Here is a 49,118-nt window from a genome sequence, read left to right on the forward strand (position 1 = left end):
CCGGGTTCGATCAGGCCGGCGCCACGACGGCACCCAGCACGTCGTGAAGCTCCTTTGCCTCGGCGTCGTTCACGGAGACGACCAGACGGCCGCCACCCTCGAGCGGAACACGCACGATGATGAGTCGTCCCTCTTTCACGGCCTCCATGGGCCCGTCTCCGGTCCTCGGCTTCATCGCTGCCATCGTGGCTCCCTTTCCTCCGGTGGTATGGAACGAGTTTATCGGGTGACACCGCGCCGTGGACGTCACCCGAGGACAAAGCCGTCGCGCGGCGACATCAGGGCACCTGCCAGAAGGTGCTCCCGAGGGCATACACGTGATAGATCCACACCCACTGCCCGAGCAGGCACAGGGCGAGGACGCCGAACCGCCACAGGCGCGAGCGGGGAACGGCGACCGCTCCCCAGGCCGGACTGAGGGGTACCAGCAGCCGGAAGATGCTCGATTGCGGGAAGAACACGGCCAGCAGGTACAGCAGGTAGCTGGCGCTCCACAGGCGCAGGTCGGCACCGAGCGCGCGCACCTGCGGCGACAGCAGCAGCGCGGCTGCGGCGGCGAGCACGAGCAGGATCAGGGCGACCGGTCCCCACCAGGCGGGCAGGCCCCACAGCGAGAACCAGAACTGCGACGCCTGCACCCACCCCTCGAACGGCACGAACCCGTCGACACCGCCGACGATCCAGTGCCGACGCCAGGCCAGCTCCGTCGCGAGGTACGCGCCGGGGTCGCCCGTGACGATGCCCGCGATGGCCTGCCACGCGAAGCCCGTCGCGGTCGCAAGCGCGCCGAGGGCCACGATGTGCACGACCTCCCGTGCCGCGAGCGGGTCGCCGCGCCGCTGCCGCCACCGCAGGATGCCGTGCAGCCCGAGGTACAGGGCGAACGCGAGGACTCCCGGTCTGGTGAATCCCATCAGCGGGATCAGCAGGTAAAGCCACGCATAGTGGCGGCGGGCGGTCGCGTCCAGGGCGAGGAACAGCAGGAGCAGGAACAGCGCCTCGGCGTAACCCACCTGGAACAGGGCGGCCAGCGGCCCCGACGCGAAGAACACGACGGACCAGAGAGCGGCACCTGCTCCGATGCGGTCGCGCAGCAGCCGGTGCAGCGCCAGGCACGCGAGGTAGCCGGCGACGAAGGCGAGCAGGAACGCGCCCGCTCCCCACGAGCCGAGCAGGAAGCCCAGGGCATTGGCTGCGTATGCGAACACCGGCATGAAGGCCCAGGCGTTCTCGGCCACCTCCCCGGCGTCGGTGAGGGGCAGCTCGGTGGGGTAGCCGTGCACGGCGACCTGCCAGTACCACTGCGCATCCCAGCCGAGAATGAAATCGATCAGTCCTGCGTCGTCGCCGAACCGCGAGAACACCGTCGACAGCCCGGCCGCCGCGATCAGGAACCCGGTCGTGACGACCCGCGCCAGCAGGTACACGACAGCGATCCGGACGGCGAGGGGAAGCCGCGCCCAGTGTCGAGCGGCGCTCAGTGCGAGGTGAGCCATGCGCGCAGGCCCCGCTCGACCGCCTCGATCTGCGCGAGCGGCACGCGCTCCTCGTCGTGGTGGGCGAGATGCGGGTCACCGGGGCCGTAGTTGACGGCGGGGATGCCCAGGGCCGAGAACCGCGCGACATCGGTCCAGCCGTACTTGGGCCGCGGCTCGGCGCCGACCGCCGACACGAACCGGCGGGCGATCTCGGCGTCCAGGCCGGGCCGCGCACCCTCCGCCGCGTCCGTGATCTCGACGTCGAAGCCCGCAAGCACCGCACGCACGTGCGCCTCCGCGTCGGCGGCGGACTTGCTGGGGGCGAAGCGGTAGTTGACCTCGACCTCGCACGCGTCGGGGATGACGTTCCCGGCGACGCCGCCGGAGATGCGCACGGCGCTGAGGCTCTCCCGGTACAGCAGGCCCTCGACCGGCACCTCCCGCGCACGGTACTCCGCGAGCCGCGCGAGGATCGGCGCCGCACGATGGATCGCGTTCTCCCCGATCCAGGCGCGTGCGCTGTGGGCGCGGACGCCGGTGGTGCGGACGATGGCGCGCAGCGTGCCGTTGCAGCCGCCCTCGACCTCGCCGTCGGACGGCTCGCCGAGGATCGCGAAATCGGCTTCGAACAGGTCGGGGCGGGCGGCCGCGAGAAGACCGAGGCCGTTGAGATCGGCGGCCACCTCCTCGTTGTCGTACCACATCCACGTGATGTCGATCGAGGGGTCGGCGAGCTCCGCCGCGAGCTTCAGCTGGACGGCCGTGCCCGCCTTCATGTCGACCGTGCCGCGACCCCACAGGAAGGGCTCGCCGTCGATCTCGATGTCCCGCACCGGGAGGTTGTCATGGATCGGCACGGTGTCGATGTGTCCCGCGATCGCGACGCGCTGGGGCCGCCCGAGGTCGGTGCGCGCGACCACTGTGTTGCCGTGACGGATCACCTCGAGGTGCGGGAGCCCCGTGACCGCCTGCTCGATCGCGTCGGCCAGGGCCTGCTCCTCGCCCGAGACGCTCGGGATGTCGCAGATCGCGCGAGTGATGTCGGCGGAGGACGCGGTCAGATCGAGCACCATGCCCCTAAGCCTACTGACCGCGTCATGCGGTGCGAGGCCGCTGAGCGTGCGCGCTAGCGTGGAGGCATGAGCGACGCGAGAACTGTGTGGGGCATCGGACTGAGCACGACGGCGGGAGACGGCACCGTCCTCGACGCGTGGTACCCCGAGGTGCGCACGACCGCACCCTCCCCGGCTGAGGCAGCCGAAGCCATCGCCGCTCTGCAGTCCGCGGCAGGCACGGACGAGCGCCGGAACGTGACGGTGGAGGTCGTCCAGGTGCAGCTCGACCTCGACGCGGCCCCTGTCTCCACGGCGGACGCGTACCTGCGGCTGCACGCGCTCTCGCACCTCGTGGTGCGCCCGAACGAGGTGAACCTCGACGGCATCTTCCCGCACCTGTCCACCGTGGCCTGGACCAATGCGGGTCCGGTGCACCCCGACGACGCCACGCGGCTGCGGCCGAGCCTGCAGCGCGCCGGCATCCAGGTGCAGGGCCTCGACAAGTTCCCGCGACTCACCGACTACGTGCAGCCGGCCGGAGTCCGCATCGCCGATGCCTCCCGGGTGCGACTCGGCGCCCACCTCTCCCCCGGCACCACCGTCATGCACGAAGGCTTCGTGAACTTCAACGCGGGCACTCTCGGCGCCTCCATGGTGGAGGGGCGCATCTCGCAGGGCGTCGTCGTCGGAGACGGCAGCGATATCGGCGGCGGCGCCTCGATCATGGGCACGCTCTCCGGGGGCGGAACCCACCGGGTGTCGATCGGCGCGCGCACCCTGCTGGGCGCGAACGCGGGCATCGGCATCTCGCTCGGCGACGACTGCGTGGTCGAGGCGGGCCTGTACGTCACCGCGGGGACGAAGGTCGTACTCGTGGACGGTCCGGTCACCTCGGACGGCGCACGCACCACCGTCAAGGCCGCGGAGCTGTCGGGCCAGGACGGGATCCTCTTCCGTCGCAACTCGGTCAGCGGCGCCGTCGAAGCGGTGCGGCGCGCCGGCAGCGGCGTCACGCTGAACGAGGTGCTGCACGCCTGAACAGGCGACATGCAGCCTCCGACATGCCGCCACTGGTAGACTGAACGAGCTGCTCGCGCCACCGGCCGGTCAGCATCGTCGTCGTCTAGGGGTCTCCGAGGACCGAAGCGAGCGCACCGCGCTCCCATCACCAGCCCGAACTGGCCATACGCACGGCGAACGGACGCGCGATCCGCCGTGTCCTCGCCCACCTCACCCCACTACCGCGCCCCTGTCGGGCGCTGACGGAGCTTTCTGCATGCCTTCCTTCCTCGATCTCGGCGTTCCCGCCGAGCTCGCCGCCGTCCTCGCCGCCTCCGGCAAGACCGAGGCGTTCGCGATCCAGCGCGACACCCTGCCCGACTCGCTCGCCGGACGGGACCTGCTGGGTCGCGGTCGCACGGGCAGCGGCAAGACCATCGCGTTCGCCCTGCCCCTCGTGGCACGTCTCGCGGCGTCCGGTGGCAAGCGCCGCTCCGGCCTGCCCCGCGGGCTGGTGCTCGCCCCCACCCGTGAGCTCGCGACCCAGATCGCGGCGACCGTCGCCCCGCTCGCCGAAGCCGCGGGGCTGACCGTCACGACCGTGTTCGGCGGCGTCAGCCAGCGTCCGCAGGAGCAGGCGCTCCGGGGCGGCGTCGACATCGTCGTCGCGTGCCCCGGCCGGCTCGAAGACCTCATGAAGCAGCAGGTCCTGCGGCTCAGCGCGATCGAGGTGGCGGTGCTCGACGAGGCCGACCACATGGCCGACCTCGGGTTCCTCCCCGGTGTCACCCGCATCCTCGCCGCGACGCCGGCCGGCGGTCAGCGTCTGCTCTTCAGCGCGACGCTCGACCGGGGCATCGACACCCTCGCACGCCGGTTCCTGTCGAACCCGGTCAGCCACGAGGTGGACGAGGCGAGCGTGCCCGTCGGCGAGATGACGCACCGCGTGCTCGTCGTCGACTCCCCGGAGAACAAGACCGTGCTGGTGCGCGACCTCGCCTCCGGCACCGGGCGCCGCATCCTCTTCACGCGGACCAAGCACCAGGCCAAGAAGCTCGCGAAGCAGCTGACCGCGGCGGGCATCCCGGCCGTCGACCTGCACGGCAATCTCTCTCAGAACGCGCGTGAGCGCAACCTGGGCGCGTTCTCCGCCGACCCGCAGGACGGCGGCGTGCGCGTGCTGGTCGCGACGGATGTCGCCGCGCGCGGGGTGCACGTGGACAACGTGGACCTCGTCGTGCACGTCGATCCGCCCGTCGAGCACAAGGCGTACCTGCACCGCTCCGGCCGCACCGCCAGGGCAGGTGCCGCCGGCACCGTCGTGACGGTCGTGCTGCCCGAGCAGCGCCGAGACGTGAAGGACCTGCTGCGCAAGGCCGCGATCACCGCGCCGCTCGAGCAGCTGACCCAGGACGCCGTGACCGAGCTCGTGCCGGAGCGAGCGCCGCACGTGCGCCCCGCGCCGCCTCAGCAGCAGCAGCGCCAGTCGCCGAAGCAGCGCCCGGCCGGCGGGGAGAAGAGCAGCGCCACGACGCCGCCGTCCCGACGCCGTCGTCGTCGTCGCCCTGCGGGCCAGGGCGGCGCGCAGGGTCAGCAGCACCAGGGCGGCCAGGGCCGTCAGGGCAGCCGCGGCGGTGCGCAGGGACGCTGACCCCACCGCAGACCCGCAGACCGAGACGACAGAACCCCCTCCGCGCCTGGCGCGTGAGGGGGTTCTCGTGTCTGAGGGGTCAGCGCGTCGGGAAGGAGCGCTCGGGCGAGCCCGTGTACAGCTGCTGGGGGCGGCCGATCTTGGTCTGCGGGTCGAGCTGCAGCTCGCGCCACTGCGCGAGCCAGCCGGGCAGCCGCCCGATCGCGAAGAGCACGGTGAACATCCGGGTCGGGAAGCCCATCGCCTTGTAGATGACGCCGGTGTAGAAGTCGACGTTCGGGTACAGGCGACGCTCCCGGAAGTAGTCGTCCGCGAGGGCGATCTCCTCGAGCTCCTTGGCGAGGTCGAGCAGCGGGTCGGTCACGCCGAGCGAGGTGAGCACCTCGTCGGCCGCCTCCTTGACGAGCTTGGCGCGCGGGTCGTAGTTCTTGTAGACGCGGTGCCCGAAGCCCATCAGCTTCACGCCCTCTTCCTTGTTCTTCACCCGCTCGACGAAGCGCGACACGCTCTGGCCCGAGTCGCGGATCTGGCCGAGCATGGTGAGCACGGCCTCGTTCGCCCCGCCGTGGAGCGGACCCGAGAGGGCCTGGATGCCGGCCGAGATCGACGCGAACTGGTTGGCGCCCGTGGATCCCACCAGGCGCACGGTCGAGGTGGAGGCGTTCTGCTCGTGGTCCTCGTGCAGGATGAGGAGCAGTTCGAGCGCCTTGACCATCACGGGGTTGATCTCGTACGGCTCGGAGTTGACGCCGAAGTTGAGCTTCAGGAAGTTCTCGACGAAGCCCAGGGAGTTGTCCGGGTAGAGGAAGGCCTGGCCGACGCTCTTCTTGTGCGCATAGGCCGCGATGACCGGGAGCTTCGCGAGCATCCGGATCATGTTCAGCTCGACGTGCTCGGGGTTGTGCGGGTCGGTCTGGCCCTCGTAGTACGTGGAGAGCGCAGCCACCGCAGACGACAGCACCGACATGGGGTGCGCGGTGTGCGGCAGCGCGGAGAAGAAGCGCTTGAGGTCCTCGTGCAGCAGCGTGTGCCGGCGGATCTTCTCGTCGAACTCGGCGAGCTCGGATGCGGACGGCAGTTCGCCGTAGATGAGCAGCCAGGCGACCTCGAGGTAGCTCGTGCTGCCGGCCAGCTGCTCGATCGGGTAGCCACGGTAGCGCAGGATGCCCTTGTCACCGTCGATGAACGTGATCTCGGACTTGGTGGAGGCGGTGTTCACGAAGCCGTAGTCCAGACCCGTGTAGCCGGTCTGCCTGGTCAGCGTCGAGAAGTCGATGCTGTCGTGGCCGGCGGTGCCGCGCACCAGAGGGAATTCGGCGGTGGTGTCGCCGATCGTCAGCTTCGCCGTCTGGTCTGCCGCAGCGCTCACGCGGACCTCCTCCTTCAGTCTGACCGCCTGCGCGTCGCATGGTGTCAGCAAGTTCGTGATCAAGCCGGAACTGGCGATCTCTCGGGCGCCGAGCGCCTGGTCAGGTGCTGACCGAATCGCCTTTACAGCCTAGTAGTCGCGCAGGCCTACTGTGACAACCGCCAAACGGATGGCCGGTCCGATGAGGGAACCTACAGCTGTGCCGCGCGCAGGCGGCGGGCGGCCTCGACGACACGCTCGGTCGGAGCGGTCAGGGCGAGTCGCACGTGCTCCCCGGAGTGGGCACCGTAGAAGGGGCCGGGGCCGCCGAGGATGCCGAGGTCGGCCAGACGCCCCATGGACTCCCACGCGTCGCGGCCCTCCGTCGCCCACAGGTAGAGCCCCGCCTCGGAGCCGTCGATACGGAACCCCGCTGCGGCGAGCGCAGGGAGCAGTTCTTCGCGCCGGACGCGGTAGAGCTCCTTCTGCGCTGCCACGTGCGCGTCGTCGCCGAGAGCGACCGCCATGGCCTGCTGCACGGGGGCGGGCGGCATGAGTCCCAGATGCTTGCGCGCCGCGAGCAGGTCGCCCACGATGCGCGCGCACCCGGCGACGAAGGCCGCCCGGTAGCCGGCGAGGTTCGACTGCTTGCTCAGCGAGTACACGCTGAGCAGGTTCGCGCGGCTGCCTTCGGTCACGCGCGGATCGAGGATCGACGGGATCGGCTCGGTGCGCCACGGCCCGTCCCAGCCCAGTTCGGCGTAGCACTCGTCGCTGGCCAGCACCGCTCCCAGCTCGCGCGCACGCCGGACGGCGGTCGCGAGCTCCGGGACCGTCCAGGTGCGCCCGTCCGGATTGCCGGGGGTGTTGATCCAGACGAGCTTCGTGCCCTCCGGCCACTCCGCGGGGTCGTCCACGGCGACAGGCGTTGCGCCCACGACCCGGGCACCCACCTCGTAGGTCGGGTAGGCGACGCGCGGGTGCACCACGATGTCGTCCGCGCCCAGTCCGAGAAGCGTCGGCAGCAGCGCCACCAGCTCCTTCGAGCCGATGGTGGGCAGGACGTTGTCGACGCGCAGATCCGGCACGCCCCTGCGGCGGGCGTACCAGGCGACGATGGCCTCGCGGAGGGCGGGCGTGCCGACCGTCTGCGGGTACGCGTGGGCGTCGGTGGCGTCGGCGAGCGCCTGCCGGATGACGGCGGGTGTCGGGTCGACGGGCGATCCCACCGAGAGGTCGACGAGACCGTCCGGGTGCCGCGCGGCGCGCTCGCGGTACGGGACCACGGCGTCCCAGGGATAGTCGGCGAGGTCGCGGACGCTCACGGAGCGGGCCTACTCGCCCTGCGGCGGGAGGGCGGCGATGATCGGGTGGTCGAACGGGTACACGCCGACCTTGGCGGCGCCTCCCGGAGACCCGATCTCGTCGAAGAACTCGACGTTGGCCTTGTAGTAGTCCTGCCACTCGTCGGGCAGGTCGTCTTCGTAGTAGATGGCCTCGACGGGGCAGACCGGCTCGCAGGCACCGCAGTCCACGCACTCGTCGGGATGGATGTACAGCGACCGTTCGCCCTCGTAGATGCAGTCAACGGGGCACTCGTCGATGCAGGCGCGATCCTTGACATCGACGCACGGGAGGGCGATCACATACGTCACCCCTCCAGTCTACGGCGCGCGGAGGCCTCGGTCTTCCGCCGGCGGCACCGGCGGCACGGGCGGGGACGCGATCGGGCGTGCTCGCGTGCGTGAGAACGAGGGCCACGCGATCACGAGGAGCACGATCCCGGCAGCGAGATACGTCCAGATGCGACCGCTCAGCGAGTCCTGCACGACCACGGATCCTCCCGGCCCCACACCGGAGATCAGCACCAGCATGCCCAGCATCCCGAGCCCGGCGGCGACAGCCGCCCCGCGGTCGTGCGTCAGCGCGCGCACGGCGATCAGGATCGCGGCGCAGGCGATCGCGGCCACGATCAGTCCGATCGGTATCGGCCCCCACATGACGCTGTGCGCGATCGTGCCGGCGACGCCGTAGACCCCGCCGACCAGCGCCGCGGCGACCCACGACAGCACTCTCGAGACCCAGTTCACGCGCACCTGTCGATCCTACCGGCGTAGGGGCGGCGTCCACCCCGGCGTTCAGGCCGCGAGACCCCACAGGCGCAGCAGCGCAGCGGTCAGTGCCGCGGCGATCACGACCACCAGGAACGACTGCCGCAGCCAGAGAAGGCCGGCCGCGACGAGCAGCGCCGGGACACGGGCGTCCACCGTGATCGCCTGTCCGGCCCCGAGGGTCTGCACGGCGACGAGCGCCGCCAGCAGCGCGACCGTGAGCAGGTCCGAGATGCGCGCGGGTCGCGGCGCCTCGAGCACCTTCGGGGGCACCAGATAGCCCGCGGCCTTGAGCGCGAGGCAGATCAACGCGGCGAGCAGGATCGCACTCCACAGGCTCATGCCGTCTCCCCCGTCGTCGGGCTGTCCGCGTCAGCCGCGCGCCCCAGCCAGTTGAACCAGCCCACCACGATCGCGACCAGAGCCGCGACGAGCACGGGCAGGCCCGGCATCAGGAACGGCGTGAGGGCGGCGGCGACCACGGCCGCTGCGACCCCGACGGCGACGGCCTGGCGCTGCCGCAGCCGCGGCCACAGGAGAGCGAGGAATGCGGCGGCAGCGGCGGCGTCGAGCCCCCAGGTCTTCGGGTCCCCCAGCACGTCGCCGACCAGGGCCCCGATCAGTGTGGTGGCGTTCCAGCCGAGGAAGATGCCGATCCCGGTGACCCAGAAGCCGACGCGGCGCAGGCGCGGGTCGCCCTGCGAGATCGCGACCGCCGTGGATTCGTCGATCGTGAAGTGCGCGGCGGCGGCGCGACGCAGCGGACCGCCCCCCACGATCGGGGACATGCGCATGCCGTAGGCGACATTGCGGACGCCGAGCAGGGCTGCGGAGGCGATGGCCGAGGGCAGTGCGGCGAGTCCGCCCGCCGTGAACACCCCCACGAACGCGAACTGCGAGCCGCCGGTGAACATGAGCAGGCTCAGCACGCACGTCTGCCACACGTCGAGGCCGGCGGCGACGGCGAGCGCTCCGAAGGAGATGCCGTAGGCGCTGGTCGCGAGCACGACGCCCAGCGCCTCGCGCCACACCTCCCGCTCAGCGGTCACCATCCGCTCCTCCGCGCTGTTCGCTCTGATGAACACACGATCATCATTCTGAACACCAATGGATGCATAGTCAAGCGAACGAACGTTTGCCATGATGAACACATGGAAGACCTCCGCACCCGCATCGCCCGCACGCTCCGCCGCGAGCGCGAAGGCTCCGGGCTGTCCGTCTCGGAGCTCGCCCGTCGCGCCGGCGTGTCCAAGGCCACGGTGTCGCAGCTCGAGAACGGCGCCGGCAACCCGAGCGTCGAGACGCTGTGGGCGCTCGGCGTCGCCCTCGGGGTCCCGTTCGCCGTGCTCGTCGACCAGCAGGCGAATGCGCCCACGCTGATCCGCGCCGACGAGCTGGCGGGAGTCCCCTCCGCTGCCGCCGCCTACAGCGCCACGCTGCTCTCCGCGAGCCCGCCGGGTGCACGGCGCGACGTCTACCTGATCCAGGCCGAACCCGGTGATCCGCGCCGCTCGGATCCGCACCACCCCGGCACCATCGAGCACGTGATCCTCATCGCAGGGCAGGCCCGCATCGGACCGCCCGACGAGCCGATCGTGCTCGACCCCGGCGACTACCTCACCTACCCCGGGGACGCGGCGCACATCTTCGAGGCGACGAAGCCGGGCACGAGCGCCGTGCTCATCTCGGAGCTGCGCTGACCGTCACTCCGCCCCGCGTCGAGGCGAGGGATCAGGGATCTCGTGCGGCCGGTATTGGGGCAGCCGCGACGCGGGAAGGATCGCGAGCGCACTCACCGCGGCGAGCAGCAGCAGCCCCAGCTTCAGCGTGCGCAACCGCGCCTCCTCGTTCACGGCCACCGCGGCATCCACCTGCGCGGGCGTGGCATCCGTCGTCTCGAGCACCACGCGCAGGTCGTCGTTGCTGATGAAGTTCACCTCGTTCAGGTCGACCTGGGATACCAGCGACGGCGGCAGCTCCGGATGCTCGACCACCGCGCGCCCGACATTCAGGGCGAGCAGCGACACCAGCAGCGCCCCCGCGAGCGCCGTGCCGACCGCACTCGCGAGGTTCTGCGTCGTCCCGCGGAGCGAGCCCACGTCGCCCGCGAGCTCGGCAGGGGCCGCCGTGACCAGCACGTTGAAGACCAGGGTCACGAGTGCGCCCTGTCCGATGCCGAACACGATCAGCCCCGCGATGGTCGGGATGGTCTCCCAGTTGTTCGTCACCACGACCGACAGCCAGACCAGCGCCGCCGTCGTGAGGATGAACCCGAAGACGCCGATCGTGCGCGGCGGGTACCGCGTGTAGAAGCGCACGACGAGCGTGGCCGTGATGAACACCGTGAGGTTGAACGGCATCATGGCGAGGGAGGTGTCGAAGGGCGTGCGCCCCTGCACGATCTGGATGTACAGCGGGATCGTGAAGTTCACGCAGGCTTCGAGCGCCACCACGATGAACATCGCGTAGACCGCCGCCCGCTCCCGGGAGGACCCGAGGACGCTGAGGTCGATGAGCGGCACCTTGCCCTCGCGCATCCGCCGTCGCGTCCACAGGAAGAAGCCCTGTCCGAGCACGAGGCCCAGCACGATGAGCACGGGCGCCGGTGAGAGCCCGAGGATGCTGAACGGCGCCGCGGGGGTCGCCGCGACGGCTCCCCAGCTGTTCAGGTTGTTGAACCCGAGCGTGAGCAGCACGATCGCCGCGCCGATGAGCAGCGACGCGACGAGATCGATGCGGATCGACGCGTCCCCGCGGTCGCCCCGCAGCGTGAAGCTCAGTGCGAACACCGCGACCGCGATGCCCAGCACGATGAAGAACAGCGGACGCCACCCGACCAGGGTCCCCAGCGTTCCGCCGATCAGGAACGCGCTGACGCCCGAGATGGCGCGCGCGGAGCCGATCGCGCCGATCGCGGTGGCCTGCTGGGGTCCGCGGTAGTTCTCCGCGATCAGGGCGACGATCGACGGCACGATGATCGCCGCGGCCGCGCCGGCGACGGCCTGACCGGCGATCGCCCACCACACCGTCGGCGCCATCAGCATCATGACCGCCGAGCCGGCGAACAGGGCGACCACGACCCGGAAGATCAGCACCCAGCCGACCCGCTGGCCGAGCTTCGCTCCCGTCATGACGAGAGCAGCGACCGCCAGGCCGTACATCACGATCGTGGTGCTCGCGACGGTGGGCGGCACCCCGAAGTCGCTCACCATGCCGCCGAGCGAGATCGGCAGCGCTGCGACGTTGAAGGACATCAGCACCTGCGCGAGGAACAGGCTGACCATCGGCAGCCACGAGCTCTTCACGGGGGCCTGCGTCGTCGTCTCGGTCATGTCCGCTCCTCCGGTGTCATCGCCGTCTCGTCGCCGCGCGCTCGTTCGAGCCGCCCTGGCCTGGAGCGGGCGCGGACGCGAACAGGTTCAGCCCCAGCGAACGCGACAGGTGGCCGATCGCCATCTGCGCGCGCACCGAGTTGCCCGCCTCGTCGAGCCGCGGGGAGAAGCCCGCGACGGCGCCCTTGCCCGGCGACACCGCGACGATGCCACCGGCCACCCCCGACTTCGCCGGGAGACCGATCTCGAACAGCCAGTCCCCCGAGCGCTCGTACAGACCGCTCGCAGCGACCACGGCCAGCGTGTCGCGACACACCTCGGCAGACACGACCCGCTCCCCCGTGATCGGGTTCACTCCCCCGTCGGCGAGCGTCGCGCCCATCACGGCCAGGTCGTGCGCGGTCACGCTCAGGGCGCACTGCCGGGTGTAGACGTCGACCACCTCATCGGGATCGCCGTCGAGCCGCCCGTAGCTGCGCAGCAGCCAGCCGAGCGCCCGGTTGCGCTCATTGGACGCCGCCTCGGAGGCGTACACGACGCCGTCCAGGCTCAGTGGTCTCCCTGCGAAGGCGGATAGGCCCTCTCGCACCCGCTCCCACTGCTCGACGGCGGTGGTGCCGGGCATGAGCGCCGTCGTCGCGATCGCGCCCGCGTTGACCATCGGATTGCGCGGGTGCCCGTCGTTCAGCTCGAGTGCGACGACCGAGTTGAACGCGAGTCCGGTGTTGTTGACGCCCACGATGTCGCGCACCCGCTCGTGCCCGTGCTCCTGGATCGCCAGCGCGTAGACGAACATCTTGGAGATCGACTGGATCGAGAACGCATGCAGCGCGTCGCCCGCATCGTGCACGCCGCCGCCGACCTCGATCACGGCGAGACCGAACAGCTCGGGGTCGACCTCGGCGAGCACCGGGATGTAGTCCGCGACGCGCCCGCCCTGCTCCCGCGCATACCGTGCATGGGCCTCGCGCACGATCTCCTCGACGCGGTCCCACCCCGGCAGGGTTCCGGTCGAGACCTCCTGCGGCACGTCGAGCCAGGCAGCCGGGTCGAGCACGCGTCCTCCTCGGATCCGAGACGCCCCCAGTCGTCACCGTCACCGTAGCGCTCGCGCCCGCGCGCCGCTAGAGGCTGCCGCCCTCGGGTGACGAGCCCTCGGCCCGCGCCCCCGTCATGCCGTCACCCGCGGGTGACGAGCCCCCGACCCGCGCGCCGGTCAGTACCAGTTCACAGCCTGCGAGTGCCCCCAGGCGCTGCACGGCGTGCCGTAGACGTCCGCGATGTAGCCGAGCCCCCACGCGATCTGCGTCGCGGCGTTGCTCTGCCAGTCACTGCCGGCCGAGGCCATCTTGCTGCCGGGGAGCGCCTGCGGGATGCCGGTCGCGCCGCTGGGGTTGTAGGCCTTGTAGTTCCAGCCGGACTCCTTGTTCCACAGCGAATTCAGGCAGGAGAACTGGTCCCCGCCCCAGCCGTAGCGGTCGGCCATCATCTGCTGCGCCGTGGCCTTGGCGCCGTCCACCGTGTTGGCGGAGGCGAGGGCGGCGGCGGCGGCAGCGGCCTGCTCGGCCGCGACGCGGGCGGCCTCCGCGGCGGCCTCCTCCGCGGCCTTCTGCTCCTGCGCGGCCGTGAAGGCCTGCTGCAGCGTGGCGGTCGCGCTGACGACTTCCTCCGTCTCGGCCGCGGCCTGCTCGGCGGTGACCGTCACGAGCAGCAGCGGGAGCGTGCTGCGGTCGGAGAGCGTGTCCAGGTCGTCCTCCAGCTGCGCGGTGTCGACGGGCGCCGCCGCGCTCACATCGAGCCCGGAGGCGGCGACCTCGGCGGTGAGAGCATCGGCCGCGGCGACCGCGTCCTCCCCGGCCGAGACCGTCATCACGGCCTTGTCGGCCATGCGCGTGAGCGGCTCGGCGCCGAACGCCTGGCTCGTGACGGCGGAGGCCGCGTCCGGGCGCTCGGCCCCGGCCGCGGGGGCGATGCCCACGGTGAGGGTGATGCCGACGAGCGCGGCGGCCGCGGTGCCGAGGATCAGCAGCGGGGTGCGAGCGGTGACAGTGGCGCGGGCGGCTGCCGCGTCGGAGGCGCGCCGAAGCGCACGGGTCTTCTGAAGCATGGGTTCGACTTTCGGGTCGTCGTACGCCCTTGCAGGGGACTCATCGGGAGCTCGCCCCAGGCGCAAGTCACCGAGTCTGCATCGTCAAGCTGAACAAAAACTAGCCCTCACCTGGGATTTTCATGAGAAAGGGCCCCGCGAGGCCAGCTGGCGACGTGGGGCCCTTCCCGAAGGATCGGCGTGCGATCAGGCGTTCGCGTCCTGACGCTTGAGACGCGAGGCCTCGCGTCCGCGGACCGTCTGGTCGAGGATCACCTTGCGGATGCGGACCTTCTCCGGCGTGACCTCGACGCACTCGTCGTCGCGCGCGAACTCCAGGCTCTCCTCCAGGGTGAGCAGACGCGGCGGCGTCATCGACTCGAAGTTGTCGGCCGTGGAGGAGCGCATGTTGGTGAGCTTCTTCTCCTTGGTGATGTTCACGTCCATGTCGTCGGCGCGCGAGTTCTCGCCGATGACCATGCCCTCGTAGACCTCTTCGGTCGGCTGCACGAAGAACGACATGCGCTCCTGCAGCGCGATCATCGCGAACGGCGTCACGACACCTGCGCGGTCGGCCACGATGGAGCCGTTCTGACGCGTCGTGATGTGCCCCGCCCACGGCTCGTAGCCGTGCGAGATGGCATTCGCGATGCCGGTGCCGCGCGTGGTCGTGAGGAACTCGCTGCGGAAGCCGATGAGGCCGCGCGAGGGGACGATGAACTCCATGCGCACCCAGCCGGTGCCGTGGTTGGTCATGTTCTCCATGCGGCCCTTGCGGTTCGCCAGGAGCTGCGTGATGGCGCCGAGGTGCTCCTCCGGCGTGTCGATCGTCAGGTGCTCGAACGGCTCGTAGGTCTTGCCGTCGATCTTCTTGGTGACGACCTGCGGCTTGCCCACCGTGAGCTCGAAGCCCTCGCGGCGCATGTTCTCGACGAGGATGGCGAGGGCGAGCTCACCGCGACCCTGCACCTCCCAGGCGTCGGGACGGCCGATGTCGACGACCTTGAGCGAGACGTTGCCGATGAGCTCGCGGTCCAGGCGGTCCTTCACCATGCGCGCGGTCAGCTTGTGCCCCTTCACCTTGCCCATCAGCGGCGAGGTGTTGGTGCCGATCGTCATCGAGATCGCGGGGTCGTCGACCGTGATGGCCGGCAGCGGCCGGATGTCCTCGGGGTCGGCGATCGTCTCGCCGATCGTGATGTCCTCGAAGCCCGCGATCGCGACGATGTCGCCGGGGCCCGCGGACTCGGCCGGGTAGCGCTCCAGGGCGCGGGTCTTCAGCAGCTCGGTGATCCGGGCGTTGCTGGTGGTGCCGTCGGAGCGCACCCAGGCGACGGTCTGCCCCTTCTTCAGCGTGCCGTTGAAGACGCGGAGCAGGGCGAGACGGCCGAGGAACGGGCTGGAGTCGAGGTTGGTGACCCAGGCCTGGAGCGGCGCCTCGTCGTCGTACGCCGAGGCCGGCACGTGCTCGAGGATCGCCTCGAACAGCGGCTCCAGGTCGTCGTTGTCGGGCAGCGATCCGTCGGCGGGACGGTTCTGCGACGCGGCGCCGGCGCGACCGGAGGCGTAGACCACCGGCACGTCGAGCAGGGCGTCGACGTCCAGGTCGGGCACGTCGTCGACCAGGTCGGAGGCGAGACCCAGCAGCAGGTCGTGCGCCTCCTCCTCGACCTCGGCGATGCGCGCGTCCGGGCGATCCGTCTTGTTGACCAGCAGGATCACGGGCAGCTTCGCCTCGAGCGCCTTGCGCAGCACGAAGCGGGTCTGCGGCAGCGGGCCCTCGCTCGCGTCGACGAGCAGCACGACGCCGTCGACCATCGACAGGCCGCGCTCGACCTCGCCGCCGAAGTCGGCGTGGCCGGGGGTGTCGATCACGTTGATCGTGATCTCCTTGCCGCCGGCGTGCTTGCCCTTGTAGGTGATCGCCGTGTTCTTGGCGAGGATCGTGATGCCCTTCTCGCGCTCCAGGTCGTTCGAGTCCATGGCGCGCTCTTCCACGTGCGAGTGTTCGCCGAAGGACCCCGTCTGGCGGAGCATCGCGTCGACAAGAGTGGTCTTGCCGTGGTCGACGTGGGCGACGATTGCGACGTTGCGGAGGTCAGAGCGGAGGGCGTGCGCCATACAAGGGTCCTCAAAAGGTGTGGGGTTGCGCCGGGAAGCCGACGTTCCAGGATAACGTACCGGCGGCCTGCCTTCCTGAGCGCAGGTCGTAGCATCGAGTTCGTGACCCCCGCCGCCCCTCTCCCCGCCCCGCGCGAGAGCCGCGCCCGCCTGTGGTGGGAGATCGCGATCGTGCTGGCCCTGGGGCTCGGACAGTCGGCGGTGTACGCGATCGTGCAGCTCGCCTATCGGCTCACCGACGACGTGCCCCTGGCGGACCAGACCGCCACGCTCAACCCCTCGCGCAGCGACCGCGAGCTGTTCGACCTGATCTATCAGCTGCTCTCGATCGGGTTCTCCCTCGTGCCGGTGCTGCTCGTGTGCTTCCTGCTCTGGCAGCGACGCCGCCCGCACCTCGCGCGGCTCGGACTGGACGGGACCAGGGTCATCGGCGACGTCGGCCGCGGAGTGCTCCTGGTGGTGGCCATCGGGGTGCCGGGACTCGCGCTCTACCTCGTCGGGCGCGCGACCGGGCTCTTCGTCGCCGTGAACCCCGCGGGCCTCGACGCGTACTGGTGGACCGTGCCCGTGCTCCTGCTCGCCGCGGCCCGCGCCTCGCTGCAGGAGGAGTTCGTCGTGCTCGGCTACCTGTTCGCGCGGCTCCGGCAGCTCGGCTGGTCGCCCTGGGCCATCATCGTCGCCACCTCGGTGCTGCGCGCGAGCTACCACCTGTATCAGGGCCCGGGCGCCTTCATCGGCAACCTCGCGATGGGCCTGCTCTTCGGATGGCTGTTCCAGCGCTCCGGACGGCTGCTGCCGTTCCTGGTGGCGCACTTCCTGATCGACGCCACCGTCTTCGTCGGCTACCCCTGGGCGGCCGCCACCTGGCCGAGCCTGTTCGGCCTGCCCGGCTGACCCGGATCAGGTGGCGTTCACGAACACCAGTGCCGCGGCCGCCCACAGCACGATCACCGCGAGCGCGATCAGCGCGGCACCGTCCCACGTGCGACGGATGGGCGCGTCCGCCGTCGCGGGGGCCGCGCTCCAGCGGTCCCTGATCGCTGTCAGGGCCTGCAGCCCCGCCGGCACCTTGGGCTCGTCGTCCTCGCTGCGGCTCGGCCGCGGCGGGCGCGCCCTGGCCGGGCCTCCCCAGCAGCTGACGGTGCGGCCGTCGTCGAGCTGGAACTCCAGCTGCCAGCGCATATCGATGTCGCGCACCCGCGCCCAGCCGAAGCTCGTGCGGCGCAGCAGGTTGCGCACGGTCACGCCCTCGGCATCCACGCGCACGGACGACACGAAGCTGATCTCGTAGACGATCCACAGCGCCAGCAGCATCCACGGTGCGATCAGCAGCGCCTGCACGACGCTGCCGTTCACGACGGTGTCTCCGAGCAGGAACAGCACGAGCAGCACGCTCAGCACCAGGATGACCGTGCCCGAGGACGCACGGTAGAGCCGTGCGTCCTCGGGGTGTGCGGACGGGGCCACGCTCAGTGGCCGCCCAGCGGGATGGAGGCTCCGGGGATGGCCTGCAGCAGCCGCTCCGTGTACTCCTCCTGCGGGTTCGCGAAGATCTCGTCGACCGTGCCCTGCTCGACCACGCGCCCCTTCTCCATCACGCACACGAGGTCGCTGGAGACCCGCACCACGGCGAGGTCGTGCGTGATGAACAGGTACGTCAGATCCAGTTCGGACTGCAGGTCGGCGAGGAGCTTGAGGATCTGATCCTGCACCAGGACGTCGAGCGCCGACACCGCCTCGTCGAGCACGATGATGTCGGGCTTGAGCGCGAGCGCCCTGGCGATCGCGACGCGCTGTCGCTGACCGCCCGAGAGCTCGTTCGGGTACCGGCTGGCGAGCTCCTGCGGGAGAGCCACCTGCTCCAGCAGCTCCCTCACCCTGGCCCGGTGCGACGCGCGGTCGCCGACGCCGTGGATCTGCAGCGGCTCCGCGATCGTGTTCCCGATGTTGCGCAGCGGATCGAGCGAGCCGTACGGGTCCTGGAACACCGGCTGCATACGCCGCCGGAGCCCGAACGCCTGCGAGGCGGACAGGCCGGACACGTCCTGCCCGTCGATCTCGATCGTCCCGCTGGTCGGATCCTCGAGCTTCAGCACCATCTTCGCGACCGTGGACTTGCCGGACCCCGACTCGCCCACGAGCGCGAGCGTCTTGCCGCGCGGGATCTCGAACGACACGTCGTCGACCGCCCGGAAGGCCTCGCTGCGGAAGTTGCCCTGACGGATCTTGAAGTCCTTCGTCAGCCCCGCGACCCGGACGGTCGGCGGGATGGCGGCGAGGTCCTCCGTCGTCTCGATGCCGCGGTCCTCCACGACGGCCTGGATGCGCTGCGACGCCACGCTGGGTGCCGCGGCGACCAGCCGCTTGGTGTAGGGGTGCTGCGGGTTCTCGAGGATCTGCCTGCTCGGGCCGGCCTCGACGATGTTGCCGCCGTTCATCACGATGATCTTCTCGGCGCGCTCGGCGGCGAGACCCAGGTCGTGCGTGATCAGCAGCACCGACGTGCCCTTGTCCCGCGTGAGCGAGGCCATGTGGTCGAGGATCACCCGCTGCACCGTCACGTCGAGCGCCGAGGTGGGCTCGTCGGCGATCAGCAGCTTCGGGTCGGCCGCGAGGCCGATGCCGATCAGCGCCCGCTGGCGCATGCCACCGGAGAACTGATGCGGATACTGGTGCAGACGCCGCTCGGCGTCGGCCAGCCCCGCCTGCTGCAGCACCTCGATCGTGCGCTCCTTGGCGGCGGCGCGACCGCGCGCGATGCCGTTGGCGCGCACCGCCTCCTTGACCTGGAACCCGATGCTCCACACCGGGTTCAGGCTCGACATCGGATCCTGCGGGACGAAGCCGATGTCGCGACCGCGCACCGCCTCCATCTCCCGTCGGCCGAGTCCGGTGAGCGGGCGCCCTTCGAGGGTGATCGAGCCGCCCGTGATCGTGCCGGTTCCGGGGAGCAGGTCGACGATGGCCGTGGCCGTGGTCGACTTGCCGGATCCGGACTCGCCCACGATGGCCACGGTCTCGCCCGGCATCACATCGATGCTGACCCCGTGCAGGACCTCGCGCATGCCGCCCTGGCCGCGGAACGCGACCGTGAGGTCGCGCACGCTCAGCAGCGGGATCTGTGCGGCGTTGTGCTCGCTCATCGGCGTGCCCTCGCCTTCGGGTCGAGGGCGTCTCGGATGAGCTCGCCCAGGCTCACGAACGCGAGCACCGCGAGGGTGAGCGCGATCGACGGATAGATGAGCGACATCGGCGCGATGCGCAGAGCCGCCTGCGCCTGGCTGATGTCGTTGCCCCATGACACGACCGTGCCGCCGAGACCGACGCCCAGGAACGACAGCGTCGCCTCGGCGACGATCGCCGCCGCCAGCCCGAGCGTCGAGACGACGAGCAGCGGTGCGATGCCGTTCGGGATCACGTGGGTCAGCAGGGTCTTGGACCGCGACTGGCCGAGCGAGCGCGACGCCATGACGAAGTCCGCCTGTCGCACCCGCAGCACCTCGGCGCGCACGACGCGCGCCGTCGAGGCCCACGAGAACCCGCCGATCGCGAGCGCCAGCGTCCACACCGAGCGGTACTCCGAGAAGACCGTCATCACGACCAGAGCCGCGAGGATGTACGGGATCGCGAAGAAGATGTCGCCGATGCGCGACAGCAGCGCGTCGAGCCAGCCGCCGTAGAATCCGGCCAGCGCGCCCATGATGAGCCCGAGCACGGCCGAGATCACGGTGGCGATGAGGCCGACGGCGAGCGACGTCTGCGCTCCCCAGACGACGCGGGCGTAGATGTCGCAGCCCTGGAACGTGTACCCGAGCGGATGGCCCGGCGTCGGTCCCTCGTTGCTGTACATGAGGTCGCACGCACGGGGCGACACCTGCGTGAACAGGGTCGGCCACAGCGACATCAGGATGAACACGGCCGCGAGGACCACCGAGAACCAGAACAGCGGGCGACGACGGAGGTCGCGCCACGCGTCACGCCACAGGTTGCTGGGCTTCTCCGACACGCGGACGGCGTCGACGGCGATCGTCTCCGTCTCCACCGGGGCGACGTAGTGCTTGTGCGTGGTGGGATCAGACATAGCGAATCCTCGGGTCGAGCAGACCGTAGAGCAGGTCGATGACAAGGTTCACCAGCACGTACAGGATGACGAACACGGTGACGAAGGAGACCACCGTGGGCCCCTCCCCGCGGATCGCCGCCTGATACAGCGTGTTGCCGACACCGGGGACGTTGAAGATCCCCTCGGTCACGGTGGCGCCGACGAGGAGCACACCGAAGTTCGTGGCGGAGTTGGTGATGACGGGGATCAGGGAGTTGCGCAGCACGTGCACGGGGATCACGCGTCCGCGCGAGAGTCCCTTGCTGTACGCCGTGCGCACCCAGTCCTGGTTGAGCGTGTCGATCACCGAGCTGCGCATCAGGCGCATGCTGACGGCGAAGAGACTGAACCCGAGCACGAGTGCGGGGAGCCAGAGGCCGCCCCAGTCGTTGTCGGCTCCGACGGTCGGGCTGAACCATCCCCACTGGATCGCGAGGAAGTACTGCGCCAGGAAGCAGAGCACGAAGATCGGGATCGCGATCGCGATGAGCGCGACGAGAAGCGCCGTCGTGTCGAAGAGCTTGCCCTTGCGCAGCGCCGAGATCGTGCCGATCGAGATCGCGAGCGTGAACTCGATCCCGATCGCCATGATGGCGAGGCGGCCGGTGACGGGAAGCGTCTCGGCGAGCACGTCGGAGACCGAGCGGCCCGAGAACGTGGTGCCGAGGTCGCCCTGGAAGACACCGGTGATGTAGTACCAGTACTGCACCAGGAACGGGTCGTTCAGGTGGTACTCCTCGCGCAGCGCGTTGACGAGCGCCTCACTGGGCGTGCGATCGCCGAACAGAGCCAGGATCGGGTCCCCCGGCATGGCGAAGACGAGGAAGTAGATGAGCAGGGTGGCCCCGAAGAACACGGGGATCACCTGGAGAAGACGTCTGAGAATGTAGCTGAGCATCCGCTGTCCCTTTCGGGAGGGCGCGAGCAGGCACGACGGGAGCACCCGACGAGGCGGTGACGGAGACCGTCACCGCCTCGCGGATGCGAGATCCGTCAGGCCTATTCGGCGGCCTTCGTGATCTCGTAGTACAGCGGGACCGAGTTCCAGCCGAACGTGACGTTGTCAACGGTGTCGGCGTAGCCGCCGGTCACGTTGGAGTACCACAGCGGGATCGCGGGGAGATCGTTGAACAGGATCTCCTGCGCCTTCGTGAACTCCTCGACCTGGGCCGCGGTGTCGGTGTTGCTGATGCCGTCGGCGATCAGCTTGTCGAACTCGGGGTTCGAGTAGTTGCCGTCGTTCGAGCCGGCGTTGGTCGCGTAGAGCGGGCCGAGGAAGTTGTACAGACCGGGGTAGTCGGCCTGCCAGCCCGAGCGCGCCGCCGTCTTGATGGCGTCGTTGTTGATCTGCTCGCGGATCACCGAGAAGGTCGGGTACGGGTCGCCCGATGCCTCGATGCCGAGCGTGTTCGAGATCGCGTTGGTGACCGCGTCGACCCACTCCTGGTGGCCGCCGTCGGTGTTGTAGGCGATCTTGAACTCGCCCTCCCACGGGGCGATGGCGTCGGCCTCGGCCCACAGCTCCTTCGCCTTCTCGGGGTCGTACTCCAGGACCTCGGCGCCGGGGATCGAGTCGGACCAGCCGTCGATGACCGGCGACGTGAAGTCGGAGGCCGGGGTGCGGGTGCCGAAGAAGATCTTCTCCGTGATCTGCTCGCGGTCGAAGGACATCGAGATCGCCTGACGACGGAGGATGCCCTCCTCGCCGGAGAAGTGCGGGAGGAACTGACCGATCGTGAACGACTGGAACACGGCCGACGGCTGGTTCACCGCACGGTCGCCCAGGTCGTCCTGGAAGGTCGGCAGCGACACGGCCGGGATGACGTCGATGACGTCGACCTTGTTGCCCTGCAGGTCGGCGTACGCCGCGTCCTGCGTCGCGTAGAAGATGATCGACAGGCCGCCGTTGGCCGCCTTGCGACCGCCCTGGTAGTCGTCGTTGCGGACGAGGTCGATCTGCACGTCGTGCTGCCAGGCGCCCTCGCCGTCGAGCATGTACGGGCCGTTGCCGATCGGGTTCTCGCCGAACGCGTCGATGTCCTCGAAGGCCACGTCGGGCAGCGGGTAGTACGCCGAGTAGCCCAGGCGCAGCGCGAAGTCGGCGGCCGGCTTGTTCAGCGTGATCGTGAACGTGTAGTCGTCGACCTGCTGCAGACCGGACATGTCGCCCTGCGCGCCGTAGACGTCTGGCGTGTTCTGGAAGCCCTCGATGTCCTCGAAGAAGTAGTTCGAGAGGTGCGCGTTTTCGACCTGAGCACCGTAGTTCCACGCCTTGATGAAGTTGTCGGCTGTGACCTCCTCACCGTTGGAGAACGTCTGGCCCTCCTTCAGCTTGACCGTGAGGTGCTGCGGGTCCTCGGTCGTGATCTCCTCGGCCATGTCGTTGACCGGCTTGCCCTCGGCGTCGTAGTACACGAGCCCTGCGAAGATCTCGTCGAGGATCTTGCCGCCGCCGACCTCGTTCGTGTTGGTCGGGATCAGCGGGTTCTCGGGCTCGGAGCCGTTCGTCGTGATGATGGCATCCGGGTCGGCCTTCGCCCCGCCGTTGTCGCCGTCACCGGTGTTTCCGGATCCGCCTGCGCAGCCCGCGAGCGCCAGAGCGCCGACCGCGAACAGCGCGACGCCCGCCAGGGCGATCTTGTTGCGCTTCACTTTGTGTCCTCCTGTGGACGTGGGAATACTGCGCGCGCATCATCGAGCGCGCAGGGATACCTGAGCGTAACCTGCGGGTCGACGTTCAGCCGCACTGAGCTAACGAACTGTTACTGAGTGGTGACCAATCGTCACGCGCCGGAAACACGGCGCAACGCCGACGGCGCCCGCCCCCGGTGCAGCGGTCGCGACGCCGTCGGACGAGGGTGCCGGGCTCAGGCGAATGCCTCCACGGGAGGGCATGCGCAGACGAGGTTGCGGTCGCCGTACGCCTGGTCGACGCGGCGGACCGGCGGCCAGTACTTGGCGGCCACGAGGGCGGCCACCGGATACGCGGCCTCCTCGCGGGTGTAGGCGTGCGACCACTCCCCCGCGATCAGCGACACGGCGGTGTGCGGCGCGCGCACCAGCGGGTTGTCGTCGGCAGGCCAGCGACCGGCCGCGACCGCATCCGCCTCGGCCTTGATCATGACCATCGCCTCGATGAACCTCTCGATCTCGTCGAGGTCCTCCGACTCCGTCGGCTCCACCATGAGTGTGCCCGCCACCGGGAAGGACATGGTCGGCGCGTGGAAACCGTAGTCGATCAGGCGCTTGGCGACGTCGTCGACCGTGATCCCCGTCGCCTCCTTCAGCGGCCGCAGATCGAGGATGCACTCGTGCGCGACGCGGCCGTTCTCCCCCGTGTACAGGACCGGGAAGTGGTCGGCGAGGCGCGCGGCGATGTAGTTCGCCGAGAGCACGGCCGCCGCGGTCGCCCGACGAAGGCCGTCCGCGCCCATCATCCGCACGTACGCCCACGAGATCGGGAGGATGCCCGCCGAGCCGTACGGCGCCGCGGAGATCACGGGGCCCTCGAACGTGTGGCCGCCCACGTGCTCGGCGCGCTGCGCCAGCGGGTGCGACGGGAGGAAGGGCGCGAGGTGCGCCTTGGCCGCCACGGGACCGATGCCGGGGCCGCCGCCGCCGTGCGGGATCGCGAACGTCTTGTGCAGGTTGAGGTGCGAGACGTCTCCGCCGAGGTCGCCGAACCGGGCGTAGCCGAGGAGTGCGTTGAGGTTGGCGCCGTCGACGTACACCTGCCCGCCGGCCTCGTGCACCGCGCTCGTGATCTCCACCACCTGCTCCTCGTACACGCCGTGCGTCGACGGGTACGTGATCATGAGGGCCGACAGGTCGTCGGCGTGCTGGGCGATCTTGGCGCGCAGGTCGTCGAGGTCGACGTTGCCCAGCTCATCGGTCGCGACCACGACCACCTTCATGCCCGCCAGCACCGCGGAGGCCGCGTTCGTGCCGTGTGCCGACGAGGGGATCAGGCACACCGTGCGGTGCTGGTCGCCGTTCGCGTGGTGGTAGCCGCGGATCGCGAGGAGCCCGGCGAGCTCGCCCTGGGACCCGGCGTTCGGCTGCAGCGACACCGCGTCGTAGCCGGTGACCTCGGCGAGCCAGCCCTCCAGCTGATCGATGAGCTCGAGGTAGCCGCGGACGTCGGCCTCCGGGGCGAACGGGTGGATGCCCGCGAACTCGGGCCAGGTGATCGCCGCCATCTCGGTCGCCGCGTTCAGCTTCATGGTGCACGAGCCGAGCGGGATCATGCCGCGGTCGAGCGCGTAGTCGCGGTCGGCGAGGCTCTTGAGGTACCGCATCATGGCGGTCTCGCTGCGGTGGGCGTGGAACACCGGGTGCGTGAGGTACTCGTCCTGGCGGCGCAGCGCGGACGGCAGCGCGTCGGCCGCGCCCGCGATGAACGCGAAGCTGCGCTCCTGCTTCCCGCCGAACACCATCGCGACCTGATGCAGCTCCGTGATCGTCGTGGTCTCGTCCACCGCGATGCCGATGGTGTCGGCGTCGGCCACGCGCAGCAGGATCCCGTAGCCGCCGCGCGCCTGGTCGGCATGCTCCGCGGCCCTCCCGGGGGTGCGCACCGTGAGCGTGTCGAAGAAGTGCTCGTGCACGACCTCCACGCCCGCCTCGACCAGCCAGCCGCGCAGCAGCGTCGCCTTGGCCGCCACGTCCCGCGCGATCGCGCTGAGACCGTCCGGCCCGTGGTAGACCGCGTACATCGAGGCCATCACGGCGAGCAGCACCTGCGCCGTGCAGATGTTGGACGTGGCCTTCTCCCGCCGGATGTGCTGCTCGCGCGTCTGCAGCGCCAGGCGGTAGGCGGGCTTGCCGTCCGCGTCGACCGAGACGCCGACCAGGCGCCCCGGCAGCTGCCGCTCGAGCCCGGAGCGCACCGCCATGTAGCCGGCGTGCGGTCCGCCGAAGCCCATCGGCACGCCGAAGCGCTGCGTGGTGCCCACCGCGACGTCGGCGCCGAGGGAGCCGGGCGAGGCGAGCAGGGTGAGCGCCAGCAGGTCGGCGGCGGCCACCGCGAGTCCTCCGGCGAGGTGCACGGCGTCGAACACGGCCGTCGGGTCCCAGACCCGCCCGGACGCGCCCGGGTACTGCACGAACACGCCGAACAGCGCGGCGGGCAGCTCCTCGCCGGCCGTGAAGTCGACCGTGACGAGCTCGATGCCCAGTGCCTCGGCGCGCGAGGCGAGCATGGCCCGCGTCTGCGGCAGCGCGTCCGCGTCGACCGCGAACACGTTCGACCCCGACTTCGAGGCCCGGCGGGCGAGCAGCATCGCCTCGACCACGGCAGTGGACTCGTCCAGCATGGACGCGTTCGCCGTGGACAGCCCGGTGAGCTCGGCCACCATGGTCTGGAAGTTGATGAGCGCCTCCAGGCGGCCCTGGGAGATCTCCGGCTGATACGGCGTGTACGCCGTGTACCACGACGGGTTCTCCAGCACGTTGCGCTGGATCACCTGCGGGGTGATGGTGCCGTGGTAGCCCAGGCCGATCATCGAACGGTTCACCGCGTTGCGCGACGCGAGGGCACGGAGCTCGGCCAGGGCCTCGGTCTCCGTCGCGGCAGCGGGAATCCGCGAGGCGGCGGCGGCGGCCTCGGGGCCGGTGTAGATGGACGCGGGCACGGCCTGACGCATCAGCGTCTCGACCGGGGTCAGCGCGCCGTCCTCCGCGGCGCCGATCCCCAGCGCGTCGAGCATGGTGCGCTGTGCGGCGTCGGTGGGTCCGATGTGACGATCGGCGAAAGCAACCACTTCTGGATCAGCCCTCCGTGAGTGCGACGTAGGCGTCGCGGTCCAGCAGTCCGTCGAGCGCACCGTCCGCGACCGAGACCTTGAGCAGCCAGCCGCCGTCGAACGGCTCGGCGTTCACGAGCGACGGGTCGTCGACGACGGCGTCGTTCACGGCCGTCACGGTGCCGGCGACCGGAGCGTAGAGCTCCCCCACCGACTTGGTCGACTCGATCTCGCCGACGACGGAGCCGGCGGTGATCTCGGTGCCGACGGCGGGCAGCTCGACGAACACCACGTCACCGAGCTTCTCGGCGGCGTAGTCGGTGATCCCGATCGTCACGGTGTCGCCGTCGGCGGCGATCCACTCGTGCTCCTCGGTGTAGTGCAGTGCGCTGAGGTCGGTCATCTGTTCCTCCGGTAGAAAGGCAGGGCGGTCACGGTCGCGGGGATGCGGGTCCCCCGCACATCAAGGAATACTGCGGTTCCCTCTTCGGCGGAAGAAGGGTCGACGAAGGCCATCGCGATGGGGTGGCCGAGCGTCGGGCTCAGGGCGCCGCTGGTGATCTCGCCCAGGGGTGCTCCGTCGGCGTCGACCACCGCGTAGCCGGCGCGACCGGCGCGCTTGCCCTCCGCGGCGAGGCCCACCAGCACGCGGGCGTCCGGCTGCGCCACGGCGTCCTTGCCGACGAAGCGCTCCTTCGCGGAGACGACCACGCGGCCGAGCCCGGCCTGGGCGGGCGTCGTGTCGAGGCTCAGCTCGTGGCCGTACAGCGGCATGCCGGCCTCCAGGCGCAGGGTGTCACGGGCGGCGAGCCCAGCGGGCACCAGCCCGTGCGACTCCCCCGCCGCGAGCACCGCGTCCCACAGGTCGACCGCGAGCGCCGCCGGCACCAGCAGCTCGAAGCCGTCCTCGCCCGTGTAGCCGGTGCGCGCCAGGAGCAGCGGCTGCCCGGCGAACGAGGCCGACGCCCACGCGTAGTACTTCTGCTCGGCCAGCGGCACGCTCACGTCGGCGATCGCCGCGGTGTCGGCCAGGATCTGCTCCGCGTTCGGCCCCTGCACCGCGAGGAGCGCGTAGTCGTCCGAGACGTCGGCCACCGCGACATCGGCGACGGCGGACGGCTCGATGCGCTCCTGGAGTGCCGCCCGCACCGCATCGCGGTTCCCGGCGTTCGAGATGATGAGGAAGTCCTCGTCGGCCAGGCGGTACACGATCACGTCGTCGACGATGCCGCCCCGGGAGGTCAGCAGCAGCGAGTACTTGGCCTTCCCGACCGCGAGCGCCGAGAGCCGACCGGCGAGCGCGTAGTCGAGGTAGTCCGCCGCGCCGGCGCCGCGCACGGTGAACTCGGCCATGTGCGAGATGTCAAACAGGCCGGCGGCCCGGCGCACCGCGTGGTGCTCGGCGAGATCGGAGGTGTAGCGCACCGGCATCTGCCAGCCGCCGAAGTCGGTGAACGACGCGCCGAGCGCCTCATGGCGCGCACGCAGCGGGGTGTAGCGGGGTTCGGACATGGAGTTCTCCCGGACTGGTCGGGCGGGACGGCGACATCGTCGTCCCTCGGAACTCCCCCTCTGTCATCGGCCTGAGAGTTTCGCCCGCGCGGACGCGAGGCTTTCACCGTCGGCGGATCCCCCGACGAGCGGGGATCGCTTTCCAGAGCGGCCGGACCAGCGCGGTACGCGTACCTGAGAGATTGGCGGGGAGGCTTGCTCCTTCGGTGCCCGGCTGCGTTCGCCGGGGCTCTCCCGCGGTGGTCGTTCGGCCTGTCTTCGATTGTGGCTTCAGTCTAGCGGGACACCGCGGCGGCCGCGTGCCCTCGACGCGACGCCCGCCACGGACGCAGGAGCCCGAGGCCGCCGCTCAGAGCCCGGCGAGCTCGGCGCGCACCTCGTCCCGCAGACGACCCAGGTTCTCCGGCTCCGGCGCCGCGCCCAGCAGGGTCTTCGTGTACTCGTGCTGGGGGTTGAGGATCACCTCGTCGGCGGGCCCGCGCTCCACCACGTCGCCCTTGTAGAGCACCATGATGTCGTCCGAGAAGTGCCGCGCGGTCGCCAGGTCGTGCGTGATGTAGAGCACACCCAGGTTCTCCTCCCGCTGCAGCTCGGCGAGCAGGTTGAGCACGCCGAGTCGGATCGACACGTCGAGCATCGACACGGGCTCGTCGGCCACGATGAAGCGCGCGCCCGGGGCCAGCGCCCTGGCGATCGCGACACGCTGTCGCTGTCCGCCGGAGAGCTCGTGGGGGCGGCGCTCCGCGAAGTCCTCCCCCGGCGTGAGCCGCACGCGCTCCAGCAGCTCCACGACCCTGGCGCGCACCTCGGCGCTGCGCAGCTTCGGGTGGTGCAGGCGGATCGGCCGCTCGAGGTGGTGCGCGATGGTGTGGAAGGGGTTCAGCGAGGCGAACGGGTCCTGGAACACCATCTGCACGTCCGAGCGGTAGCGCTCGATGGCCCGCCCACGCGCGCTGGTCTCCTCCCCGTCCAGGAGGATGCTGCCGGAGGTCGGCGTCTCGAGCTTCATGAGCATGCGCGCGATGGTCGACTTGCCGGAACCCGACTCGCCGACCAGCGCGGTCGTGCGGCCGGGCTCCAGCGTGAAGGAGACGTCCTTCACGGCGTGCAGCACGCTGGTGCGGAAGCCCGAGCGCAGGTGGAAGTCCTTGACCAGGTTGCGGACCTCGAGGGAGCCCGCCGCGCGGTCGGTCCCGGTGTTCGCGCTCATCGCGCCGCCTCCTGGCTCACGCCGCTGCGCACGAAGTCGCCCCGCTCGCCCGTGAGCGAGGGGAAGCTCGAGAGCAGCCGCCGGGTGTACTCGTGCTGCGGCGTGCGGTAGATCTCCTCCGCCGTGCCCTGCTCGACGATGCGGCCCTGCAGCATCACCGCGATCCGGTCGCTGATCTCGATCAGCATCGGCAGGTCGTGGGTGATGAAGATCACCGCGAACCCGAGCCTCTCCCGCAGGCGCATGATCTCGCGGATGATGCCACGCTGCACGACCACGTCGAGCGCAGTGGTCGGCTCGTCCATGATCATCACCTGCGGGTCGAGCGCGAGCGCCATCGCGATCATCATGCGCTGGCGCATCCCGCCGGACAGCTCATGAGGGAAGCTCGTGAGCCGGGCGGGGTCGACCCCCACCAGCGTGAGCAGCTCCTCCGCCCGCTGCTGCTTGTCCTTCCTGGACATGCCGGGGCGGTGCGTGTCGAAGATGTCGAAGATCTGCGCCCTGACGTCGATCACCGGGTTGAGGGAGTTCATGGCCCCCTGGAACACCATCGAGATCTTGTCCCAGCGGAATGCGCGGAGGCCCTCGCCGTCGAGACCGACGATGTCGATGTCGTGGCCGTCGCGGTCGTGGAACACGATCTCGCCGTCCGTCATCAGCGCCGGCGCCTTGAGGAGCCGGTTCAAACCGTAGGCGAGGGTGGTCTTCCCGCAGCCGGATTCACCGGCGAGACCGAGGATCTCGCCGCGGTTCAGCGTCAGGGTGACGTCCCGCACGGCCTTCACCGGCGGATCGACCTCGTACTCGATCGAGACGTTCCTGGCGGTCAGCACGGCGTCGCTCATGCGGAGACCCCCTTCTTCTTGGCGGCCTTCCGCACGCGCCGCGCGGCGTCGGGTGCGGTGCGCAGCTTGGGATTGATGACCTCGTCGATCGCGAAGTTGATGAGCGCGAGGCCGGCGCCGATCGCGGCGATCAGCAGACCGGGCGGCACGAACCACCACCACGCGCCACGGCCGAGCGCCTGCCCGGACTGCGCGTCGTTGAGGATCGAACCCCACGTGATCGAGGAATTCGGGCCGAGGCCGAGGTACGACAGCCCCGCCTCGCCCAGGATCGCGAAGATGATCGCGAAGAGGAACTGCGCCGTCAGCAGCGGCAGCAGGTTGGGCATGATCTCCACGAGGATGACGCGAAGCGACCGCTCCCCCGCCACCTTCGAGGCCGAGACGTAGTCCCTGGTGCGCAGCGACCGCGTCTGCAGTCGCAGCACGTAGGCGGCGCCGGCCCAGGCGGTGATGCCGAGCACGAACGCGACCAGCTGCCAGCTGCGCTGCGGGACGAACGAGGCGATCACCATCACGAGCGGCAGCCCGGGGATCACGATCATGACGTTGGTGATGAGCGAGAGCGCGTCCTCGCGCCAGCCACCGAGGTAGCCGGCGAGCACACCGAACACCAGGGAGAGCACGATCGCGATCCCGCCGGCGGTCACCCCGACGAGCAGGGAGCCCTGGGCGCCGATCGCGAGCTGGGCGAACACGTCGTTGCCGAGCTTGGTGGTGCCGAGCCAGTGCTCGGCGGACGGCGGCTGCAGCGCGGCGTTGTCGGTGCTGCGCGGATTCTGCGTGAAGAACGGCGCGATGACGGCGAACAGCACGATGGCGAGCACGATCGTCGCACCGACGATGAACTTCGGCGAGGTGCTGGGCAGGACGCGGCGACGACGGCGCTCCTGGCGCTGCGTGGCCACGGCGACCGTGCCCTCGGGAGCGACGGCGGGCGGCTGCTCCACGAGGAGCGGATTCTTCGTGTCAGACATTCTGGCGAGCCCTCGGGTCGATGAAGCCATAGACGAGGTCCATGAAGAAGTTGGCGACCAGCACCGTGATGGTGATGACGAGGAAGAGCCCCTGCATCAGTGCGTAGTCGTTGTTGGTGACGGCCTGGAACATGAGCTTTCCCACGCCGGGGTACGTGAAGACCTGCTCCATCACGATCGAGCCGGCCACCACGAACCCGAGCGTGATCGAGAAGCCGGCGATGGAGGGGATGGCGGCGTTGCGCGCCGCGTACGTCATCATGATGCGACGCGGGCGCAGGCCTTTGGCCTCGGCGGTCAGCACATAGTCCTCGGCGAGCGTGGAGACCATCATGTTGCGCATGCCGAACATCCAGCCGCCGACCGAGCTGATCACGATCGTGAGGGCCGGGAGGATCGAATGCGCGACGGCATCGCTGAAGAACGCCCAGGTCGGCTCGGGGCCGTTCGGGAAGTCGAACACGTCGTAGCCGCCGAAGATCGGGAACCACCCCAGGCCCACCGCGAAGACCGCGACGAGGATCAGGGCCATCCAGAAGTACGGGATGGACTGCAGCACCGTGGTGGCGGGGATCAGGTGGTCGACCCAGGTCCCGCGCTTCCATCCCGCCCAGGCGCCGAGCAGCACGCCGAGCAGGAAGGAGATGACGGTCGCGGTGCCGACGAGCACGAGCGTCCAGGGGAGGGCGCCGGCGATCAGGTCGGCGACCGGTGTGGGGAACTTCGTCACCGACACCCCGAGGTCGCCACGGAGCATGCGCCCCCAGTAGGCGATGTACTGCTCCCAGAGCGAGGAGTCGTCCCCGCCGAGCAGGAGCTTGATGTTGCGGATGGTGGTCTCGGAGACCTCTCCGCCTGCCCGCTGCATCTTGGCGATCATGATGTCGGCGGGGTCCCCCGGCATGAGCCGGGGAAGCAGGAAGTTGATGGAGATCGCGGCCCACAGCGTGAACGCGTAGAACCCGATCCTTCGTGCATAGAACTTCATGTCACAGTGTCCTGACTTCCTGCTTCCCCGACTCCTCTCGGCCTTACTGGACGGGCTTGATCTGCGTCAGCACGTACCCGGCGGCGATCGCACCCCACGACGGCGGGAAGGCGTAGAGGTTCTCCTCGGTCGGCCAGCCCGTGTAGTCCTTCGTGTTGTAGAAGGTCTGCGTGGCGTTGATCACGAGCGGGATGTAGGGCAGGTCACGCACGATCTCGGACTGGATCGTGGCGTACAGCTCCTTCTTCGTCGCCTCGTCGTCGGTGCCGATCGCGGACTGGATCGCCGCGTCGACCGTCGGGTTGTTGTACCGGCTGAAGTTCCACCGGCTGGTCGGGACGTCCTGCCCGACAGGGCTGGTCGACTGCACCTGGGTGCCGCCGAACCAGTCGCGGTAGATCTGGAACGGGTCGGCGATGGTCGTGCCGATGACACCGCCCACGATCAGCTCGTACTGACCGGACTGACGCGCGTCGACGAACTCCTGCCACTGCACCGTCGAGGTGGTGATCTTGATGCCGGCGGCCTCCGCCTGCTCGGCGATCAGCTTCGCGGCGTCGTTGTAGTCGGTCCAGCCGTCGACGGAGATGAGGCTGAGCTCGACCGGCACGCCGTCCTTCTCGTAGATGCCGGAGGAGCCCTTGGTGTAGCCGGCGGCCTCCAGGATCTCGCCGGCCTCGGCGTCGTCGGCCTCCTGCGGGCTCACCTCGTACGCGGGGTCGGTCAGCCACTTCTCGTCACGCGGCAGCAGCGTGTAGGCGGGCGAGACGTCGCCCGTGAGACCCACGAACGCCTTGTCCTTGATGGTGGTGCGGTCGATCGCGACGTTCAGCGCCTGGCGGACGGCGACGTCGGTCTGCGCACCGGTGCAGCCGAGCTCGGCGTTGGAGCAGGTGTAGAGCACCGTCGGGTCCTGCGGCGTGTTGATCCACTCGATCTTGCCGTTTCCCGTCACGTCATCCGGGTTCGGGATGAACATGCCCGTCCAGTCCAGCTCGCCCGCGGCGAGGAGGTCCTGAGCGGTCTGGTTGTTGTCGACGGCGATGTACTGGACCTTCTTCACCCCGAGTTCGTCCGCATCGCGGTAGTTCTCGTTGGCGACCAGCGTGTACGACTCGCTGGTGGTCTTGTCGACCACGTACGGGCCGGAGCCGACCGGCTCCTCGTTGGTGAAGTTCGCGTAGTCAGTGATCTCCTCCCAGATGTGCTTGGGCAGGATGTAGCTCGAGCCCATGCGCTGGAACTCGGTGGTGTACTGCGGGATGGAGTACGTGAGGACGGCCGTGGTCTCGTCGGTCGCCTCGGCCGAGACGAGGCCGTTGCCGGTGGGGTTGTTGGCTTCGTACATGAAGGAGAACACGACGTCCTCCGCGGTGAGCGGCTCGCCGTCGCTCCACTTCAGGTCCGGCTTGATCTTGACCGTGATCTGCGTGCCGTCCTCGTTGTACTCGAAGGAGTCGCCGATCAGACCGATGGGCTCCTCGTCCTTCGTCTTGTTGTAGAAGAACAGGGGCTCGTAGATGGGGCCGAGCGCGCCGTGGAGCACGGTCGGTGCGAACGGGTTGTAGTTCGTGGTGATCGGGGTCTGGCTGCCGGCCCACACGCGAAGGGCGCGGTCGCCGTCGGCGTTTCCGCCTTCGCTGCCGCCGCCGCTGCCACAGGCGGTGAGGCCCAGCGCGAGGACCGAGGCCCCCGCGACCGCCGTGAGCGCGAGCTTGCGCTTTCCGTTACGGATCATTCTTCATTTCCTCTCGGTGCTGCACTGCAGGAGGGATTTCTCCGGATGGAGCCGAACCCCGGGCTTGGGGTTCACGGGAACCCCGGGAGAAGGGGCCCGCGGCCGCCCTCGAAGGGGTTTGTTAGGACAGTAACCTAACAAACCCTCGTCGGCGGAACAAGCCCGACCACCTCGCAGAGATAACGTTTCGGACTCGGCGGCCCCGGCGTCATCCGCGTGCACTAAGGGTCGCGTTGACACTAAGATCGACGGTGGAGGTTAAGGTAGTTATGACTCAAAGCTCGGACATCCGGGTCGCCGTCTCGACGGTCATCCTGACGCTGCGGCGTTCCGACGACGGCGCCGCCGTGCTGGCACTCCCCCTCGTCCGGCGCACCCGCGAGCCCTTCGCCGACCGGTGGGCGCTTCCCGGCGGCTGGCTCACGGTCGAGGAGTCCCCCGTCGACGCCGCCGCCCGCACCCTGGCCGAGACCACGGGACTGTCGCCCAGCTACCTCGAGCAGCTCTACGCGTTCGGCGCGGTCGACCGCTCCCCCACCCGCGTGGTGTCGATCGTGTACTGGGCCCTGCTGCGCCAGGACGACGTGCAGGAGCAGATCGCCGCCCACCGCGCCTCCGGCCGCGCGCCGGAGAACGTGCGCTGGTTCGATGTCGAGGACCTTCCCGCCCTCGCCTTCGACCACGCCCGGATCATCGAGTACGCGCTCTGGCGCCTGCGCAACAAAGTCGGCTACAGCCGCGTCGCCCAGGGCTTCCTGCCCGAGGAGTTCACCCTCGCCGAGCTCAGGGAGGCCTATGAGTCGATCCTCGGCCGCCAGCTCGATCCCGCCAACTTCCGCCGCCAGGTCGAGGCCGCGGGCAACCTCCTGCCCACCGAGCGCTTCCGCACCGGCAGCCACCGCCCCGCCCGGCTGTACCGGGACAACACCGACCTCGAGCTGGCCGACCGCGGCCCGCTCGGACCAGAAGAGACGAGCATCCGATGAGCACCACCCTCGTTCCCACGCCCGCCGTCCCGCCGCTCGACGCCTCGGTCGACCACGCGATCCAGGCCATCGTGAGCGGTGCGTCCACCGACGCCACGTGCGCGACCGACCTCGCGGCTGGGCCCTGGGACTTCGACTCCCGCCCCGGATACGGCCCCGGCTCCTCGATGGGGGACGTCATCCCCGCCGGCGCCCCCCGCCAGGGCGAGCTGCCCGCCGCCTACCGCGAGGCGGGCGAGGCCGAGCTGGACGAGCGCATCCGCGCGGCCAAGGCGACCCTGGGAGACCGCGTCGTGATCCTGGGCCATTTCTACCAGCGCGAGGAGGTCGTGAAGCACGCCGACGACGTGGGCGACTCCTTCCAGCTCGCGACCGCCGCCCAGGGCCGCGGCGACGCGGAGGCCATCGTCTTCTGCGGCGTGCACTTCATGGCCGAGACCGCGGACCTGCTCTCGCAGCCGACGCAGGCGGTGATCCTGCCCAATCTCGCCGCGGGCTGCTCGATGGCCGACATGGCGGACATCGACCAGGTCGAGGAGTGCTGGGAGCAGCTCGGCGACGTGCTCGGAGACCTCGACACCCCGGACGACGACGGCCTGCTGCCGGTCATCCCGGTCACCTACATGAACTCCTCCGCCGCGATCAAGGGCTTCGTCGGGCGGCACGGCGGCATCGTGTGCACCTCGTCCAACGCGCACACCGTGCTCGAGTGGGCGTTCGCACGCGGACGCCGGGTGCTCTTCTTCCCCGACCAGCACCTGGGCCGCAACACCGCCAAGGCCATGGGCGTGCCGCTCGACCGCATGCCTCTGTGGAACCCGCGGCGAGCGCTCGGCGGCTCCACCGCGGAGCAGCTCGTCGACGCGCAGGTGATCCTGTGGCACGGCTTCTGCTCCGTCCACCGGCGCTTCACCGTCGCGCAGATCGAGCAGGCCAGGGCGGAGCACCCCGGCGTCCGCGTGATCGTGCACCCCGAGTGTCCCATGGAGGTGGTCGACGCCGCCGACGAGGCCGGATCGACCGAGTACATCCGCCGCGCGATCGACGAGGCGACGGAGCCGACGACCTTCGCCGTGGGGACCGAGATCAACCTCGTGCGCCGACTGGCCGCCCAGTACCCGCAGCACCGCATCTTCTGCCTCGACCCGGTCGTGTGCCCCTGTTCGACCATGTACCGCATCCACCCCGGCTACCTCGCGTGGGTGCTGGAGGAGCTCGTCGCCGGACGTACGCCCAACCGGATCACGGTCTCCGCCGACGTCGCCGAGCCCGCGCGGCTCGCGCTCGAGCGCATGCTGGCCGCGAAGCCGCCCGCAACGGCCGGAGCACGATGAACGTCGTCGTCGTCGGCACGGGCATCGCCGGGCTCACGGCCGCGCTGCACGCGCACGAGAAGGGGCACGCGGTCACGGTCGTGACGAAGGGCACGCTCGGCGAAGGCTGCACGCTGTTCGCGCAGGGCGGCATCGCCGGCAGCCACGGCCAGGGTGACTCCCCCGCCGCCCATGCCGCCGACACCCTCGCTGCCGCCGCCGGGCTCGCCGACCCCGCGGCCGTCGACGTGCTCGTGCGTGCGAGCGGCGAGCGGATCGCGGAACTCGCCGCGCGCGGCGTCGCGTTCGACAGGGCCGCGGACGGCACTCTGCTGCGTGGGCGGGAGGCGGCACACAGCCACGCGCGCGTCGCTCACGCCGGCGGCGATGCGACCGGAGCCGCGATCTCCGTGGCCCTGACAGCCGCCGTCCCGCGCGCCGGCATCGTCGTCCTGCCGCACACGCTCCTCACGGACCTCGTGGTCGACGACGGCGCTGTGGCCGGTGTCCGCGTGCTCACGGGCGACGCGATCTCGACCATCGCCGCCGACGCGGTGGTCCTCGCGACCGGCGGGGCGGGGCAGCTGTACTCGCGCACGACCAACCCCGCCGACGTCACGGGCGACGGCATCGCCGCGGCACTGCGCGCGGGAGCCGCCGTCGCCGACCTGGAGTTCGTGCAGTTCCACCCCACCGTGCTCGCGACGGGTCCCGCGTTCCTGATCTCCGAGGCGGTGCGTGGCGAGGGCGCCGTCCTGCGCGACGCCGCGGGGCGGCGCTTCGTCTTCGACCACCACCCGGACGGCGAGCTCGCACCGCGCGACGTCGTGGCGAGGGCGATCGCGAGTCAGGCCGCGCGTCAGGAGTCGCCCGTGCTGCTCGACGCGACCGCGCTCGGCCGTGCCACGCTCGCCCGCCGTTTCCCGACCATCGACCGCACCACGCGCGAGCGCGGCTACGACTGGTCCCGGGAGCCGCTCCCGGTCACTCCGGCAGCGCACTTCCTGATGGGCGGCATCGCCACGGATCTGGACGGACGCACGTCGCTCCCCGGGCTCTACGCGGTCGGCGAGGTCGCCCGCACGGGGGTGCACGGCGCCAACCGTCTCGCCTCGAACTCCCTGCTGGAAGGGGCCGTGTTCGGCGCGAGGGCCGCTGCCGCGCTCGGCACCCCGTGGCCACGGGCCGAGGCACCCGCCACGACGGCACCCGCCACGACAGCACCCGCCACGGAGGCACCCGCGACGGAGGCACCCGCGACGGAGGCACCCGCCACGGAGGCACCCGCGACGGAGGCACTCGCGGGCGCCATCGCACCGCAGACACCGGCGATCCCCTTCAGCCGCTCGGCACTCCAGCAGCTGATGTGGGACGAGGTCGGGCTGAGCCGCACCGCCGAAGGCCTCCAGCGCGCACTCACGCTGCTCCGCGCCTGGGCCTCCGCGCCGCGGCAGCCCCGCACCGCACGCGAGCACGAGGACGCGAACCTGCTCGTGGTCGCCGAGGCCACCGCAGCGGCCGCCCTCGCGCGCCACCGTTCGGTCGGCGCCCACCACCGGGCCGACGCCGCCACCCGCGCCCCGGAGGGCCGCTCCCGTCCCGATGCCGTTGCGCCCGCGCCCACCGCCGGCGCAGCGCCCGCCCCTGCCGCACGCACCGCCGGGTCCACGCTCGCGCCTGCCGTGCGCCCCGAGACCGACGCGACCCCGGCACAGCCCCGGGCCGCCCGACCGCCGATCCTGGAGACCGTCTGATGCTCACCCGTGCCACCCTCACCCGCGTCGTCGGAGCCGCCCTGGAGGAGGATGCGCCCTGGGGCGACCTCACCAGCACCACCCTGCTGCCCGCCGGGGCCACCGCGACCGCCGACCTGGTGGCCCGCGAGCCCGGCGTGTTCAGCGGTGGGGAGGTCTTCGCCGCCGCGTTCAGCCTCACCGATCCGGAGGTCACCGTGGACCTGCACGTGGGCGACGGCGACGCGTTCGTCGCGGAGGATGTGCTCGCCACGGTCACCGGCCCCGCGCGCAGCCTCCTCACCGCCGAGCGGGTCGCGCTGAACTTCGCTCAGCGCATGAGCGGCGTCGCCACCCTCACGGCCGCGTACGTGCGGGCGGTCGAGGGCACCGGCGCGCGCATCGCGGACACCAGGAAGACCACGCCCGGCCTGCGCGCGTTGGAGCGGCATGCGGTCGCGGCGGGCGGCGGACGCAACCACCGCTTCTCGCTGTCGGATGCGGTCATGGCGAAGGACAACCACCTCGCCGTGCTGCAGCGCACAGGACAGGACCTCGCGACGGCCCTGCGCGACGCCCTGTCCCGGCTTCCGCACACCGCGCACGTCGTGGTCGAGGTCGACCGCCTGGATCAGATCCCCGCGGTGCTGGACGGCGGCGCGCACACGGTGCTGCTCGACAACTTCTCCCTCGACGACCTGCGCGAAGGCGTCGCTCTGATCGCGGGCCGCGCGACCGTGGAGGCGTCGGGCGGCGTCGACCTCGACACCGTGCGCGCCATCGCGGAGACCGGCGTCGACGTGATCTCGGTCGGCGCACTGACCCACTCGGCGCGTGCGCTCGACCTGGGACTCGACCTCCGAATCGACTGACGCCGTGCTGTACCTCGACCACGCCGCCACCTCCCCTGTGCGCCCCGAGGTGCGGGCGGCCATGGAGCCGTACCTCACCGCGGTGTTCGGCAACCCCGCCAGCCACCACACCGCGGGCGAGGCCGCGGCATGCGCACTGGAGGATGCCCGCGCGCGGGTCGCCAGGGTGCTCGGCATGCGCCCCGGCGACATCGTGTTCACGAGCGGCGGCACGGAGGCGAACAACCTCGCGGTGAAGGGTCTCGTCCTCGGGGCGCTCGCGGCGGGGCGTCGGCACCTGGTGGTCTCGCCGATCGAGCACGAGTCGATCCTGGAGTCCGCGGCGTACCTGGCGCGGTTCCACGACGTCGCGGTGACCGCGGTGCCGGTCGACCCGCGCGGACGGATCACTCCGGAGGCGCTGACGGCCGCGATCCGACCGGACACAGCGCTGGTCACGCTCGGCCATGCCAACAACGAGATCGGCACGGTCCAGGACGCGGCGGCGCTGGGCGCGGTCGCCCGGAGTCACGGTGCCCCCCTGCACCTCGACGCCGTGCAGTCCGCCGGCTGGCTGCCGCTGCACGGACTGGGCGCGGACGCGCTGTCCCTCGCGGGGCACAAGCTCGGGGCGCCCAAAGGCACAGGCGCTCTCGCCGTGCGCGGCCGCCTCCCGCTCGAACCGGTGCTGCACGGCGGCGGGCAGGAGCGCGGCCGCCGCTCCGGGACTGCCGACGTCGCCGGTGCGGTGGGCCTGGCGACCGCCCTCGAGCTCGCCGAGCAGGAGCGTGCGGCGACGAGCACACGGGTGGGTGCCGCGACGGCCGCCTTCGTCGCCGAGGTGCAGCGCCTCGTGCCGGAGGCCGAGCTGACGGGCGACCCCGTGCACCGGCTGCCCGGCAGCGCGAGCTTCACGTTCGCGGGTGTCAGCGGGGAGGCCGTACTGCTGGAGCTGGAGCGGCGCGGCGTGATCTCGTCGAGCGGCTCCGCGTGCGCGGCCGGGAGCGACGAGCCCTCGCACGTGCTGCTCGCCTGCGGCATCGCCCCCGCGGTGGCGCAGACCTCGGTGCGGTTCACGTTCGCGCGCACTCCGCTGCCCGCCGACGTCGCCGTCCGGCTCGCGACCCTCGTCGCCGCCGCCGTCGAGGCCGTCCGGGGGTGAGCCGCGGCCATAGACTCGGCTGGTGACCGCCGCCCCGCTCGTGACGATGATCGTGCCAGGACGCGACATCGCCGCCTTCGCCCCCGCCGCCATCGACTCGCTGCGCGCGCAGACCGAGCCGCGGTGGCGCGCCCTCCTGATCGACGACGGTTCCGCCGACGACACCGGCGCCGTCTTCGCCGCGGCGGCAGCCGACGACGAGCGGTTCACGTTCGTGCAGCACCCCGCCTCCCGCGGCCTCGGCGCCGCCCGCAACATCGGTCTCGCGCAGGTGGACACCCCCTTCACGGGCTTCCTCGATGCGGACGACGAGCTCCTCCCCGACGCCCTGGCCCTGCTACTCGGCACTCTGGAACGGACGGGCAGCGACTTCGCCGCCGGTGCCTACGTGCGAACCCGGCTGCACGGGGACCGCTACGTCGCGGGTCGCGTGCAGCCGTGGGTGGCCGCGGCCACGGACCCCGCGCGGCACGGCACCACGCTCGCCGCGCACCCCCACGCGGTGTCGAACATCGTCGCGTGGTCCAAGATCAGCCGCACGGAACTGTGGCAGGATCTGCGGTTCCCCGAGGGAGTCGCCTACGAGGATCAGGTCGTGGCGCAGACGCTGTACACCCGGGCGCGCGCGTTCGACGTGATCCCCGACGTGGTGGTGCGCTGGCGCGTGCGCCCCGACGGCACCTCGATCACGCAGAGCAAGGCGCAGCTGCCGGTGCTGCGCGACTACCTGACCGCCCTCCGCGGAGGCATCCGCGTGCTGCACGAGGCCGGGGCGCACGCCGCCGTGACGGCGCGCCTCGACCTGATCCTGGCGATGGATGTGGCGCCGCTGCGGGAGATCGCCCGCAGCCACCCCGACCCCGCGTACGCCGCCGAGGTCGCCGCGTTCATCGCCGAGCTCGAGGCGCTGCCCGAGTTCGCCCACGCCGCCCCCGACCCCGCGCTCGCCGACGCCCTGTCGTGGTGAGCGCCTTCGCCCCGAGGAGCACCCCCGCATGAACGACTACCTCGCCTCACTGTTCTCCCTCGACGGGCGCACCGCGGTGGTGACCGGCGGCAGCTCCGGCATCGGCCGCGGCATCGCCACCGCCCTCGCGCGCGCCGGGGCCTCGGTCGTGATCGTCGCCCGCGGGGAGGACAGGATCCGCGCGACCGTCGAGGAGCTGCAGGGGCTCGGATGCCGGGCGGCGGGGGTCGTGGGCGACCTCGGCACGCGCGAGGGCATCCGGGACGTGGCCGAGGCCGCGACCGAGCCCTTCGGCGAGCCCGACATCCTCGTGAACTCGGCCGGCATCAACATCCGCCCTCCCTTCGCCGACATCACCCAGGAGGACTGGGACGCGACGATGACCGTCAACGCGCTGGCACCGTTCCTGCTCGGACAGCGGTATGCGCAGGGCATGGCCGCGCGGGGGTACGGGCGCCTCATCCACATCAGCTCGCAGCAGGCGCACCGGGCGTTCGTGAGCAGCGGGGTCTACGGTGCGTCGAAGGGCGCCGTGGAGTCGCTGATGCGTTCGGAGGCGGAGGCGTGGGGCGGCACCGGGGTCACCAGCAACACCCTGGTGCCCGGATTCGTGCTGACACCGCTGAACGCGCGTCTGCAGGAGGACCCTGAGACCATCGCCGCCTTGGCCGCGCGCACCATGATCGGCCGCAACGGGCTGCCGAGCGACTTCGCGGGCGCTGCCGTGTTCCTGGCCGGCGCGGGCTCGGCCTACGTGACGGGGCATTCGCTGTTCGTCGACGGCGGCCTCTCCGTGCACTGACCCCCGCAGGATGCGCCTCGCCGGGACATCCCCCAGCTGGACGGACAAGCCCGGCGCACCGGCACGGCTGGGCGGACGAGCCCCTCTCACCGGCACGGCTGGGCGGACGAGTCCGGCGCTCCGGCACGGCTGAGCGGAGACACCCGGCACTCCGGCACGGCTGGGCGGACGAGTCCGGCGCTCCGGCACGGCTGAGCGGAGACACCCGGCACTCCGGCTCACCCCTGGGCGGAAGGACCCCCGGCGCACCGCGCGCGCTCACGCCTCGGGCGGGTAGGGCCTGTCCTCAGGGCGCGGCTCGGCGATCAGCGGGATCCCGGCGGTGAGCGCGGCGACCGCGTCGGCACCAGCCGCGTCCTCCGGCGCCCGGTCGGCGCGCCGCGCGGCCAGCCCCGCCTGCACTCCCCCGGTCACCGATCCGGCCGTGCCCGCCGTCTCGATCTCCGTCTCGATCTCCGCCTCGGTGTCGAGCACCCGGGAGGCGGCGACCTGCTGCGCCGCCAGATCGGCGTAGAGCCCGCCCTGTGCCAGCAGCTCGGCGTGGGTCCCCGACTCGACGATCCGCCCCGCGTCGAGCACGTGGATCACGTCGGCGCCCATGACCGTCGACAGCCGGTGCGCGATCGAGAGGGTCGTGCGGCCCTTGGCGGCCTCGTCGAGCGCCTCCTGCACGACCCGCTCGGAGACGGTGTCCAGCGCCGAGGTGGCCTCGTCGAGCAGCAGCACCGGGGGATCCTTCAGCAGCACGCGAGCGATGGCGATGCGCTGTTTCTCCCCGCCGGAGAGGCGGTAGCCTCGCTCGCCGACGACCGTGTCGTAGCCCTTCTCGAACCCGCTGATGATGTGGTGGATGTTCGCGGCCGTGCAGGCGGCGATCAGCTCCTGCTCCGTCGCATCGGGCTTGGCGTACAGGAGGTTCTCGCGGATGGTCGCGTGGAACAGATAGGTCTCCTGCGACACGATCCCGACGTCGTCGATGATCGAGTCGTGGCGCAGCGTGCGCACATCCGCCCCGGCGAACAGAACGTGACCGCCCGAGGCCTCGTAGAGCCGCGGCGCCAGATAGAGGATCGTGGTCTTGCCCGCTCCCGACGGACCGACGAAGGCCACGTGCTGTCCCGGCTCCGCGACGAACGACACCCCCTGGAGGGTCGGACGTGCGTCGGCGGCCGCGTCGGGATAGCGGAACACGACCTCGTCGAACGCGATACGGCCGCGTGGCCCCGGTGCCCGGTCGACGGTGATGGCATCGGGCGCGTCGGTGATCTCGGGCACCAGGTCGAGGTACTCGAAGATGCGGGCGAACAGCGCCGAGGAGGTCTGCAGGTCGAGCGACACCCGCATCAGGCCCATGAGGGGCATGAGCAGACGCGCCTGCACGGTCGTGAACGCCACGATCGTGCCCGCCGTGATCGCCCCCGTCCCACCCGCGATGAAGTAGCCCGACACCAGGTAGATGACGGCCGGAACGCTGGCCATGATCACCTGCACGACCGCGAAGAAGCCCTGGCCGCTCATGGCACGGCGCACCTGAAGCGTCACCTGGTTGCGGTTCTCGGCCTGATACCGCTCGGACTCGGTGCGCTGCCGGTTGAACGCCTTCGACAGGAGCATGCCCGACACGCTCAGCGTCTCCTGCGTGATGGAGGTCAGCTCCGACAGGGACTCCTGCGTCTCGCCGGCGATGCGGGCGCGCACCTGCCCGACACGACGCTGCACCAGCACCAGGAACGGCATCAGCACGACCGCGATCAGCGTCAGACGCCAGTCGATCAGGATCATGGCGACCAGGGAGGCGATCACCGTGACGGCATTGCCGAGGATGCTGGTGACCGTGTTGGTCAGCACCCCCGACACTCCGCCGACGTCGTTCTGCAGCCGCGACTGGATCACGCCGGTCTTGGTCCGCGTGAAGAAGCCGAGCTCCATCGCCTGCAGATGCTCGAACAGGCGCACCCTGAGATCGCCGGTGACGCTGTTGCCCACGGTCGCGGTGAGCCAGGTCTGCGCGACGCCGAGCGCCGCGGAGAGCAGGAACAGCGCCACCATCGCGCCGACCAGCCAGCCGAGCAGCGACAGGTGCGGTCCGCCCCCGTCGACCGGGAACAGCGCGTCGTCGAAGATGCGCTGCACCAGCAGCGGCGGGATCACCGCGATGCCGGCGCCCAGGACGACGAGCACTCCGGTGAAGAGGATGCGCCAGCGGTAGGCGCTGAACAGCGCGACGACCCTGCTCCCGAGGCCTTCGATGCGCGGCGCCTCGGCGTTGAGCCTGCGCTGCGCGTCTTCGTCGACCCCGCGGAATCCGCCGCGAGGTCCGCCCATGCCGCCGCCCATGCTCATGGCGCAAGCGTACCCACGGCCGGGGACACCGCCGATCCGGCCCTTCTGCTCGGAGCGGATTCGTCAAGGATCGGAATGAAATGTCCGCGGCACCCGTTACGCTGAAGGACTCTCGCGAACTCTCGCACGATCCGCTCTTCTCGATGCCTTGGAGGCCGCCCATGTCTGCCGTCGATACCGGCTCCATCACGACGCCTCCCGCCGGGAACGGAGAGATCCCCCGCCGGGACATGCGCGTCATCTGGCTGCTGCTCGTCGCCGCCTTCGTCGCGATCCTCAACGAGACGACGATGGGCATCGCGATCCCGCACCTGAACGCCGACCTGGGCATCCCGCCCGAGCTCGGCCAGTGGCTCACGAGCGCGTTCATGCTGACGATGGCCGTGGTCATCCCGACCACGGGATTCATCCTGCAGCGCTTCACCACCCGCCAGGTGTTCATCGCGGCCATGACCGCGTTCTCGCTCGGCACGCTCGTGGCGCTGGTCGCGCCCGGCTTCTCGGTGCTGCTGGTGGGCCGCGTCATCCAGGCCGCGGGCACCGGCATCATGATGCCGCTGCTGATGACGACCATCATGAACGTCGTGCCCGCGCAGTCGCGCGGTCGGATGATGGGCCGCGTCGGTCTCGTCATCTCGCTCGCGCCGGCGATCGGCCCGACGCTCGCGGGTGCCGTGCTCGACACCTTCAGCTGGCGTGCGCTGTTCGCGATCGTGCTCCCGATCGCCCTCATCTCGCTGGCGATGGGCGCGAAGTGGATGACGAACCTCGGGGAGACGCGCAAGGCGCCGCTGGACGTGCTCTCGATCCCGCTCGCCGCGCTCGGCTTCGGCGGCATCGTGTTCGGCCTCAGCCAGTTCGGCGGCGAGGGCGGCTCCGGCGGCACCGCCGGCGTGATCGCCCTGATCGTCGGCGCGGTCTCGCTCGCGCTGTTCGTGTGGCGTCAGCTCGTGCTGCAGCGCATCGACGACGCGCTGCTCGACCTGCGCGTGTTCCGCTCCGGCAACTTCTCGCTCGCGGTCATCATCATGACGATCCTGGCGCTGTCGATGTTCGGCACGCTCACGCTGCTCCCGCAGTACCTGCAGAACGTGGCAGGTCTCACCGCGCTGGAGTCGGGCCTCATCCTGCTCCCCGGCTCGGTGCTCATGGGTCTGCTGGGTCCGGTCATGGGCCGCGTCTACGACGCCAAGGGCACCCGCCCGCTCCTCATCCCCGGCACCGTGCTGGTGTCGGCCGCGCTGTTCTTCTACTCGACGGTCGGCGAGCACACCGTGTGGTGGCTGCTGATCATCGTGCAGGCGGCCATGTCGGTCGGGCTCGCGATGTCGTTCACGCCGCTGTTCTCGTCGTCGCTCGGCTCGCTGCACCGCTCCCTGTACTCGCACGGCTCGGCGGTGCTCAACACGCTGCAGCAGGTCGGCGGCGCGGCAGGTGTCGCGCTGCTCACCGTGACGTACTCGGCGATCCTGCACGCGGGCGAGAACGAGGGCCTGTCCCGCGCGGTCGCCGGGGCGCCCGGCGCCAGGACGGCCTTCCTGATCGCCGCGATCATCTCGCTCGCCGCGGTCGCGCTGAGCCCCTTCGTCCGCAAGCCGGCGGACGATGCCGGCGACAGCGGTCACGGCGGTCACTGACCGCCCGGTCGGCTGCGACGGCGGCTGCCGCTCAGCGCCCCTTCGGCGCGGGGAAGTGGCAGACGCCGTCGCTGCAGTAACCGGCGCCCTCCCCGTCGAGCAGCTCGGGAGCACCAGGCACCGGCTGCAGCGCGGAGGGCGACAGGGGCTCGGTGTTCTCGGGCGTCTTCTCGGTCATCCCTCGATCGTACGCCTGCCACGGCCAGCCGGCTCCGACGCCTCTTCCGACGGTGTGCAGCCGGGCGTATCCTGCGGGTGATGCGGGCTGCTGCCACCCGGCGGTGACTCCGCACGGCGCGAGGGAGCCGACATGATCATCCGTCCTCCGACGGCGTCCACAGCCGAAGGGCATGTCGCCGCGATGTACGACAGCGACCTCGCCGACGACGGCTTCGTGTTCGCGCACACCCAGGCGATGGCGGTGAATCCCGAGGCGCATGCCGCGTTCGAGGCGCTGGTGCACGCGATCGTGCCGTCCATCGGACTGCGCGTCTACGAGGCCGCGACCCTCGGCGCCGCCCGCGCGATCGGCTCGACGCACTGCCTCCTCGCGCACGGCCGCAAGTCGCTGCGCGCCGGAGTGCTCGACGACGCCGGCCTCGTCGCCTTCGGCGAGGGTGACGATGCGGCCTTCAGCCCCGCGGAGCAGGCTGTCGTCCGGTACGCGGCACGGCTCTCCACCGCCCCCGCGGCGATGACCGACGCCGACACGCAGGAGCTCCGCGACGCCGGCTTCACCGACCGGCAGATCGTCGACATCACCCTCGCCGCGGCGGCACGGAACTACTTCAGCAGGGCCCTGCTCGCCCTGGCGGTCCCGCTCGATCCCGTGCCGGGCCTCAGCGACGCGGTCACCATCGCGCTCACTGCCGGATCCGGCCACGGGAGCCAGGGCGACGGGGCGCCGCCAGCCGATCGATAGGCCGCTGCCCTACCGTGGACGGATGGTCCGACGCACCCTCGCCCGCCTGTACTGGACGCTCAGCCGCTGGCGTCTCTCGGGTGCCGGCGCCCCCGACCGCCCGACCGTGCTGATCGGCGCGCCGCACACCTCCAACTGGGACTTCGTCCTGATGCTCGCGATCGCCTGGCGGCTCGGCATCGACGTGCACTGGCTGGGCAAGAAGAGCCTGTTCCGCGGCTGGCGCGGACCGATCATGCGCGCGCTCGGCGGCATCCCCGTCGACCGTGCCGACCCGGCGAGGGTCGTGAACGACGTCGTCGCCCAGGTGCATGCCGGCACGGTGTTCGGGCTGGTCGTGACCCCCGACGGCACCCGCGGCGGCAACGACTACTGGAAGTCCGGTTTCTACCGCATCGCCAGGGCGACGGGGATGCCGGTGACCCTCGGTTTCGTCGACCGCGCGACGATGACGACGGGCCTCGGCCCCACGATCGACCTCACCGGCGACGTCGCCGCCGACATGGACCGCATCCGCGCCTTCTACGCCGACAGGCACGGCGTGCGCCCGGAACGCCGCACCGAGCCCCGGCTGCGGGAGGAGACGGGCGGCGCCGACCGCGCCTGAGGCGACGACGCGCAGCGACCCGGTCCCCGTGTCCGCAGGACCGCGGCGGAAGCGTCTCGACCGAGTCCGTCGCCGCCCCTGCTACTCGGGCTTCCGGGCGTGGGCGCGCGCGTAGGCGAGATCGTCGTCCGAGAGCTCCTCGATCATGCCGACCACGGCCCCGGTGATCTCGCGGATCTCCTCACGGACGTCCTCGTCCAGGTGCCGGGAGCCGCTGCCCACGACCGCGCGCCGCGCGTCATCCGACAGCTCCGGCCACCAGTCGTCGATGGGAGGGAGTGTCATCGTTCATCCTTTCCGAAAGCGATCCCCGCCCCACGCGCGCGGAGGTGGACAGCGCGGGATCGTGCCCGCGAGACTGAGCCCATGACAGCAGAACCTCGCGGTGGCGCGGAAGAGCGCGACGACCGCGACGACGGACGTGACGAGACCCCGAACGAGCGCGCCGATCGCAACTGGGACGAGCTGCTGCAGGAGCTGCGCGTGATGCAGACCGGGACGCAGATCCTCACCGGGTTCCTGTTGGCGGTCGCCTTCCAGCCGCGATTCACCGACATGGACGAGGTGCAACGCGACCTGTACGTGGTGCTGGTGGCGCTGGCGGCGATCGCGACCATCCTCGCACTCGCCCCGGTCGGCATGCACCGGGCGCTCTTCGGCAACCGGCAGAAGCCGGATCTGGTGCGCGTCGCCGCCCGCATCGTGAAGATCGACCTCATCGTGATCGGCGCCCTCACGATCGGGGTCACGACACTGATCGTCGACTTCACGGTCAACAGGACGGCGGGCGTCGTCGCGCTGATCGCGGCGCTCGTGCTGGTGGTGGGGCTGTGGATGGCGCTGCCGGGGTTCCTCCGGCGCGCGCGCGCCGCACGCACCTCCGCAGACGCCTGACCGCCGCCGCCGAGCGCGGAGGCGCTGCGACGACGGCGGTCGACGGGCATCGGGCTCAGCGCCCCGCGGGACTGCGGTTCTCGGCGCTCACCATCCACGCGAACTGCTCGAGCCGCTCGATCACCGCATGCAGCAGGTCGGCCGAGGTGGGGTCCTCCTCGTCGACGTCGTCGTGCACCCCGCGGAGGGTCGCCACGGTGGCCTCGAGCCGCGCGGTGACGAGGTCGATCGTCTCGGTGGTCGACACCTCCCCCATCGGGAACTCGGGCAAGGTCGTGGTCTTCGCGATCGTCGCGCTGCGGCCGTCCGGAACGGCGTGCAGCGCACGCATCCGCTCGGCGATGGTGTCGCTGAACGTGCGGGCGTCCTCGATGATCTCGTCGAGCTGGCGGTGGGTGTCGCGGAAGTTGCGCCCGACCACGTTCCAGTGCGCCTGCTTGCCCTGCAGCGAGAGCTCGATCAGGTCGACGAGCACCGCCTGCAGGTTCTTGGCGAGGGTCGGCGATGCCGTGAAGCCCTTCTCTGCGTTCTGCTGGCGGGTGGTCTTCGCGCCGGCGGACGCGCCGCTCTTCGCGGAGCCGCTGATCTTCTTGCTCTTGGTCTCTGCCATGATGTGTCCTCCTGCCGCGACCGTAGCCGCGCCGGCGACCTCCGATCGAGGGGGTTGACACCCGGCGGCGCCCCGGTCGACGGTGGCCATGACCCCCACCGCGAGAAAGGCGGAAGAGTGAGCAGCAGCACCCAGCAGGATCGACCGGATATCGTCATCGCACCGATCAGCGATGAGGACGCGGGAGAGGTGTTGACCGTCCAGCGCGCCGCGTTCGTCTCCGAGGCCGCGATCTACGGCAGCGTCGACATGCCACCGCTGACGCAGACCCTGCCCGAGCTGGAGGCGGAGCTGCGCTCCGAGTCAGGATTCACGGCCAGGGTGGACGGACGGCTCGTCGGCGCGATCCGCTACGTCGAGCGCGACGATCTGCTGCTGATCGGCCGCATCGCCATCGCCCCGGACATGCAGGGCGAGGGCATCGGGCGGATGCTGCTGGAGGCGGCGGAGAACGCCTCCCGGGCCGGCGTCGCCGAGCTGTTCACGGGAAGTCTGAGCGAGGCGAACATCCGGCTGTACGAGTCGTGCGGGTACGTCGAGCACGAGCGGGTGCCTGACGGCGACGGCACCGCACAGGTCTTCATGCGCAAAAGGCTGCGAGGTTAAGCGCCAGGGCGACAGGACGCAAGGGGGTGGAGCCGACCGGCGCCACCCGGAATCGTGTCCCGGACATGTCGCGACCGCGGCATGACCCGACCGGAAAGGAGAGCCCCGTGCTCACCCTCACCGACAACGCCACCGCCATCCTGTCGACTCTCGTGAGCCGTCAGAACGACGCACCGGACGCCGGTCTGCGCATCCACTCGGCACAGGCCCAGGACGAGTCGGGCGCCGCCCGCCTCGCCGTGGCTGTGACGGCCGACCCCGAGCCCGCCGACCAGGTCGTGGAGATCTCCGGCACACGGCTCTTCCTCGACGAGGCCGCCGCGACCGCGCTCGACGACAAGGTCCTCGACGCGGGCGTGGACGACGAGGGCTCCGTCTCCTTCGC

At 70.7% G+C, this 49,118-nt stretch carries 47 protein-coding genes and 1 riboswitch; of the genes, 17 read left to right on the forward strand and 30 right to left on the reverse strand.

The window, feature by feature from the left end; genetic code table 11:
* Positions 1–10: 10 nt before the first annotated feature.
* The 3 genes from M3C17_RS10705 to dapE all read right to left on the reverse strand — a co-directional run bounded on the left by M3C17_RS10705 (position 11) and on the right by dapE (position 2,551).
* Complete coding sequence (locus tag M3C17_RS10705; RefSeq protein ID WP_071328210.1) at positions 11–184, reverse strand: DUF3117 domain-containing protein; 174 nt, start codon at positions 182–184, stop codon at positions 11–13.
* A 94-nt stretch (positions 185–278) separates the two neighbouring features.
* Positions 279–1,496 carry a hypothetical protein gene (locus M3C17_RS10710; protein ID WP_259977699.1) on the reverse strand — a complete coding sequence of 406 codons (1,218 nt, stop codon included), beginning with the start codon at positions 1,494–1,496 and terminating at the stop codon, positions 279–281.
* Complete coding sequence (gene dapE, locus M3C17_RS10715) at positions 1,478–2,551, reverse strand: succinyl-diaminopimelate desuccinylase (RefSeq protein ID WP_259977700.1); 1,074 nt, start codon at positions 2,549–2,551, stop codon at positions 1,478–1,480. Before dapE ends, M3C17_RS10710 begins: the two co-directional genes overlap by 19 nt.
* 66 nt (positions 2,552–2,617) lie before the next feature.
* On the opposite strand from dapE, the gene dapD reads away from it, so the two are divergent.
* Both dapD and M3C17_RS10725 read left to right on the forward strand, forming a co-directional pair.
* Entirely contained in the window at positions 2,618–3,571 is a 954-nt protein-coding gene (gene dapD / locus M3C17_RS10720; protein WP_259977702.1) for a 2,3,4,5-tetrahydropyridine-2,6-dicarboxylate N-succinyltransferase, read from the forward strand.
* A 238-nt stretch (positions 3,572–3,809) separates the two neighbouring features.
* On the forward strand, positions 3,810–5,183 hold the full coding sequence (locus M3C17_RS10725; protein WP_259977703.1) for a DEAD/DEAH box helicase: 1,374 nt from the start codon (positions 3,810–3,812) through the stop codon (positions 5,181–5,183).
* A 79-nt stretch (positions 5,184–5,262) separates the two neighbouring features.
* On the opposite strand, the gene M3C17_RS10730 is transcribed toward M3C17_RS10725, so the two are convergent.
* The 6 genes from M3C17_RS10730 to M3C17_RS10755 all read right to left on the reverse strand — a co-directional run bounded on the left by M3C17_RS10730 (position 5,263) and on the right by M3C17_RS10755 (position 9,694).
* Entirely contained in the window at positions 5,263–6,552 is a 1,290-nt protein-coding gene (locus M3C17_RS10730; RefSeq protein WP_259977705.1) for a citrate synthase, read from the reverse strand.
* 191 nt (positions 6,553–6,743) lie between these two features.
* A complete protein-coding gene (gene dapC / locus M3C17_RS10735) occupies positions 6,744–7,856 on the reverse strand; it encodes a succinyldiaminopimelate transaminase (RefSeq protein ID WP_259977706.1) in 1,113 nt (370 codons plus the stop codon).
* A 9-nt stretch (positions 7,857–7,865) separates the two neighbouring features.
* Positions 7,866–8,186 (reverse strand): ferredoxin, encoded by a 321-nt coding sequence (gene fdxA, locus M3C17_RS10740; protein WP_017203330.1) that lies wholly within the window; start codon positions 8,184–8,186, stop codon positions 7,866–7,868.
* Positions 8,187–8,195: 9 nt separating this feature from the next.
* Positions 8,196–8,627 carry a histidinol dehydrogenase gene (locus M3C17_RS10745; RefSeq protein ID WP_259977707.1) on the reverse strand — a complete coding sequence of 144 codons (432 nt, stop codon included), beginning with the start codon at positions 8,625–8,627 and terminating at the stop codon, positions 8,196–8,198.
* A 42-nt stretch (positions 8,628–8,669) separates the two neighbouring features.
* Positions 8,670–8,984: an AzlD domain-containing protein gene (locus M3C17_RS10750; RefSeq protein ID WP_259977708.1), complete on the reverse strand. Its 315-nt coding sequence runs from the start codon at positions 8,982–8,984 to the stop codon at positions 8,670–8,672.
* A complete protein-coding gene (locus M3C17_RS10755; protein WP_259977749.1) occupies positions 8,981–9,694 on the reverse strand; it encodes an AzlC family ABC transporter permease in 714 nt (237 codons plus the stop codon). Before M3C17_RS10755 ends, M3C17_RS10750 begins: the two co-directional genes overlap by 4 nt.
* Positions 9,695–9,793: 99 nt before the next feature.
* Here M3C17_RS10755 and M3C17_RS10760 point away from each other — a divergent pair, with 99 nt between their 5' ends.
* The gene (locus M3C17_RS10760) at positions 9,794–10,342 is read left to right on the forward strand and encodes a helix-turn-helix domain-containing protein (RefSeq protein WP_259977710.1); all 549 of its coding nucleotides are present in this window, start codon (positions 9,794–9,796) and stop codon (positions 10,340–10,342) included.
* 3 nt (positions 10,343–10,345) lie between these two features.
* Here the strand turns inward: M3C17_RS10760 and M3C17_RS10765 are convergent, their stop codons facing one another.
* The 4 genes from M3C17_RS10765 to typA form a co-directional block, all read right to left on the reverse strand.
* Positions 10,346–11,974 (reverse strand): MFS transporter, encoded by a 1,629-nt coding sequence (locus M3C17_RS10765; protein ID WP_259977711.1) that lies wholly within the window; start codon positions 11,972–11,974, stop codon positions 10,346–10,348.
* A 16-nt stretch (positions 11,975–11,990) separates the two neighbouring features.
* On the reverse strand, positions 11,991–13,031 hold the full coding sequence (gene glsA / locus M3C17_RS10770; RefSeq protein WP_259977712.1) for a glutaminase A: 1,041 nt from the start codon (positions 13,029–13,031) through the stop codon (positions 11,991–11,993).
* Between the two features lie 159 nt (positions 13,032–13,190).
* Positions 13,191–14,081 carry a phospholipase gene (locus M3C17_RS10775; protein WP_259977713.1) on the reverse strand — a complete coding sequence of 297 codons (891 nt, stop codon included), beginning with the start codon at positions 14,079–14,081 and terminating at the stop codon, positions 13,191–13,193.
* 186 nt (positions 14,082–14,267) lie between these two features.
* The gene (gene typA / locus M3C17_RS10780) at positions 14,268–16,181 is read right to left on the reverse strand and encodes a translational GTPase TypA (RefSeq protein WP_259977714.1); all 1,914 of its coding nucleotides are present in this window, start codon (positions 16,179–16,181) and stop codon (positions 14,268–14,270) included.
* A 102-nt stretch (positions 16,182–16,283) separates the two neighbouring features.
* On the opposite strand from typA, the gene M3C17_RS10785 reads away from it, so the two are divergent.
* Positions 16,284–17,075, forward strand: a complete 792-nt coding sequence (locus M3C17_RS10785; RefSeq protein WP_259977715.1) for a CPBP family intramembrane glutamic endopeptidase — start codon at positions 16,284–16,286, stop codon at positions 17,073–17,075.
* A gap of 6 nt (positions 17,076–17,081) precedes the next feature.
* Here M3C17_RS10785 and M3C17_RS10790 read toward each other — a convergent pair whose 3' ends face one another.
* From M3C17_RS10790 to M3C17_RS10850, 13 genes are all read right to left on the reverse strand, one after another.
* Entirely contained in the window at positions 17,082–17,648 is a 567-nt protein-coding gene (locus tag M3C17_RS10790; protein ID WP_259977716.1) for a PH domain-containing protein, read from the reverse strand.
* Between the two features lie 2 nt (positions 17,649–17,650).
* Positions 17,651–19,324 (reverse strand): ABC transporter ATP-binding protein, encoded by a 1,674-nt coding sequence (locus M3C17_RS10795; RefSeq protein ID WP_259977717.1) that lies wholly within the window; start codon positions 19,322–19,324, stop codon positions 17,651–17,653.
* A complete protein-coding gene (locus tag M3C17_RS10800) occupies positions 19,321–20,262 on the reverse strand; it encodes an ABC transporter permease (protein ID WP_259977718.1) in 942 nt (313 codons plus the stop codon). The genes M3C17_RS10795 and M3C17_RS10800 overlap by 4 nt, the downstream gene beginning before the upstream one ends.
* Complete coding sequence (locus M3C17_RS10805) at positions 20,255–21,181, reverse strand: ABC transporter permease (protein ID WP_259977719.1); 927 nt, start codon at positions 21,179–21,181, stop codon at positions 20,255–20,257. Before M3C17_RS10805 ends, M3C17_RS10800 begins: the two co-directional genes overlap by 8 nt.
* Positions 21,182–21,282: 101 nt before the next feature.
* Positions 21,283–22,935, reverse strand: a complete 1,653-nt coding sequence (locus M3C17_RS10810; protein WP_259977720.1) for an ABC transporter substrate-binding protein — start codon at positions 22,933–22,935, stop codon at positions 21,283–21,285.
* Positions 22,936–23,150: 215 nt separating this feature from the next.
* Positions 23,151–25,991 (reverse strand): aminomethyl-transferring glycine dehydrogenase, encoded by a 2,841-nt coding sequence (gcvP, locus tag M3C17_RS10815; protein WP_396820030.1) that lies wholly within the window; start codon positions 25,989–25,991, stop codon positions 23,151–23,153.
* A gap of 61 nt (positions 25,992–26,052) precedes the next feature.
* A complete protein-coding gene (gene gcvH, locus M3C17_RS10820; RefSeq protein WP_259977722.1) occupies positions 26,053–26,430 on the reverse strand; it encodes a glycine cleavage system protein GcvH in 378 nt (125 codons plus the stop codon).
* On the reverse strand, positions 26,427–27,539 hold the full coding sequence (gene gcvT / locus M3C17_RS10825; RefSeq protein ID WP_259977723.1) for a glycine cleavage system aminomethyltransferase GcvT: 1,113 nt from the start codon (positions 27,537–27,539) through the stop codon (positions 26,427–26,429). Before gcvT ends, gcvH begins: the two co-directional genes overlap by 4 nt.
* A gap of 152 nt (positions 27,540–27,691) precedes the next feature.
* A riboswitch (glycine riboswitch) is annotated at positions 27,692–27,786 on the reverse strand.
* Between the two features lie 102 nt (positions 27,787–27,888).
* Positions 27,889–28,749 carry an ABC transporter ATP-binding protein gene (locus M3C17_RS10830; RefSeq protein ID WP_259977724.1) on the reverse strand — a complete coding sequence of 287 codons (861 nt, stop codon included), beginning with the start codon at positions 28,747–28,749 and terminating at the stop codon, positions 27,889–27,891.
* A complete protein-coding gene (locus M3C17_RS10835) occupies positions 28,746–29,597 on the reverse strand; it encodes an ABC transporter ATP-binding protein (RefSeq protein ID WP_259977725.1) in 852 nt (283 codons plus the stop codon). The genes M3C17_RS10830 and M3C17_RS10835 overlap by 4 nt, the downstream gene beginning before the upstream one ends.
* Positions 29,594–30,574 (reverse strand): ABC transporter permease, encoded by a 981-nt coding sequence (locus tag M3C17_RS10840; RefSeq protein WP_259977726.1) that lies wholly within the window; start codon positions 30,572–30,574, stop codon positions 29,594–29,596. The genes M3C17_RS10835 and M3C17_RS10840 overlap by 4 nt, the downstream gene beginning before the upstream one ends.
* Positions 30,567–31,562 (reverse strand): ABC transporter permease, encoded by a 996-nt coding sequence (locus M3C17_RS10845; protein WP_259977727.1) that lies wholly within the window; start codon positions 31,560–31,562, stop codon positions 30,567–30,569. The genes M3C17_RS10840 and M3C17_RS10845 overlap by 8 nt, the downstream gene beginning before the upstream one ends.
* Before the next feature lie 43 nt (positions 31,563–31,605).
* On the reverse strand, positions 31,606–33,300 hold the full coding sequence (locus M3C17_RS10850; RefSeq protein WP_259977728.1) for an ABC transporter substrate-binding protein: 1,695 nt from the start codon (positions 33,298–33,300) through the stop codon (positions 31,606–31,608).
* Between the two features lie 269 nt (positions 33,301–33,569).
* On the opposite strand from M3C17_RS10850, the gene M3C17_RS10855 reads away from it, so the two are divergent.
* From M3C17_RS10855 to M3C17_RS10885, 7 genes are read left to right on the forward strand one after another with little or no spacing between them, the layout of a single operon-like run.
* Positions 33,570–34,286 (forward strand): NUDIX hydrolase, encoded by a 717-nt coding sequence (locus tag M3C17_RS10855; RefSeq protein WP_259977730.1) that lies wholly within the window; start codon positions 33,570–33,572, stop codon positions 34,284–34,286.
* Complete coding sequence (gene nadA, locus M3C17_RS10860; protein WP_259977731.1) at positions 34,283–35,620, forward strand: quinolinate synthase NadA; 1,338 nt, start codon at positions 34,283–34,285, stop codon at positions 35,618–35,620. Before M3C17_RS10855 ends, nadA begins: the two co-directional genes overlap by 4 nt.
* The gene (gene nadB, locus M3C17_RS10865) at positions 35,617–37,353 is read left to right on the forward strand and encodes an L-aspartate oxidase (RefSeq protein WP_259977732.1); all 1,737 of its coding nucleotides are present in this window, start codon (positions 35,617–35,619) and stop codon (positions 37,351–37,353) included. The genes nadA and nadB overlap by 4 nt, the downstream gene beginning before the upstream one ends.
* Positions 37,353–38,204 (forward strand): carboxylating nicotinate-nucleotide diphosphorylase, encoded by an 852-nt coding sequence (nadC, locus tag M3C17_RS10870; RefSeq protein ID WP_259977734.1) that lies wholly within the window; start codon positions 37,353–37,355, stop codon positions 38,202–38,204. The genes nadB and nadC overlap by 1 nt, the downstream gene beginning before the upstream one ends.
* Before the next feature lie 4 nt (positions 38,205–38,208).
* The gene (locus M3C17_RS10875) at positions 38,209–39,345 is read left to right on the forward strand and encodes a cysteine desulfurase family protein (protein ID WP_259977735.1); all 1,137 of its coding nucleotides are present in this window, start codon (positions 38,209–38,211) and stop codon (positions 39,343–39,345) included.
* Between the two features lie 22 nt (positions 39,346–39,367).
* Complete coding sequence (locus M3C17_RS10880; protein WP_311198444.1) at positions 39,368–40,312, forward strand: glycosyltransferase family 2 protein; 945 nt, start codon at positions 39,368–39,370, stop codon at positions 40,310–40,312.
* A 28-nt stretch (positions 40,313–40,340) separates the two neighbouring features.
* Positions 40,341–41,114, forward strand: a complete 774-nt coding sequence (locus M3C17_RS10885; protein ID WP_259977736.1) for an SDR family NAD(P)-dependent oxidoreductase — start codon at positions 40,341–40,343, stop codon at positions 41,112–41,114.
* Between the two features lie 258 nt (positions 41,115–41,372).
* Here the strand turns inward: M3C17_RS10885 and M3C17_RS10890 are convergent, their stop codons facing one another.
* On the reverse strand, positions 41,373–43,451 hold the full coding sequence (locus tag M3C17_RS10890; protein WP_259977753.1) for an ABC transporter ATP-binding protein: 2,079 nt from the start codon (positions 43,449–43,451) through the stop codon (positions 41,373–41,375).
* Between the two features lie 167 nt (positions 43,452–43,618).
* Between M3C17_RS10890 and M3C17_RS10895 the strand changes: the two genes are divergently transcribed.
* On the forward strand, positions 43,619–45,094 hold the full coding sequence (locus tag M3C17_RS10895; protein ID WP_259977737.1) for an MDR family MFS transporter: 1,476 nt from the start codon (positions 43,619–43,621) through the stop codon (positions 45,092–45,094).
* 31 nt (positions 45,095–45,125) lie between these two features.
* Here the strand turns inward: M3C17_RS10895 and M3C17_RS10900 are convergent, their stop codons facing one another.
* The gene (locus tag M3C17_RS10900; protein WP_259977738.1) at positions 45,126–45,272 is read right to left on the reverse strand and encodes a hypothetical protein; all 147 of its coding nucleotides are present in this window, start codon (positions 45,270–45,272) and stop codon (positions 45,126–45,128) included.
* Positions 45,273–45,404: 132 nt separating this feature from the next.
* On the opposite strand from M3C17_RS10900, the gene M3C17_RS10905 reads away from it, so the two are divergent.
* Together M3C17_RS10905 and M3C17_RS10910 are read left to right on the forward strand one after the other, a co-directional pair.
* Positions 45,405–46,016 carry a carboxymuconolactone decarboxylase family protein gene (locus tag M3C17_RS10905; protein WP_259977740.1) on the forward strand — a complete coding sequence of 204 codons (612 nt, stop codon included), beginning with the start codon at positions 45,405–45,407 and terminating at the stop codon, positions 46,014–46,016.
* A 22-nt stretch (positions 46,017–46,038) separates the two neighbouring features.
* Entirely contained in the window at positions 46,039–46,623 is a 585-nt protein-coding gene (locus M3C17_RS10910) for a 1-acyl-sn-glycerol-3-phosphate acyltransferase (RefSeq protein WP_259977741.1), read from the forward strand.
* 81 nt (positions 46,624–46,704) lie between these two features.
* Here M3C17_RS10910 and M3C17_RS10915 read toward each other — a convergent pair whose 3' ends face one another.
* Positions 46,705–46,908 (reverse strand): hypothetical protein, encoded by a 204-nt coding sequence (locus M3C17_RS10915; protein WP_259977742.1) that lies wholly within the window; start codon positions 46,906–46,908, stop codon positions 46,705–46,707.
* Positions 46,909–46,989: 81 nt separating this feature from the next.
* Here M3C17_RS10915 and M3C17_RS10920 point away from each other — a divergent pair, with 81 nt between their 5' ends.
* Complete coding sequence (locus tag M3C17_RS10920) at positions 46,990–47,517, forward strand: DUF6328 family protein (protein WP_259977744.1); 528 nt, start codon at positions 46,990–46,992, stop codon at positions 47,515–47,517.
* Positions 47,518–47,572: 55 nt separating this feature from the next.
* Here M3C17_RS10920 and M3C17_RS10925 read toward each other — a convergent pair whose 3' ends face one another.
* Entirely contained in the window at positions 47,573–48,127 is a 555-nt protein-coding gene (locus M3C17_RS10925) for a Dps family protein (protein ID WP_259977745.1), read from the reverse strand.
* A 117-nt stretch (positions 48,128–48,244) separates the two neighbouring features.
* On the opposite strand from M3C17_RS10925, the gene M3C17_RS10930 reads away from it, so the two are divergent.
* Together M3C17_RS10930 and M3C17_RS10935 are read left to right on the forward strand one after the other, a co-directional pair.
* Positions 48,245–48,733 carry a GNAT family N-acetyltransferase gene (locus M3C17_RS10930; RefSeq protein ID WP_259977746.1) on the forward strand — a complete coding sequence of 163 codons (489 nt, stop codon included), beginning with the start codon at positions 48,245–48,247 and terminating at the stop codon, positions 48,731–48,733.
* 107 nt (positions 48,734–48,840) lie between these two features.
* A partial coding sequence (locus M3C17_RS10935) for a Fe-S cluster assembly protein HesB (protein WP_259977748.1) occupies positions 48,841–49,118 on the forward strand: 278 nt, incomplete at its 3' end.

This window comes from Microbacterium sp. p3-SID336 (assembly GCF_025143365.1).
Taxonomy (GTDB): Bacteria; Actinomycetota; Actinomycetes; order Actinomycetales; family Microbacteriaceae; genus Microbacterium.

Bases quoted from the DNA above. Each gene is read 5' to 3' on its own strand.
- M3C17_RS10705 (WP_071328210.1), bottom strand. From the start codon at position 184: ATGGCAGCGATGAAGCCGAGGACCGGAGACGGGCCCATGGAGGCCGTG.
- M3C17_RS10710 (WP_259977699.1), bottom strand. From the start codon at position 1,496: ATGGCTCACCTCGCACTGAGCGCCGCTCGACACTGGGCGCGGCTTCCC.
- dapE (WP_259977700.1), bottom strand. From the start codon at position 2,551: ATGGTGCTCGATCTGACCGCGTCCTCCGCCGACATCACTCGCGCGATC.
- dapD (WP_259977702.1), top strand. From the start codon at position 2,618: ATGAGCGACGCGAGAACTGTGTGGGGCATCGGACTGAGCACGACGGCG.
- M3C17_RS10725 (WP_259977703.1), top strand. From the start codon at position 3,810: ATGCCTTCCTTCCTCGATCTCGGCGTTCCCGCCGAGCTCGCCGCCGTC.
- M3C17_RS10750 (WP_259977708.1), bottom strand. From the start codon at position 8,984: ATGAGCCTGTGGAGTGCGATCCTGCTCGCCGCGTTGATCTGCCTCGCG.
- M3C17_RS10755 (WP_259977749.1), bottom strand. From the start codon at position 9,694: ATGGTGACCGCTGAGCGGGAGGTGTGGCGCGAGGCGCTGGGCGTCGTG.
- M3C17_RS10760 (WP_259977710.1), top strand. From the start codon at position 9,794: ATGGAAGACCTCCGCACCCGCATCGCCCGCACGCTCCGCCGCGAGCGC.
- M3C17_RS10765 (WP_259977711.1), bottom strand. From the start codon at position 11,974: ATGACCGAGACGACGACGCAGGCCCCCGTGAAGAGCTCGTGGCTGCCG.
- M3C17_RS10775 (WP_259977713.1), bottom strand. From the start codon at position 14,081: ATGCTTCAGAAGACCCGTGCGCTTCGGCGCGCCTCCGACGCGGCAGCC.
- typA (WP_259977714.1), bottom strand. From the start codon at position 16,181: ATGGCGCACGCCCTCCGCTCTGACCTCCGCAACGTCGCAATCGTCGCC.
- M3C17_RS10795 (WP_259977717.1), bottom strand. From the start codon at position 19,324: ATGAGCGAGCACAACGCCGCACAGATCCCGCTGCTGAGCGTGCGCGAC.
- M3C17_RS10800 (WP_259977718.1), bottom strand. From the start codon at position 20,262: ATGTCTGATCCCACCACGCACAAGCACTACGTCGCCCCGGTGGAGACG.
- M3C17_RS10805 (WP_259977719.1), bottom strand. From the start codon at position 21,181: ATGCTCAGCTACATTCTCAGACGTCTTCTCCAGGTGATCCCCGTGTTC.
- gcvP (WP_396820030.1), bottom strand. From the start codon at position 25,991: ATGCTCGACGCGCTGGGGATCGGCGCCGCGGAGGACGGCGCGCTGACC.
- gcvH (WP_259977722.1), bottom strand. From the start codon at position 26,430: ATGACCGACCTCAGCGCACTGCACTACACCGAGGAGCACGAGTGGATC.
- gcvT (WP_259977723.1), bottom strand. From the start codon at position 27,539: ATGTCCGAACCCCGCTACACCCCGCTGCGTGCGCGCCATGAGGCGCTC.
- M3C17_RS10830 (WP_259977724.1), bottom strand. From the start codon at position 28,749: ATGAGCGCGAACACCGGGACCGACCGCGCGGCGGGCTCCCTCGAGGTC.
- M3C17_RS10835 (WP_259977725.1), bottom strand. From the start codon at position 29,597: ATGAGCGACGCCGTGCTGACCGCCAGGAACGTCTCGATCGAGTACGAG.
- M3C17_RS10840 (WP_259977726.1), bottom strand. From the start codon at position 30,574: ATGTCTGACACGAAGAATCCGCTCCTCGTGGAGCAGCCGCCCGCCGTC.
- M3C17_RS10845 (WP_259977727.1), bottom strand. From the start codon at position 31,562: ATGAAGTTCTATGCACGAAGGATCGGGTTCTACGCGTTCACGCTGTGG.
- M3C17_RS10850 (WP_259977728.1), bottom strand. From the start codon at position 33,300: ATGATCCGTAACGGAAAGCGCAAGCTCGCGCTCACGGCGGTCGCGGGG.
- M3C17_RS10855 (WP_259977730.1), top strand. From the start codon at position 33,570: ATGACTCAAAGCTCGGACATCCGGGTCGCCGTCTCGACGGTCATCCTG.
- nadA (WP_259977731.1), top strand. From the start codon at position 34,283: ATGAGCACCACCCTCGTTCCCACGCCCGCCGTCCCGCCGCTCGACGCC.
- nadB (WP_259977732.1), top strand. From the start codon at position 35,617: ATGAACGTCGTCGTCGTCGGCACGGGCATCGCCGGGCTCACGGCCGCG.
- nadC (WP_259977734.1), top strand. From the start codon at position 37,353: ATGCTCACCCGTGCCACCCTCACCCGCGTCGTCGGAGCCGCCCTGGAG.
- M3C17_RS10885 (WP_259977736.1), top strand. From the start codon at position 40,341: ATGAACGACTACCTCGCCTCACTGTTCTCCCTCGACGGGCGCACCGCG.
- M3C17_RS10890 (WP_259977753.1), bottom strand. From the start codon at position 43,451: ATGGGCGGCGGCATGGGCGGACCTCGCGGCGGATTCCGCGGGGTCGAC.
- M3C17_RS10895 (WP_259977737.1), top strand. From the start codon at position 43,619: ATGTCTGCCGTCGATACCGGCTCCATCACGACGCCTCCCGCCGGGAAC.
- M3C17_RS10900 (WP_259977738.1), bottom strand. From the start codon at position 45,272: ATGACCGAGAAGACGCCCGAGAACACCGAGCCCCTGTCGCCCTCCGCG.
- M3C17_RS10905 (WP_259977740.1), top strand. From the start codon at position 45,405: ATGATCATCCGTCCTCCGACGGCGTCCACAGCCGAAGGGCATGTCGCC.
- M3C17_RS10910 (WP_259977741.1), top strand. From the start codon at position 46,039: ATGGTCCGACGCACCCTCGCCCGCCTGTACTGGACGCTCAGCCGCTGG.
- M3C17_RS10915 (WP_259977742.1), bottom strand. From the start codon at position 46,908: ATGACACTCCCTCCCATCGACGACTGGTGGCCGGAGCTGTCGGATGAC.
- M3C17_RS10920 (WP_259977744.1), top strand. From the start codon at position 46,990: ATGACAGCAGAACCTCGCGGTGGCGCGGAAGAGCGCGACGACCGCGAC.
- M3C17_RS10925 (WP_259977745.1), bottom strand. From the start codon at position 48,127: ATGGCAGAGACCAAGAGCAAGAAGATCAGCGGCTCCGCGAAGAGCGGC.